At 67.9% G+C, this 57,671-nt stretch carries 47 protein-coding genes (2 of these 47 cut by a window edge); 31 read left to right on the forward strand and 16 right to left on the reverse strand.

Translation table 11 applies throughout. From position 1 onward, the window contains the following. Both ABTV68_RS05520 and ABTV68_RS05525 read left to right on the forward strand, forming a co-directional pair. Positions 1-1,442, forward strand: partial view of an NAD(P)H-quinone dehydrogenase gene (locus ABTV68_RS05520; protein WP_433676615.1) — the 3' portion only. The gene continues 10 nt to the left of window position 1, outside the view; 1,442 of the gene's 1,452 nt are visible here — the last part of the coding sequence; the start codon falls outside the window, past its left edge; the stop codon is at positions 1,440-1,442. Between the two features lie 41 nt (positions 1,443-1,483). Then, positions 1,484-2,467, forward strand: coding sequence for a hypothetical protein (locus ABTV68_RS05525; protein ID WP_433676617.1), 984 nt, complete (start codon positions 1,484-1,486; stop codon positions 2,465-2,467). A gap of 50 nt (positions 2,468-2,517) precedes the next feature. Here ABTV68_RS05525 and ABTV68_RS05530 read toward each other — a convergent pair whose 3' ends face one another. After that, entirely contained in the window at positions 2,518-4,284 is a 1,767-nt protein-coding gene (locus tag ABTV68_RS05530) for an acetyl/propionyl/methylcrotonyl-CoA carboxylase subunit alpha (protein WP_433676618.1), read from the reverse strand. A gap of 125 nt (positions 4,285-4,409) precedes the next feature. Then, positions 4,410-5,054: a Maf family protein gene (locus ABTV68_RS05535; RefSeq protein WP_433676619.1), complete on the reverse strand. Its 645-nt coding sequence runs from the start codon at positions 5,052-5,054 to the stop codon at positions 4,410-4,412. A 60-nt stretch (positions 5,055-5,114) separates the two neighbouring features. Between ABTV68_RS05535 and ABTV68_RS05540 the strand changes: the two genes are divergently transcribed. The 4 genes from ABTV68_RS05540 to ABTV68_RS05555 all read left to right on the forward strand — a co-directional run bounded on the left by ABTV68_RS05540 (position 5,115) and on the right by ABTV68_RS05555 (position 9,432). Then, positions 5,115-6,353 (forward strand): class I SAM-dependent RNA methyltransferase, encoded by a 1,239-nt coding sequence (locus tag ABTV68_RS05540; RefSeq protein WP_433676621.1) that lies wholly within the window; start codon positions 5,115-5,117, stop codon positions 6,351-6,353. Between the two features lie 79 nt (positions 6,354-6,432). Next, entirely contained in the window at positions 6,433-7,098 is a 666-nt protein-coding gene (locus ABTV68_RS05545) for a response regulator (protein ID WP_433676622.1), read from the forward strand. Beyond that, a complete protein-coding gene (locus tag ABTV68_RS05550) occupies positions 7,088-8,359 on the forward strand; it encodes a sensor histidine kinase (RefSeq protein ID WP_433676623.1) in 1,272 nt (423 codons plus the stop codon). The genes ABTV68_RS05545 and ABTV68_RS05550 overlap by 11 nt, the downstream gene beginning before the upstream one ends. Then, complete coding sequence (locus ABTV68_RS05555) at positions 8,356-9,432, forward strand: hypothetical protein (protein ID WP_433676624.1); 1,077 nt, start codon at positions 8,356-8,358, stop codon at positions 9,430-9,432. Before ABTV68_RS05550 ends, ABTV68_RS05555 begins: the two co-directional genes overlap by 4 nt. A gap of 301 nt (positions 9,433-9,733) precedes the next feature. On the opposite strand, the gene ABTV68_RS05560 is transcribed toward ABTV68_RS05555, so the two are convergent. Both ABTV68_RS05560 and ABTV68_RS05565 read right to left on the reverse strand, forming a co-directional pair. After that, complete coding sequence (locus tag ABTV68_RS05560; RefSeq protein ID WP_433676625.1) at positions 9,734-9,958, reverse strand: acyl-CoA carboxylase epsilon subunit; 225 nt, start codon at positions 9,956-9,958, stop codon at positions 9,734-9,736. After that, positions 9,955-11,556: an acyl-CoA carboxylase subunit beta gene (locus tag ABTV68_RS05565; protein ID WP_433676627.1), complete on the reverse strand. Its 1,602-nt coding sequence runs from the start codon at positions 11,554-11,556 to the stop codon at positions 9,955-9,957. The genes ABTV68_RS05560 and ABTV68_RS05565 overlap by 4 nt, the downstream gene beginning before the upstream one ends. A gap of 104 nt (positions 11,557-11,660) precedes the next feature. Here ABTV68_RS05565 and ABTV68_RS05570 point away from each other — a divergent pair, with 104 nt between their 5' ends. From ABTV68_RS05570 to ABTV68_RS05605, 8 genes are all read left to right on the forward strand, one after another. Further along, positions 11,661-12,449, forward strand: a complete 789-nt coding sequence (locus tag ABTV68_RS05570; protein WP_433676628.1) for a biotin--[acetyl-CoA-carboxylase] ligase — start codon at positions 11,661-11,663, stop codon at positions 12,447-12,449. A 133-nt stretch (positions 12,450-12,582) separates the two neighbouring features. Beyond that, positions 12,583-13,137: a PH domain-containing protein gene (locus ABTV68_RS05575; protein WP_433676629.1), complete on the forward strand. Its 555-nt coding sequence runs from the start codon at positions 12,583-12,585 to the stop codon at positions 13,135-13,137. 291 nt (positions 13,138-13,428) lie between these two features. Next, positions 13,429-14,553, forward strand: coding sequence for a 5-(carboxyamino)imidazole ribonucleotide synthase (locus ABTV68_RS05580; protein ID WP_433676630.1), 1,125 nt, complete (start codon positions 13,429-13,431; stop codon positions 14,551-14,553). 130 nt (positions 14,554-14,683) lie between these two features. Next, entirely contained in the window at positions 14,684-15,151 is a 468-nt protein-coding gene (gene purE / locus ABTV68_RS05585; RefSeq protein ID WP_433677553.1) for a 5-(carboxyamino)imidazole ribonucleotide mutase, read from the forward strand. A gap of 86 nt (positions 15,152-15,237) precedes the next feature. Further along, a complete protein-coding gene (locus ABTV68_RS05590) occupies positions 15,238-16,611 on the forward strand; it encodes an LCP family protein (RefSeq protein WP_433676631.1) in 1,374 nt (457 codons plus the stop codon). 77 nt (positions 16,612-16,688) lie between these two features. Then, the gene (locus ABTV68_RS05595; protein WP_433676632.1) at positions 16,689-17,786 is read left to right on the forward strand and encodes a glycosyltransferase; all 1,098 of its coding nucleotides are present in this window, start codon (positions 16,689-16,691) and stop codon (positions 17,784-17,786) included. Positions 17,787-17,833: 47 nt separating this feature from the next. After that, on the forward strand, positions 17,834-18,895 hold the full coding sequence (locus ABTV68_RS05600) for a substrate-binding domain-containing protein (RefSeq protein ID WP_433676633.1): 1,062 nt from the start codon (positions 17,834-17,836) through the stop codon (positions 18,893-18,895). A gap of 88 nt (positions 18,896-18,983) precedes the next feature. Beyond that, positions 18,984-19,940, forward strand: a complete 957-nt coding sequence (locus tag ABTV68_RS05605) for a M23 family metallopeptidase (RefSeq protein ID WP_433676634.1) — start codon at positions 18,984-18,986, stop codon at positions 19,938-19,940. 70 nt (positions 19,941-20,010) lie between these two features. On the opposite strand, the gene ABTV68_RS05610 is transcribed toward ABTV68_RS05605, so the two are convergent. Both ABTV68_RS05610 and ABTV68_RS05615 read right to left on the reverse strand, forming a co-directional pair. Further along, entirely contained in the window at positions 20,011-20,751 is a 741-nt protein-coding gene (locus tag ABTV68_RS05610) for an ABC transporter ATP-binding protein (RefSeq protein WP_433676636.1), read from the reverse strand. Next, positions 20,735-21,628 (reverse strand): ABC transporter permease, encoded by an 894-nt coding sequence (locus tag ABTV68_RS05615; RefSeq protein WP_433676637.1) that lies wholly within the window; start codon positions 21,626-21,628, stop codon positions 20,735-20,737. Before ABTV68_RS05615 ends, ABTV68_RS05610 begins: the two co-directional genes overlap by 17 nt. A 168-nt stretch (positions 21,629-21,796) precedes the next feature. On the opposite strand from ABTV68_RS05615, the gene ABTV68_RS05620 reads away from it, so the two are divergent. Next, the gene (locus ABTV68_RS05620) at positions 21,797-23,728 is read left to right on the forward strand and encodes a DUF6541 family protein (RefSeq protein ID WP_433676638.1); all 1,932 of its coding nucleotides are present in this window, start codon (positions 21,797-21,799) and stop codon (positions 23,726-23,728) included. A gap of 14 nt (positions 23,729-23,742) precedes the next feature. Here ABTV68_RS05620 and ABTV68_RS05625 read toward each other — a convergent pair whose 3' ends face one another. Together ABTV68_RS05625 and ABTV68_RS05630 are read right to left on the reverse strand one after the other, a co-directional pair. Continuing rightward, complete coding sequence (locus ABTV68_RS05625; protein WP_433676639.1) at positions 23,743-24,981, reverse strand: hypothetical protein; 1,239 nt, start codon at positions 24,979-24,981, stop codon at positions 23,743-23,745. An 82-nt stretch (positions 24,982-25,063) separates the two neighbouring features. Beyond that, complete coding sequence (locus ABTV68_RS05630) at positions 25,064-27,340, reverse strand: hypothetical protein (protein WP_433676640.1); 2,277 nt, start codon at positions 27,338-27,340, stop codon at positions 25,064-25,066. 153 nt (positions 27,341-27,493) lie between these two features. Between ABTV68_RS05630 and rfbA the strand changes: the two genes are divergently transcribed. The 5 genes from rfbA to ABTV68_RS05655 are packed head-to-tail and all read left to right on the forward strand — an operon-like array spanning position 27,494 to position 31,925. Then, positions 27,494-28,366 (forward strand): glucose-1-phosphate thymidylyltransferase RfbA, encoded by an 873-nt coding sequence (rfbA, locus tag ABTV68_RS05635; protein ID WP_433676641.1) that lies wholly within the window; start codon positions 27,494-27,496, stop codon positions 28,364-28,366. Beyond that, complete coding sequence (gene rfbB, locus ABTV68_RS05640; RefSeq protein WP_433676642.1) at positions 28,363-29,361, forward strand: dTDP-glucose 4,6-dehydratase; 999 nt, start codon at positions 28,363-28,365, stop codon at positions 29,359-29,361. Before rfbA ends, rfbB begins: the two co-directional genes overlap by 4 nt. Before the next feature lies 1 nt (position 29,362). Beyond that, positions 29,363-30,781, forward strand: coding sequence for a dTDP-4-dehydrorhamnose reductase (gene rfbD, locus ABTV68_RS05645; RefSeq protein ID WP_433676643.1), 1,419 nt, complete (start codon positions 29,363-29,365; stop codon positions 30,779-30,781). After that, positions 30,778-31,512, forward strand: coding sequence for a glycosyltransferase family 2 protein (locus ABTV68_RS05650; protein ID WP_433676644.1), 735 nt, complete (start codon positions 30,778-30,780; stop codon positions 31,510-31,512). Before rfbD ends, ABTV68_RS05650 begins: the two co-directional genes overlap by 4 nt. Next, positions 31,509-31,925 (forward strand): DUF2304 domain-containing protein, encoded by a 417-nt coding sequence (locus ABTV68_RS05655; RefSeq protein WP_433676645.1) that lies wholly within the window; start codon positions 31,509-31,511, stop codon positions 31,923-31,925. Before ABTV68_RS05650 ends, ABTV68_RS05655 begins: the two co-directional genes overlap by 4 nt. Positions 31,926-31,988: 63 nt before the next feature. Here ABTV68_RS05655 and ABTV68_RS05660 read toward each other — a convergent pair whose 3' ends face one another. Continuing rightward, positions 31,989-32,852, reverse strand: coding sequence for a glycosyltransferase family 2 protein (locus ABTV68_RS05660; RefSeq protein WP_433677554.1), 864 nt, complete (start codon positions 32,850-32,852; stop codon positions 31,989-31,991). Between the two features lie 65 nt (positions 32,853-32,917). On the opposite strand from ABTV68_RS05660, the gene ABTV68_RS05665 reads away from it, so the two are divergent. Next, entirely contained in the window at positions 32,918-33,703 is a 786-nt protein-coding gene (locus ABTV68_RS05665) for a glycosyltransferase (RefSeq protein ID WP_433676646.1), read from the forward strand. Between the two features lie 20 nt (positions 33,704-33,723). On the opposite strand, the gene ABTV68_RS05670 is transcribed toward ABTV68_RS05665, so the two are convergent. After that, positions 33,724-34,746, reverse strand: a complete 1,023-nt coding sequence (locus tag ABTV68_RS05670) for a glycosyltransferase (RefSeq protein ID WP_433676647.1) — start codon at positions 34,744-34,746, stop codon at positions 33,724-33,726. 191 nt (positions 34,747-34,937) lie between these two features. Between ABTV68_RS05670 and ABTV68_RS05675 the strand changes: the two genes are divergently transcribed. From ABTV68_RS05675 to ABTV68_RS05700, 6 genes are all read left to right on the forward strand, one after another. Beyond that, a complete protein-coding gene (locus ABTV68_RS05675) occupies positions 34,938-37,085 on the forward strand; it encodes an acyltransferase family protein (protein WP_433676648.1) in 2,148 nt (715 codons plus the stop codon). Between the two features lie 64 nt (positions 37,086-37,149). After that, positions 37,150-38,286: a UDP-galactopyranose mutase gene (gene glf / locus ABTV68_RS05680; protein ID WP_433676649.1), complete on the forward strand. Its 1,137-nt coding sequence runs from the start codon at positions 37,150-37,152 to the stop codon at positions 38,284-38,286. 12 nt (positions 38,287-38,298) lie between these two features. Then, positions 38,299-40,239, forward strand: coding sequence for a glycosyltransferase (locus ABTV68_RS05685; RefSeq protein ID WP_433676650.1), 1,941 nt, complete (start codon positions 38,299-38,301; stop codon positions 40,237-40,239). Beyond that, positions 40,236-42,260: an acyltransferase family protein gene (locus ABTV68_RS05690; RefSeq protein ID WP_433676651.1), complete on the forward strand. Its 2,025-nt coding sequence runs from the start codon at positions 40,236-40,238 to the stop codon at positions 42,258-42,260. The genes ABTV68_RS05685 and ABTV68_RS05690 overlap by 4 nt, the downstream gene beginning before the upstream one ends. A gap of 59 nt (positions 42,261-42,319) precedes the next feature. Next, positions 42,320-43,120, forward strand: coding sequence for an ABC transporter permease (locus ABTV68_RS05695; protein ID WP_433676652.1), 801 nt, complete (start codon positions 42,320-42,322; stop codon positions 43,118-43,120). Between the two features lies 1 nt (position 43,121). Then, entirely contained in the window at positions 43,122-43,859 is a 738-nt protein-coding gene (locus ABTV68_RS05700) for an ABC transporter ATP-binding protein (RefSeq protein WP_433676653.1), read from the forward strand. 44 nt (positions 43,860-43,903) lie between these two features. On the opposite strand, the gene ABTV68_RS05705 is transcribed toward ABTV68_RS05700, so the two are convergent. The 6 genes from ABTV68_RS05705 to ABTV68_RS05730 form a co-directional block, all read right to left on the reverse strand. Continuing rightward, on the reverse strand, positions 43,904-45,340 hold the full coding sequence (locus tag ABTV68_RS05705) for a hypothetical protein (RefSeq protein WP_433676654.1): 1,437 nt from the start codon (positions 45,338-45,340) through the stop codon (positions 43,904-43,906). A 407-nt stretch (positions 45,341-45,747) separates the two neighbouring features. Beyond that, positions 45,748-46,440, reverse strand: coding sequence for a hypothetical protein (locus tag ABTV68_RS05710; RefSeq protein WP_433676655.1), 693 nt, complete (start codon positions 46,438-46,440; stop codon positions 45,748-45,750). Then, positions 46,437-47,405, reverse strand: a complete 969-nt coding sequence (locus ABTV68_RS05715; RefSeq protein ID WP_433676656.1) for a glycosyltransferase — start codon at positions 47,403-47,405, stop codon at positions 46,437-46,439. The genes ABTV68_RS05710 and ABTV68_RS05715 overlap by 4 nt, the downstream gene beginning before the upstream one ends. A gap of 63 nt (positions 47,406-47,468) precedes the next feature. Beyond that, positions 47,469-48,770 carry an O-antigen ligase family protein gene (locus tag ABTV68_RS05720; RefSeq protein ID WP_433676657.1) on the reverse strand — a complete coding sequence of 434 codons (1,302 nt, stop codon included), beginning with the start codon at positions 48,768-48,770 and terminating at the stop codon, positions 47,469-47,471. After that, positions 48,767-50,185: an O-antigen ligase family protein gene (locus tag ABTV68_RS05725; RefSeq protein WP_433676658.1), complete on the reverse strand. Its 1,419-nt coding sequence runs from the start codon at positions 50,183-50,185 to the stop codon at positions 48,767-48,769. The genes ABTV68_RS05720 and ABTV68_RS05725 overlap by 4 nt, the downstream gene beginning before the upstream one ends. 53 nt (positions 50,186-50,238) lie before the next feature. Beyond that, positions 50,239-51,651 carry an O-antigen ligase family protein gene (locus tag ABTV68_RS05730; RefSeq protein ID WP_433676659.1) on the reverse strand — a complete coding sequence of 471 codons (1,413 nt, stop codon included), beginning with the start codon at positions 51,649-51,651 and terminating at the stop codon, positions 50,239-50,241. A gap of 91 nt (positions 51,652-51,742) precedes the next feature. Between ABTV68_RS05730 and manA the strand changes: the two genes are divergently transcribed. The 4 genes from manA to ABTV68_RS05750 form a co-directional block, all read left to right on the forward strand. Continuing rightward, positions 51,743-52,921 (forward strand): mannose-6-phosphate isomerase, class I, encoded by a 1,179-nt coding sequence (gene manA, locus ABTV68_RS05735; protein WP_433676660.1) that lies wholly within the window; start codon positions 51,743-51,745, stop codon positions 52,919-52,921. 145 nt (positions 52,922-53,066) lie between these two features. Then, positions 53,067-53,393 (forward strand): WhiB family transcriptional regulator, encoded by a 327-nt coding sequence (locus tag ABTV68_RS05740; protein WP_308071089.1) that lies wholly within the window; start codon positions 53,067-53,069, stop codon positions 53,391-53,393. Positions 53,394-53,538: 145 nt separating this feature from the next. Then, complete coding sequence (locus ABTV68_RS05745) at positions 53,539-56,385, forward strand: glycosyltransferase (RefSeq protein WP_433676661.1); 2,847 nt, start codon at positions 53,539-53,541, stop codon at positions 56,383-56,385. Next, positions 56,382-57,671, forward strand: the 5' portion of a protein-coding gene (locus ABTV68_RS05750) for a DUF5719 family protein (RefSeq protein WP_433676662.1). 75 nt of this gene lie beyond the right edge of the window; only the first 1,290 of its 1,365 coding nucleotides appear in the window; its start codon is at positions 56,382-56,384; its stop codon lies beyond the right edge, outside the window. The genes ABTV68_RS05745 and ABTV68_RS05750 overlap by 4 nt, the downstream gene beginning before the upstream one ends.

Here is a 57,671-nt window from a genome sequence, read left to right on the forward strand (position 1 = left end):
TCTCATTTGAGCGCACGCAGTCCGTCGCGATCATCGGCGGCGGTCCCGGCGGCTATGAGGCCGCCATCGCGGCAGCGCAGCTCGGTGCCGAGGTGACCCTGGTGGAACGTGCAGGTGTCGGCGGTTCCGCCGTCATCACTGATGTCGTTCCCTCCAAATCCCTCATCGCCACCGCCGATGCCGCCGTCGCGATCAGCGAGGCCAGCGACCTCGGCGTGCAGTTCTTCGCGAAGGGCAGCGACGGCAAGCCGCTGAAGCCGCAGGTGGCCATCAACCTCGCCGCGGTCAACAAGCGACTGCTGACCCTTGCCCGCCAGCAGTCCGACGACATGCGCAGCACGCTGCTCGAAGCCGGCGTCCGCATCATCAACGGCCATGGCCGCCTGGAGGGGGACCACGCCGTGGTCGTCTCGACGGGCCCCGGCGGTACCGACTTCGATCGCGTCGAGGCAGACACCCTCGTCGTCTCCGTGGGGGCGTCGCCGCGTCGTCTGCCGTCTGCGATGCCCGATGGCGAGCGCATCCTCACCTGGACCCAGCTGTACGACATGAAGGAGCTCCCGAAGCACCTCATCGTGGTGGGCTCGGGTGTCACGGGAGCCGAGTTCGCCTCGGCCTACATGAACCTCGGCGCGCAGGTGACGCTGATCTCCAGCCGCGACCAGATCCTGCCCTCCGAAGACGCCGATGCCGCTGCCGTGCTGGAGAAGGTGTTCAAGCGCGGTGGCATGAAGGTGCTGAACAAGTCCCGCGCAGAGAAGGTGGAGCGCACCGACGACGGCGTCGTCGTCACGCTCGCCGACGGTCGCACGGTGGAGGGGAGCCACTGCCTCCTGGCTGTCGGATCGATCCCCAACACGGCGGGGATCGGCCTGGAGGAGGCGGGCGTGCAGCTGGCCGATTCGGGCCACATCGTGGTCAACCGCGTTGCCCGCACCTCGGTGCCCAACATCTACGCTGCGGGCGACTGCACCGACTTCATGCCGTTGGCGTCGGTCGCCTCGATGCAGGGTCGCACCGCGGTGTTCCACGCGCTCGGCGACATCGTGATCCCCCTGGAGAAGGGACGCATCACCGCCAACATCTTCACGGCCCCCGAGGTCGCGTCGGTCGGCTTCACCGAGCAGGACGTGCTCGACGGCAAGGCGGACGGCGTCGTTCACAAGCTCCCGCTGGCGGCGAACCCGCGCGCCAAGATGATCGGGATGAAGGACGGCTTCGTGAAGATCATCGCGCGGACGGGATCGGGAACGGTGATCGGTGGCGTGATCGTCGCACCGCGTGCCTCGGAGCTGATCTACCCGATCGCCATCGCCGTCGAGCGCCGCCTCACCGTCGACCAGGTGTCGCGTGTGTTCGCCGTGTACCCGTCGCTCACCGGCTCGATCACCGACGCCATGCGGGCGATGCACCTGGTGAACCGCCAGGAGTCCGGCGCCTGAGCGGACACGCTCGGTGCGTGACTGACCCGTAGATTGACGTGGTGAGATCTTCTTCGGCCGGTCCTGTCGAGCAGCCGAGCCTGCCACCGGTGCCGTGGCCACGTCGGTGGACGCCGCCGCAGCGATCCCGCTTCCCGCTGGCGGCCGGCTGGCTGATCATCGCGCTGGCCGTGGTGACGCTGGTCAACCCCGCCGCCCTCGAAGCCGCCGCCGATGAACCCGCGGGAGTGCTCGGCCGCGTCCTTGGTGCCGCACTGGTCGCGGGATTCGGTACGGCGATCATCCTCATCTTCCACGGTCAGCGCCATCCGGTATCACCGCCACGACTGATCAACGCCGTCACCCTGACGCGCGCGCAGCGTGACCTTCCCGACGACTGGGTGCACTTCTTCCCGGAGCGACGACGCGGCGGAACCATGGCGATCGGCTTCGCGGTGCTCGCCCTGCTGATGCTGGGCGCCGCTGTGTCGGCGGTCGTCGTGATCCTCCGCGATCCCACGCGCGACATCGTGGTCGCGGCCTTCGTGGCCATCGTGATGGGGCTGCTCGGTGTGTTCTTCGGTTGGGCCGCGATCCGCATGACGATCGGACGGGTGCGCGGAGGATCCTTCGGTCAGCGGGCGATGGGTTTGGCCCTCGGGCGTTCGGCCGTGCTCGTCACCGGAGTGGAGCTGGTGGCCATCATCCCGTGGACCGCCATCCGCCGGGTCGAGGCGAAGGCGCTGCGCCTCGGCGGGCGACGCGGCAGTGGCGGGGAGGTCCCCACAATCGTGCTGCACCTCGATCCCGCCGCGGTGGATGCGGATACGGAGCTGGCGGCAGCGACCTTCGAGGATTCGCCGGGAGATCCGGTGTTCACGATTACGGCGGAGTCCAGCGACGTCCACCCCTGGGTGATCTGGGCCGCGCTGACGTTCTTCGCCGACCCGGCGCGGCGAGAGCCGCTCGGCACGACGTTCGCGCAGCGCACGTTGGCGTCGTGGGCCGCGGGTGTCGCTGCCGTCGACCGCGTGCGGCGGCGCTGAGACGAAGGATGGCCCCCGAAATCTTCGGGGGCCATCGTTGCTCGTGCGTCTCAGTTGATGGTGAGCAGCTGGTGACCGGCGGACACGGTCTCACCGGCGCTGGCGTTGATCGCGCCGATCACGCCGTCCTTGTGCGCCTGCAGCGGCTGCTCCATCTTCATCGCCTCGAGGACGACGACGAGATCGCCCTTGACGACCTGCTGGCCCTCCTCCACGGCGACCTTCACGACGGTGGCCTGCATCGGCGACTTCACCGCGTCACCGGAGGCGCCCGCGGACGCCGTGGACTTGTGCGAGCGACGCGACGGCGGGGCGGCGGCGGGGCGACCGGCGCCCACGGCCGGGCCGACGATCCGGTCGGGCAGGCTCACCTCGAGGCGCTTTCCGGCGACCTCGACCACCACGGTGTGGCGGCCGGCCGCGTCGGCGGCAGGCTCGAGTTCGCCGTCCCACGCCGGGATATCGTTCACGAACTCGGTCTCGATCCAGCGGGTGTGCACGCCGAAGTTGCCGTCTTCCGCGGTGAACGCGGGCTCGCGGACCACCTGGCGGTCGAACGGCAGAACGGTGGGCAGTCCCGCGACCTCGAACTCATCCAGCACGCGACGCGAGCGCTCCAGCGCCTCGGCGCGGTCCTTGCCGGTGACGATGATCTTCGCCAGCAGCGAGTCGAACGCGCCCGACACGGTATCGCCCGCGGTCACACCGGAGTCGAGACGGATGCCCGGGCCGCCGAAGGTCTTGAAGACCTTGATGGGACCCGGCTGCGGGAGGAAGCCGCGACCGGGGTCTTCGCCGTTGATGCGGAACTCGATGGAGTGTCCCGTCGGCTGCGGGTCGTCGTAGTCGAGCAAGCCGCCCTCGGCGAGACGGAACTGCTCGCGCACGAGGTCGAGGCCGGTGACCTCCTCGGACACCGGGTGCTCCACCTGCAGGCGCGTGTTGACCTCGAGGAAGGAGACCGTGCCGTCGGCGCCGATGAGGAACTCGCAGGTTCCTGCGCCGACGTAGCCGACCTCCTTCAGGATGGCCTTGGACGCCGAGTACAGCAGCTCGTTCTGCTCGTCAGTGAGGAACGGCGCGGGGGCCTCCTCGACCAGCTTCTGGTTACGACGCTGCAGCGAGCAGTCGCGCGTGGAGACGACGACCACATTGCCGGCGGAGTCCGCCAGGCACTGGGTCTCGACGTGGCGCGGCTTGTCGAGGAACTTCTCGACGAAGCACTCGCCGCGACCGAACGCGGCCACGGCCTCACGGGTGGCGGAGTCGAACAGATCGGGGATCTCCTCGACGGTGCGCGCGACCTTCAGGCCACGACCGCCACCGCCGTAGGCCGCCTTGATGGCGACGGGCAGACCGAACTCCTCGGCGAAGGCGACGACCTCGTCCGCGGACTCGATGGTGCCCTGGGTGCCGGGCGCGAGCGGTGCGCCCACCTTCTCGGCCACGTGGCGTGCGGTGACCTTGTCGCCCAGCGCCTCGATGGCCTCCGGGGACGGACCGATCCAGGTGATGCCCGCGCCGATCACCGCGCGAGCGAAGTCGGCGTTCTCCGCGAGGAAGCCATAGCCGGGGTGGATGGCGTCCGCTCCGGCGCGGCGAGCGACAGAGAGGATCTTGTCGATGACCAGGTAGGTCTCGGCGCTGGTGGAGCCCTCGAGAGCGTAGGCCTCATCGGCCAGCCGGGCGTGCATCGCATCCCGATCCTGGTCGGCGTAGACGGCGACGGACGCGATTCCCGCGTCTCGTGCTGCGCGAATGATGCGGACGGCGATCTCACCGCGGTTAGCGATCAAGACCTTCGAGATTGCAGGCATGAATGCCAGACTACCGCGACACATGCGCGATCTTTTGAGCACTCTCGACAAGAAACGGCGAAATACGTTTCAGAGGAGCTACCAACACGGCGCGTGGCTGTGATCACAGCGCCGCGGGCGTGAGATCACCGATTCCACAGGGTCGGCCACGCCACACCGAGCTGGGCGGCGAGCCGGCGCAGAGTGGACAGCGACATGCCGATCACGGTGGACGGCTCGCCCTCGATCCGATCGATGAACGGCCCGCCCAGACTGTCCAGGGTGAACGCGCCCGCCACCTGCAACGGCTCTCCGCTGGCGATGTAGGCGTCGAGCTCGGCGTCGGTGAGATCGTCCACGAACGACACCGACGCGGCGGCCACGCCGTCGGCCTGGCCCTCGACGACGCCGCCGCGCACCCGCAGCACGCTGTGGCCGGAGTGCAGCACACCGGTGCGGCCGCGCATGCGCTGCCAGCGCTCGCGGGCGATGTCCGGCTCGTGAGGCTTGCCGTACACCGTGCCGTCCAGTTCGAACATGGAGTCGCCGCCGATCACGATGCCGTCGAAGTCGGGATCCACCGCGTCGATCTGCTCGGCGACGGCCGCGGCCTTCAGGGTTGCGAGCACCTGCACGTGCTCCGTCGGGGACAGGGCGCGTCCGAACTCCGATTCGAGATCTGCCACCGCAGCGTCCTCATCGACGCCGGGAGAGTGCAGCAGCGGCTCGATCCCGGCCTGACGCAGCAGCATGAGACGGGCGGGGGACGTGGACGCGAGCAGCACCTGCATGAGTGACAGGCTATCCAGTCCCTCACCGGACACCGTACGACGCCATGGGAGAATCGACCAGTGCCCACCCCTGCTGAAGACACTCTCGACCTGACCATCACCGGCGTCGCCCACGGCGGCGTCTTCGTCGCCCGCCACGAGGGACGCGTCGTCTTCGTGTCCGATGCGATCCCCGGTGAGACGGTTCGAGCGCGGCTCACCGACACCAGCAAGAAGTCGTTCTGGCGTGCCGAGACGGTGGAGGTGCTGGACGCTTCCCGACACCGCCGCCCCCACGTGTGGGCCCCGGCCGACGTCGCCAACGCGCCGGAGGACCGCCCCGGCGGCGCCGACTTCGGTCACATCGACCTGGCACACCAGCGGACGCTGAAGTCCGAGGTGCTCACCGATGCGCTGCGCCGATTCGGCGGGATCGATCGCGCCGTGGGCGTCGCCGCTGTCGCCGGCGAGACCGACGGACTGCGCTGGCGCACCCGCGTGAGCCTGCACGTGGACGACGCCGGCAACGTGGGTCCCTATGCTGCGCGCAGCCATCGCGTGATCCCGGTGGAGCAGCTTCCGCTCGCCACCCTCCCGATCGAGCGTGCGGCCGACAAGCTCTTCGCCGGACGCGGCGATCGCATCGACCTGGTCCAGCCCGCCGATGGACGCGTGCGCGTGGTCAACCGCCGCGCCGAGCAGAACCCCCGGGAGCAGCACGAGGTGATCATCGAGACCGTCGGCGACCGGGAGTTCCGCGTGGACGCCGATGGCTTCTGGCAGGTGCACCGTGGTGCCGCCACGACGCTCGACGCGGCGATCCGCCGACTCCTCTCTGCGGAGCAGATCGATCCGGACGCCTGGCACCTGGACCTGTACGGCGGCGTCGGTCTGTTCGGCGCGACCATCGCGGATCTTGGCGGGACGCGTATCACCAGTGTGGAATCCGATGCTCGGGCTACCGAGCACGCGGGGGAGAACCTCGCGGAGTGGGTGGGCGCGCGTGCAGAGACCGCGCGAGTCGATCGCTACCTGCGCTCGCTCGTGCAGGGGGCATCCACTCGGGAGAAGGAGCGGCTGTCGCAGGGCGTGGTGGTGTTGGACCCGCCCCGCACCGGTGCTGGCCGCGGAGTGGTCACCGACCTCGCCGCACTCTCGCCGCGCACCGTCATCTACGTCGCGTGCGATCCCGTCGCCCTCGCCCGCGACCTCGGCACCTTCCACGAACTGGGCTACGTCGCCGAGGACATCGAGGCGTTCGACCTCTTCCCGCACTCCCACCACCTGGAGACCGTCGCGCTGCTGCGCCGCGCGGACTGACACGCCGCGTCAACCGAGCGCAGCGGACCCGCGCGATCCCCGAGATGTCGGGGTTCATGGACGCCGCTAGGCTGACCCTATGATCCGCGTGTGCCTCATCGACGACCACGAGTCGGTTCGTCTGGGACTGGAAGCAGCGCTGCTGCGTGAGGGCGCCGACGTCATCTTCAGTGGCGAGAGCGTCACGTCCTACCTGCGGTGGCGACGGGCCGGCGGCGAGGCACCCGCGGATGTCGCCGTCCTCGATCTCGGACTCGGCGACGGCAGCGCCATCACCGACAACGTGCGTCGGATCGTGCTCGACGGTTCCGCCGTGATCATCCACAGCGTCGCCGATCGCCCGGCCGCGGTTCGTGAGTCGCTGGTGGCCGGTGCGATCGGCGTGGTGAGCAAGTCCGCGCCCATCGGCGAGGTGATCGCCGCCGTTCGAACGGTGGCCGCCGGGCGTCCGCTGGACAATGTGGAGTGGGCGAGCGCCGTCGACGGCGACGCCGACTTCGCCGCGGCGCAGCTGTCGCAGCGTGAGCGGGAAGTGCTCGCCCTGTACGCCACCGGTCTGCCGCTGAAGGTGGTGGCCGACCGTCTCGGTATCGCTTTCAGCACCGCCAAGGAGAACATCGCTCGGGTCCGGGCGAAGTACACCGACGTGGGGCGTCCTGCTCCCACGAAGGTGGACCTCCTCATGCGCGCGATGGAAGACGGGATCATCGACGATGCGGACAAGAACGCGCCCCGTGTCGGCTGAGACCCGCCGCAGGCGAAGCGCCGACGCCGAGTCCGAGCCGCTGTTCTGGGGGGCTATCCCAGAGTCCGGCGGTTTCACCCGTGCGCGCATCGAGCGCATCCTCGCGCTGGTCATCGGGCTGGTGTGCATCGTATTCGGCGCGCAGGCTGCGGTCGCGGCCCTGGGGAGCACCGAGACGGGTGTCTGGCACGTGCCCATGGTGATCGTGGTCTTCGGAGCACTCATGATCATGATCGTCACCGGCATCGTCGGCCGCGGCGCGCGCAGCGGTGCCGGGCTGTTCACGGTGGTGTTCATCGCGTTGCTGGTGGTGTGGCCGTTCGCCTCCGAGGGGAGTGTGGTCACAGCCACCGAGCAGCCGTGGATCTGGTTTCTGATCAACATCGCCACGGTGGGGGCGGCGCTCGCCTTTCCGCTGCCGCTCGCCGTCGCCCTCACCGTTCTGATCCCGCTCGGATTCGCGGCGGTGCGCATCATTCAGGGCGGCGGGGAGGCGGTGTTCTGGCAGGCGAACCTCGCCGACGTCTCGTTCTCGCTCATCTTCGGTTTCGTGCTGCTGATCATCGTGTGGATGACGCGCTCGGTGGGGATCTCGGTGGACCGCGCACGTGCGCGGGCCCTGGACAGCTACGCCGAAGCCGCCGCGATCGACGCCGCCGAGCAGGAGCGGATGGAACTGGCCGCCCTCATCCACGACAGCGTGCTCTCCGCTCTCATCGCCGCCGAACGGGCCGAGTCGCCTCGCGAACGCGAACTCGCCACATCGATGGCGCAAGCGGCGCTCTCGGGCCTCGCCGGCGCGGAGGACCCGGAGAACGATGACGACACCACGCCGGTGACCACGCGCGTGATCGCCCAGGACATCGCGGCCGCGGCGCACGGGTTCGGCTTCACCTTGCCCGTGCGCTGCGCCACGGAGACCTCCATCCCGCGCGACGTGGCACGTGCCCTGACTCTGGCGGCGATCCAGGCGGTCGCCAACGCGATTCAGCACGCCGATGCGGTCGGGCTGACCACCGAGGTGGAGTCGATGCGCGGCGGGTGCCAGATCACCGTCTCGGACCTCGGCTCCGGCATGGATCTCACGGCCGTTCCGGAGGACCGCCTCGGAATTCGCGGCTCCATCATCGCGCGGGTGGAGGCGGTGGGGGGAACGGTGAGCCTGCAGTCCTCGATCGCGGGCACTCGGGTCACAATGCGATGGTTCCCGCCCGACGCCGTCGGTGACGGTGCAGCCGCGGAACGGATGGAGTTCCTGTGACCGTGCTCCCCGTGCGCAGACTCCTCGTCGGGCTGGGACTGATCTTCGCCGTGTATCTGGCCGTGCGCGGTCTCATGTGGACGGCGGTGCCCACGGTGCCCGTCGTCTATGTGGGCGCTCTGGCTCTGGGCGTGATCTCGACGGCGATCTGTCTCTTCGCCGACTCTCTCGTTCCGGCGGCCTACCCCGACGCCCCGCTGACGGCGGGCAACCGGGGTCCCAGCAAGCTTCCGGTGTGGGCGGCCGTGCTCGCCGTGGTGACCGCCGCCGTCGTCCCGACCGCCATCTCGCTCAGCGTCGGCGAATCGCATCGCGCGGACTCCTGGGCCACGAGCTACGTCGGCCTGATCGGCGCACTGCTCACGGTGACGACCGTGCGTCGTCGTCCGGGCTTCGCATGGATCGGAACCGCGGCGCTCGCCGCCGGAACCGTCGCGTGGCTCGGTCCGATCGTGGCGCTGGGTCAGGGCCTCACCGGCTCGGTGATGTGGATCGTGGGAGCCCAGCTGCTGATCGGCTTCCTTGACCGTGCTGCGCGCGACACCGTGCGCCTCGTCGAGCTGCAGCGTGCGGCCGTCGCCTGGCAGGCCGTACAGGAGACCCGACGCCGGGAGCGGCGGGTGCGCGTGCGCTTCGCCCTCCAGGTCGCCGCCCCCATCCTGGTGCGCGTGATCCAGACGGGCGGTGAACTCACCGCCGAAGAACGGGCGCAGGCGCGTCTGGCGGAGGGGAGTCTGCGAGACGAACTCCGCGGCGCTCGCCTGCTGGATGACAGGGTGCGCGCGGAGCTCGACAGCGCACGCCGCCGCGGCAGCACCATCACCGTGTTCGACGAGGGTGGCCTCGACGGCCTCGACCAGCAGTCGCTGGATCGCATCCGCGGCGAGCTCGCGGACATCGTGTCGGGAACGGTCGCGTCGCGCCTGATCATTCGCACCGCACGGGATCCACGGGTCGCGGTCACCGTGGTCGGGCGAATGGACGAGGCCGATGACGAGGATTCGGTGGTGCTGTGGAAGGAGATTCTGCGTCAGCGCGTGGCTGTGGATCAGTCGCGGCAGGCGCACGACTGATCCGCGGGGGAGCCCCTCTCGTCACCCGTGGATCTGTCGCCCCATGAGTCCCGGGTCGGACGCCGACGAGGGGGAGACAGTTCCTCACCCCTCGTCCTGGCGTCCGAGCCACCCGAAGACTCAGACTGCACCGGTGTGGGCCGTACCCTGAAAACGATCCGACCGGTGAACGCAGAGCGTCGTGCCTTCAGTATGTGCGACATACATGCTCGTGTCTGTCGGTCGTTTGGGGGACAGATCTGCGGATGTGGGGGACACGACGGTGGGCCACCGCGAAAGCGATGGCCCACCGTGTGTTGATTCAGCGGCTGAAGCGTCCCCAGCCGACCCCGCGGTCCAGGGGGCGTCGGAGGCTCCGGCGGGTCTGCATCCACGCCGAGGGACGTGGGTCCTCGCCCGCCTCGAGCCCCGCCACCTCGGCCGCGTACGCGTCGCTGACCACGGCGACCACCGCTGCAAGCTCCTCGGGAGTGGGATTGCCTCGACGGATCTCGAGCGTGACCGGAGTGTCCTCGTGGTCGCTCACAGCGGGATGTTCCCGTGCTTCTTGGCGGGCAGCTCCGCCCGCTTGCCGCGCAGCGACCGCAGCGCCTTGGCGATCGCCACACGCGTGGCCGCGGGCTCGATGATGCCGTCGATCTCGCCGCGCTCGGCGGCCAGGAACGGGCTCGTGACGTTGTAGGTGTACTCGTTGGCGAGCTTCGTGCGTACCGCGTTGACGTCTTCACCGGCCTCCTCCGCGGCGCGAATCTCGCTGCGGTAGAGGATGTTCACGGCGCCCTGTCCGCCCATCACGGCGATCTCCGCCGTCGGCCACGCGATGTTCACGTCGGCACCGAGCTGCTTGGAGCCCATCACGATGTACGCGCCACCGTAGGCCTTGCGCAGGATCACGGTCACCAGCGGCACGGTTGCCTCGGCGTAGGCGTAGATGAGCTTCGCGCCGCGGCGGATGACGCCGGTCCACTCCTGGTCGGTGCCGGGGAGATAACCCGGCACATCGACGAGGGTGACGATCGGGATGGAGAAGGCATCGCAGAACCGGACGAACCGGGCGGCCTTCTCGCCCGCTTCGATGTTGAGCGTGCCGGCCATCTGCGAGGGCTGATTGGCGATGATGCCGACGCTGCGACCCTCCACCCGGCCGAAGCCGATCAGGATGTTGGGCGCGTACAGCGGCTGGACCTCGAGGAACTCGCCATCGTCGACGATCTTCTCGATGACGCCCTTCATGTCGTAAGGCTGGTTCGGCAGGTCGGGGATGACCGTGTTGAGCTGGCGGTCCAGGTCCGTCGTCTCGAAGTCGAAGTGCGAGTCGTAGCCCGGAGCGTCGGTCATGTTGTTGTCGGGCAGGAACGACAGCAGGGTGCGCGCGTAGTCGATCGCGTCCTCCTCGTCGCTGGCGAGGTAGTGCGCCACACCGGAGCGGGTGTTGTGCGTGTACGCGCCGCCCAGTTCTTCCATCCCGACGTCCTCGCCGGTGACCGTCTTGATGACGTCGGGGCCGGTGACGAACATCTGGCTGGTCTTGTCGACCATGATCACGAAGTCGGTGAGCGCCGGGCCGTACACGGCACCTCCAGCGGCCGGACCCATGATGATCGAGATCTGCGGGATCACCCCGGAGGAGGCGGTGTTCATGCGGAAGATCTCGCCGTACTTGCTGAGGGCGAGCACACCCTCCTGAATACGTGCGCCGCCGGAGTCGAGAATGCCGATGATCGGCATGCCGCCGCGGAGCGCGTACTCCATGATCTTGATGATCTTGTTGCCCGAAACCTCGCCGAGCGAGCCGCCGAAGGTGGTGAAATCCTGCGAGTAGAGCGCGACGGTGCGCCCGTTGATCGTGCCGATGCCGGTCACCACGGAGTCGCCGTAGGGGCGCGAGCGATCCATGCCGAAGGAGGTGGTGCGGTGGCGCACGTACTCGTCGAACTCGACGAAGCTGCCCTGATCCACGAGCATCTCGATGCGCTCGCGTGCGGTCAGCTTGCCCTTCGCGTGCTGCTTGTCCTGGGCCAGCTTCTCGGGCTGCACGACGGCCTCGGTGAAGCGGGCACGGAGGTCGGCGATCTTGCCAGCGGTCGTCGCGAAGTCGTAGGTCTCGTCGGTCACGGATTCCACCCTAGTAGCGGTGCCTCATCGAACACCTGTGGCGAATCGACAATCCCGCACCACGTGTTCTGTGCCCGTCGCGGCCCATCCGGTCTCCGGCATAGGGTGCCGGTATGACGATTCCCGCGAGCGGCTACCCGCTCACCGCAGCCGTGAGCCCGCGTGTCCAGGTGGCCGAGCACACCGGGTCCACGAACGCCGACCTGGTGGAGGCCGCCTCGGCCGATGACCTCCCGCACCTGTCGGTGCTGCTCACGACCGACCAGCGCTCCGGGCGGGGACGACTGGATCGGCGCTGGGAGACCCCGCCCGGGTCCGCGCTCGCGCTCAGCGTGCTGCTGCACGTGGGAGATCTGCCGATCGAGGCACGCGGCTGGATTCCGCTGGCGGCCGGCTGGGCGATGACCGAGGCGATCCGCGCGCAGCTGTCCGACGCGGATGTTTGGCTCAAGTGGCCGAACGACGTGCTCGTGGGCGGCCGGAAGATCTGCGGCATTCTGGCGGAGGCCACGCTCGACTTCGCAGCCGTCGTGGTCGGCTCCGGCGTCAACACTGCCATGGCGCCCGAGCAGCTGCCGGTCGAGACGGCCACCTCGTTCGCGGTGGAGGGCGAGGTCTGCGACGAGGATCGTCTCATCGCCGACTATCTCGTGCGCCTGGACCGGGCTCTGACGGCTTTGACCGCGTCCGGGGGTGATGCCGTCGCGAGCGGGCTGCACGCCGATGTGGTCGCGGCGTGCGGCACGCTGGGCCTCCCGGTGCGTGTGTCTTTTCCCGACGGCTCGCTTCTCGAGGGAGTCGCGTCGGGGATCGACACGGAGGGGCGGTTGCAGGTGACTCGCCCCGGCGCCCTGCACTCGACTTCGGTGTCGGCGGGCGACATCGTGCACCTGCGTTTCTGACACGGCGCTCGCCCGGGGGTGTGCCCTTGTGGCGGGGCGTCGGATTCGCTGCGTGCACCTGCGTTTCTGATGCGGCGCTCACCCGGGGTGTGCCGCTGCCCGCGTCGAGGACGTGAGCAGGGACAATGGACTCATGAGCGAACCGGGATCGATCGGGGGGCGCCCGCTGATGCCGGCCCCCGGATCTCCGGTGCCCGAACTGCTCATCGCGCGCATGCACCCCCACGCACGACGACTGTTCTGGTCTGCGCTGGTGCTGGTCGCCACGGCCGGTGCGGTGGGATGGTTCACCGGGAATCCGCCGGTGCCGTGGCTCACCGACCTCATGCTGTGGCTGGCGGGCGCGATCGTCGTCGTGCTGCTCGTGCTGGTTCCGTACGTGATCTGGTCCACGCGGCGAGTGACCATCACGACCCGCCGGGTGATAGTCGCGGACGGGCTGTTCTCTCGTCGTCGTCGCGAGCTCTCCCACGCTCGCGGGTACACGGTGTCGCTGCGCCGCGGACCGCTGCAGCGGCTGTGGGGGAGCGGAACTCTGACGCTGTCGAACGGTGTCGAACCGCCACTCCAGCTCACCGACGTGCCGCACGCCCGCTTGGTCCATGAGGTCCTGGTCGACCAGGTCGAGGTCAACCAGATCCTCGCCCACCGCGACCAGCAGGCCGGCACCACGGGCCCCCTCGCCTAACGCCGTCGCACCTCTCGCCGCAGGTCCCGCGCCGTACATCCCGCGCCGCGCCTCCCGCGCCGTACATCCCGCGAGACTTCCGAATGTGGGCGACAATCGCGGCGTTGCACGGATTCTCGCCCACAGACGGAAGTCTCGCGGGTCATGGTTTCGGCCGAGGGGCTCACACGGGGGCGGCGGAAGACGACAGAGCGAGCGGAGGGCGGGGCGGTGCCGGGACGTGGGAGGGTGCGGGATAGGGGAGGATGGAAGCAGGTGCGGGAGAGGCCTGCGGACTGAGGGAGAGAGCGCATGCGCGTCGGAGTGATCGGTGGCGGACAGCTGGCACGGATGATGATCGCACCGGCGGAGGAGCTGGGTCTCGACATTCGCGTGCTGGCGGAGGAGCCCGACATGTCCGCGGCGCTCGCTGCGACGGCCACCGGCGACTACCGCGACCTGGACACCGTTCTTGCCTTCGCGCGTGACGTGGACGTGATCACCTTCGATCACGAGCACGTCCCCCAGGACGTGCTGGCCGGACTCATCGACGCCGGCGTCTCGGTGCACCCGGGACCCGCGGCGCTCGCCGTCGCGCAGGACAAGCTCGTGATGCGCGCCACCATGGCACGCATCGGAGCTCCGCAGCCGGACTGGGCCGCCGTGCACGACGCCGACGAACTGGCGGCGTTCCTCGACGCGCACGGCGGACGTGCCGTGGTGAAGACCGCTCGCGGCGGCTACGACGGCAAGGGCGTTCGCGTCGTGAACGCCGCGCACGAGGCCGACGACTGGTTCACCGCGCTCGCCGAGGACGCGAACGGCGGCGCTCTGCTGGTGGAGGAGATGGTCGACTTCACGCGCGAGCTCGCGCAGCAGGTCGCCCGACGCCCGTCTGGCCAGGCCGTCGCCTACCCGGTCGTGCAGACCGTGCAGCGCGACGGGGTGTGCGCCGAGGTCACCGCTCCCGCTCCCGGCATCGGTGCCCTGGCCGACGAGGCCGCGGCACTCGGACTGCGCATCGCCGAGGAACTCGACGTCACCGGCATGCTCGCCGTGGAGCTCTTCGAGACCGCCGACGGACGCATCCTCGTCAACGAGCTGGCGATGCGACCCCACAACAGCGGGCACTGGACGCAGGACGGTGCGGTCACCAGCCAGTTCGAGCAGCATCTGCGGGCCGTGCTGGATCTTCCACTCGGCGATCCGTCTCCGCGCGCGGCTCACGCCGTCATGATCAACATCCTCGGCGGGCCGGAGGACGCCACCATGGCGGACCGCTTCGCAGCTGCCCTCGCGGCAGCCCCCGATGCCAAGGTCCACACCTACGGCAAGGCTCCGCGCCCCGGTCGCAAGGTGGGTCACGTCAACGCCGCCGGTGCCGATCTGGACGCCGTGCTGGCTTCCGCGCGAGCCGCAGCAGCCGCCTTCGACTGACCCGAGCCGCTCCCAGCGGATTCGGGGCGTTCGTCCGCGTGCCGTGCACCGAGCGTTCGGCCGAGGCCCCTAGCCTGTTATCGTGACCTCTGCGCTGCATTCATCCGAGAACCCGCTTGTCGGCGTCGTCATGGGCTCCGATTCAGACTGGCGCGTGATGGCAGACGCCTCCGCCGCACTGACCGAGTTCGGCATCCCGCACGAGGTCGAGGTCGTCTCGGCGCACCGGACCGTCGACAAGCTCGTTCGCTACGGCCGCGAAGCGCGCGGACGCGGCCTGCGCGTGATCATCGCTGGTGCGGGCGGTGCGGCGCACCTTCCCGGCATGCTGGCCTCGATCACCGCGCTGCCCGTCATCGGCGTGCCCGTTCCTCTGGCCACGCTGGACGGTATGGACTCGCTGCTGTCGATCGTGCAGATGCCCGCAGGCATTCCCGTCGCCACCGTCTCGATCGGCGGAGCGAAGAACGCCGGGCTGCTCGCCGCACGCATCCTCGGCACCTCTGACCCCGCCCTCGCTGATGCGGTCGAGGCCTACGCTCGCGACCTGGAAGCCCAGGTTGAGCAGAAGAACATCCGGCTCAAGGGCTCCTTGTGACTTCGGTCGTCGCCGATCGAGCGGGAGTGGGGCCCGCGATCCGGACCCAGCCGATGCGTCATCCGGACGCGTCGGACAGTGCAGTGATGACGCGCCGCGGCTGGTGGCTGGTGCTGCTCGGGTTCCTCATTCCCGGCTCTCCCCAGGTGCTCGCGGGCAACCGGAAGCTGGGGCGCTTCGGCCTGGGCGCCACGATTCTGATGTGGACGCTGCTCGTCGTCGCGGCGGTGGTGGCGGTGGTCTTCCGCGACTTCTACTTCTGGCTCATCGGCGTCGGCTGGCTCTTCGCGGCGATCACGGTGCTGGCACAGGGGCTGCTCATCGGCTACGCGGTGCTCTGGGTCATTCTCGGGCTCAACACGCTGATGCTCGTGAAGTTCGTGCGCATCCGCACGGCATCGCGGTTCGGGATCGCCGCGCTCGCGGCCGCCCTGCTCGTGGTCTCCAGCGGCACGGCGACGTGGGCCGCGGGGATCGTCGGCACCACGCGCGACACGCTCGGCAGCGTGTTCGCCGCCAGCGCTCCGCCCGTGGCTCCCTCGGACGGCTACTACAACATCCTCCTGCTGGGCGCGGACTCCGGTGAGGGGCGCGACTCCATGCGCTTCGACAGCATCTCGGTGGTCTCGATCAACGCCGACACCGGTGCGGTCACCATCACGGGAATCCCGCGCGACATGCCGGACGTCCCGTTCGCCCCCGGCCCGATGCAGGACCTGTATCCGGAGGGACACTACGGCGTCGCCGACGACGAGTGCGGTTGGACCAGTGCCATCAACCAGCTGAACACCGAGCTGGAGATCTGCCGTGCCGACGAAGGCCTGTACCCCGACGCTGTCGCCAACGGCTCGACGCCGGGCATCGAGGCCACGAAGGACGCCGCGGAAGGCGTGCTCGGCATCACGATCCCGTACTACGTCTTCATCGACATGGACCACTTCGCCGCGCTGATCGACGCCCTCGGCGGCGTGCAGATCACGGTCGCCGAGCGCCTGCCGAAGGGCGGCGGCCCTGCATACGAGGGTCAGCCCGCGGAGGACTGGGCCATCGGCTGGATCGAGGCGGGCGATCAGCACATGAACGGCGACACCGCCCAGTGGTACGCGCGTTCTCGCTACACCACGAGCGACTGGGACCGCATGCAGCGCCAGCGTCAGCTGCAGGAGGCGATGCTGAAGCAGTTCACACCGGAGAACGTGCTCGCCCGCTTCCAGGAGATCGCGAAGGCGGGAACAGCGGTCATGGAGACCGACGTTCCGCAGTCGATGATGCAGCCGTTCCTGAACCTCGCGCTGAAGGCGCGGTCGCAGGAAGTGCAGAAGATCGAGCTGAACCCCGAGGGCACTCCGCTCCTGGACGGCAGCACGATCGACGACATGAACCCGGACTACACAGCGATCCACGAACTCATCCAGGAGAAGCTGCACCCGTCGGCCGCGGAGGACACTCCCGCGCCGTGATGCGTCTAACCTGAACGTCCCCCGACCGCCGGGGTGCCGACGCTCCGGCGTCGGTGGTGAGCACTAGGGTCAGAGACATGACGGCGACCCTTCGTGTGGTGATCGAGCAGGCATCGGCACAGTCCTTCTCGGACCAGGCCGCAGCAGGGCTCGAGACCGCGCGAGCCCTGGTGCGGATGGCACCGGACGGGTGCGAGGTCGCGGCGATCGTCCCGAACGGCGAGGCCGACCTGGCACCGCTGGTTCCGGGCCTGTCCAGCGTCCGCGTGGCACCCCTAGCCCGTCGTGAGCTCCTGGCCGCCTGGCAGCTCGGCGTGGCCCCTTCGACCGGCGGCGGGTTCATCCACTCGACCACTCTGGCGGCGCCGCTGGTGCGCCATGACCGGGTGAATGATGGGGATCAGACCGTGGTCACGCTCTGGGACCTGCGGCCGTGGGAGGCGGGTGCGGAGATGGCGCGCACGGCCGTCACCTGGAATCGCGCCATGCTCAAGCGTGCGGCGAAGCACGCGGATGCGATCGTGGTGCCGACCTTCGCGCACGCCGCCCGTCTCGATGAGGAATGGTCCTTCGGCGATCGCGTGCGTGTCGTGGCCGGGGCAGCTCCAGAATGGTTCGGCGAGCCCACCGACGCCGACGCCCGAGCCCGCGATCTGGCGCTTCCGGAGCGATACCTGATAACCGACGCGACCACGGCACCGTCCGACGGCCTCGCACAGACCTTCGCGGCGGCTGCTGCGCAGCTGCACGACGACCTCACGGTACTCGTCGTCGGTGTGCCGACTGACGAGGAGGGCGCCGTGCGCGACCTCGCATCCGCCGCGGGCATCCCCGAGCGCGCACTCCAGCTGCGTCCCACCCTGGATGCCGCCGACCGCGCTGTCGCGCTGTCGCGCTCGCAGCTGCTGGTGTCGGCTGTGAGCCGAACGACCTGGCCCTGGCGGGTGGTCGAGGCCCTCGCACTCGGCGTTGCCGTTGTCGCACTGGATACTCCGGCACATCGCGAGGTGATCGCGGACGGGGGAGTGCTCGCCGATGCCGACGGTCTTGCCGGCGCGGTCGCGGAGGTGCTCGCGGACACCGAGCGCTATCGCGTGCTCAGCGCGGACCGGGGACGCGCGTACTCCTGGGACAGCTCCGCCGAGCGCATCTGGCAACTGCACGCGGAACTCTGACACTGCACGCTGCGCATTCGTGAGCATTCATGGACGAAGATGTTCATATGCTTGCTGATGAGCGTCGTGAACGAATCCTGTCCGAACTGGCACTGCGAGGCGCGCTGCAGGTAGCTGACTTCGCGGCACGGATCGGCGTGTCCGGGATGACGCTGCGGCGTGATCTCACCCAGTTGGAGGCAGACGGTCAGCTCGTCCGCGTGCACGGCGGTGCGGTGTCGCCGCGGGAGTCCGGGGTGCGCGCTTCGACCCCGCTCGCGACGATCGGCGTCATCGTCCCCAGTGCCACCTACTACTACCAGGGCGTGGTGGAGGGCATTCGTCGAGCGGCATCGCGCAGTCGGTGCCGACTCGCGCTGGCGGTTTCCGATTACCGCAGCGACCGCGAGAGCGCGCAGGTGCGTCAGCTTGTGGCGCGCGGGGTGGACGGCCTGATCATCACTCCCGCGAACGCGGACTGGGAGGACACGTCGTTGCGGGATCTCCTCGGTGCGCAGAACATCCCGGTGACGATCGCCGAGCGCAGCATCGACCCGATGCGTCCGCTCGGACAGGTCGAATCCGTGCGCACGGACCATGAGGCCGGCGTGGCCCTCGCCGTGCAGCGTCTGCGCGACGCCGGGCACACCGGCATCGCCCTCGCCCTGCGGGCCGGCACCGCGACGTCGGTGTGGCTGCGTCGCGGCTTCGCTGCGGCACTCCGGCCGGAGGAACGCTCGTTCGTGACGGACCTGCCGCGCGACGCCAGCGGTCAGGCCACGGAACGGTCGCACCTCGTCGATCTCATCCACCGCTGCCAGGCCGAGAACATCCGCGGACTCATCGTCCTCACCGACGTGGACGCCATCGCGCTGGAGGAGGTGGCTCTGGAGCAGGGCGTGCGCATCCCGGAGGACCTGTCGGTGATCTCCTACGATGACGAGGTCGCGGGCCTCGCACCGGTGCCGCTCACCGCGATCTCGCCGCCGAAGCAGGAGCTGGGGGAGCGGGCGTTCGAGATGTGTCTGGCGCGCATTCACGGCTCGGGATCGGCGGCGCTGACGCGCAGCCTGCTGTTGCCGACCCTCGTGGAGCGCGACTCGGTGGGGCCGTATGTAACGGAACTATAGGCGTCGCCAAAAGGCGAAGAGCCTACGGGATAATCGCTCCCGATATCAAGACTAGAGTTGCACAACCGTTCTCGATAGCGTCGTGCCCATGAACGACGAAATCGCGAAATCCCCTCCGGGGATAACTCGCCGAAATGTGATTGCGTTGGGGATGGTGGCCGCGGGGGCGGCAGTAGTCGGGGGGAGAGTTCTTGATTCCGACGTCGCACATGCGGCGGTACTGTGGGGGCATCCATTCGCTTATCGCGCGACGGTGACATCGCCGTTTGGAATGCGCAATAACAAGATGCATGAGGGTGTCGACTACGGTGCCACGCAAGGAACCCCGATCTATGCCGTCGCTTCAGGTCAGGTGACTGACAGAGGGGTTCTCGGAACTGCGGGCGCTTACGGAAATGCATGTTTTATCTCACACGCGGAGGGGTGGTCAAGCCGATACGCCCACATGGTCGATCCTGCCGTCGTGAGCGTCGGTCAGCAAGTCCAGCGAGGTCAGTTGCTGGGGTATGTGGGGGAGACAGGGGTCGCCTACGGCGCACATCTCCACCTCGAAATCCGAACGCAGGGAACGCCTGTCGACCCTGTGCCCCTTGTGCAGAATGCCCCGCTTGCGGGGACTGCCATCGATGTTACCAATGCCACCCTTCTGGAAGATGATGATATGTCCATGCTCTATGCCGCCTCCGTTACCGGCGGAACCAAGTTGATCTTCGCCAACGCCGGACTTTTCTGGGTCGTTGATCAGTCAGCCTCAAATGAATGGGTTGCGACCGGGAATAATGTCGTCTGGCTCAGCGATTTCGTATTGACGAACCTCGTCAACGACGCTCGCGCGTCGAAATCGAAAGTGTCTGCTCCCGTGCTGCTGAAATTCCCGTCGGCCAGCAAGGTCGTCTATTGCGCACATGGCGGTGCGGTACTGCTCAGCCAACCCACGGGTGAAGAATACAAGAATCTTCGTGCGGCGGGGGTACCCGCAATTCGCGTGAGTGACGCGGGCGGAAACACAATTATCAACAACCTGCGCGCCGGTGTGAATTCCTGATCCCGGCACACTCGTCCCCGCTGCGGTTTCTCGCCGCAGTGGGGACGATGCGTGCGGTGTAGCTCGCGTTTCAGACGCGCATCAACTCGACGGCGCGCTTGCTGTCGCCGTCGAACGCCACCTGCCCGTCGCGGAGCAGAATGCCGCGTTCGCACAGGTCGGAGACCATGTCGAGGTCGTGCGAGACCACCACGAGCGACTTGCCCGCGGCGTGCAGCTCGCGAATGCGGGCAAGGCACTTCTTCTGGAACGGCTCGTCACCCACGGAGAGGATCTCATCGATCAGGAGGATGTCGACCTCGGTGTGGATGGCGACCGAAAACGCGAGGCGCAGGAACATGCCGGAGGAGTAGTGCTTGACCTCCGTGTCGATGAACTGCTCGATCTCGCTGAAGTCGACGATCGACTCGAAGCGCTCGTCGGTCTCCTTCTTCGACATGCCGAGGATGGCCGCGTTGAGATAGATGTTCTCGCGACCGGAGAGGTCGGGATGGAATCCGGCGCCGACCTCGATCAGCCCCGCCACGCGGCCGCGCGTGAGCACCTTGCCGGTGTCCGGCCGCAGCACGCCGGAGATCATCTTCAGCATCGTGGACTTGCCGGAGCCGTTGTAGCCCAGCAGGGCGACGGCCTCGCCTTCGCCGATCTCGAAGGAGACGCCGTCGAGCGCACGGAAGTCGGTCGTGAGCTTCTTGCGACGCAGCGCTGCGACGAAGGTCTCCTTGAAGGAGTGGGTGTGGCGCAGCAGGAACGACTTGCGGACGTCTTCCACGAGGATCCGCGGGGTCGACGATTCAGAGGTCCTGGGCAAAGCGCCCCTCCAGCTTCCGGAACACGAGTTCTCCGACGATGACCACCACGACCGACACGATCAGCGCGATGAGGCTGTGCAACCACAGATCCGGCAGCAGCGCGGCCGCGCCCGAGGCGGCGTCCCCCGGCGTCAGATGCGGATCCAGCGGAGCCCACAGGCCGTAGTGGAAGAGCTCGACCGCGATCGTGATGGGGTTCAGCATGTACAGCTGGAACAGCCAGTCGGGTACCTTGCTGGCCACCATCTCCCACTGGTACATCACCGGCGATGCCCAGACGGAGATCATCACGATGATCTCGACGAAGCTCTGCGCGTCCCGGAACGTCACGTTGACGGCACCGAACAGCATGCCGAGCCCGGTGGCGAGCAGGGCGATGATGATCAGGCCCACGAAGATCGCGGCGACCTGCGCCATCGTGGGCGCCCACCCGAAGAACAGGGCGATGACGATGACCACGACGATCTGCGGCAGCGTGTTCACCGCGGCCACGAGCGTGCTCGCGAGCGGGAACATCTGACGCGGGAAGTAGATCTTCTTGATGAGCGCGGCGTTGTCGATCAGCGAGCGGGTGCCGTTGGCGAACGACTCGTTGAAGAACGTGGTGATCGTGATGCCGGAGAGCAGGTAGATCGGATAGAAATCGATCCGGTCGTTCATCCCCATGAACATGCCGAGTGCGAAGTAGAAGACCAGGAACTGGATCAGCGGCTTCACGTACGACCACAGCCAGCCGAGGACGGATCCGCGGTAGCGGATGCCGACCTCCTTCTTCACGATGAGGCTCAGCAGGTAGTGCCGTCGGAAGGTCTCGATGAGCCCCGCGCTGCCGCCGGGCGCGACGAGGCGATCTTCTGCCGCTGTGGATTGGGACACGGGCGAGAGCACCTCCGTTCGCGTTCCCGGGTGCGAACGCCTGAACCATCATAGGTCGTGGGCTCTGGGTGGGTTGGCAGCATGCGCGGTGTGGCCCGCCGACCACTCAGACAGGCATCGGTAGGATCGCGGAAGGCGCGCCCTGTGCGTCTCGGAGAGGGAGAACGAATGGAATGGGCGTCGCTGCTGCTCGCGCTGGTCGTCGTGGCACTGGTGGTTCTGATTCCCGGGTCCGCTCTGGCCGGGGGACTGGGCATGCGGGGGCTCCGGCTGGTGGCCGTGAGCATTCCCGCGGGCGTGACCGTGATTGCGATGGCGTCACTTGTCGCGCCGGTTCTCGGTCTCTCCTGGGGGCTGCTGCCGGTGGTGATCACGACCGTCGCTCTGCTCGTCGTGGTGATCGCCCTGCGGTTGGTGCTCCGCGCCACCGTGGAGCGTCGCGGCGCTGACGCGCCCCGTGCGCCGCACCCGCGTCTCCCGCTGGCCGGCACGCTGGCGATCGTGGCCGCGATCGTCGTGATCCTCCTGCAGCTCGTGCTGGTCGTCGGACATCCGTCGAACTTCTCCCAGACCTTCGACAACATCTTCCACTTGAACGCCGTACGCTTCGCTCTGGACCACGGCAATGCCTCACCGCTGTTCATCGCGAAGATGACCAGCGGAATGGACGCGCCCGTCACGTTCTATCCGTCGGCGTGGCACGCGACGTCCGCACTCGTGATTCAGCTCACCGGCGTGAGCATCCCCGTCTCCTCGAACGCGGTGATGATGTTCTTCGCGGCGGTGGCATGGCCTGTGGGCATCATCACCCTGGTGCGAAGCCTGTGGGGCACCAGCGCCGTTCGCCTCGTCGTGGCTGCGATCGTGACGGTATCCATCCCGGCGTTCCCGCTGCTCATGGTGGAGTACGGGGTGCTGTTCCCCTACATGATGTCGCTGAGCCTCATCGCCGTGCCACTCGCGCTTCTGATCGACGTCCTGCGCGCCGCGCCGCGCCACCGATGGACGCTGCTGGTCGCCCTGCTCGGAACCCTCCCCGGGATCGTCGTGGCGCATCCGGGCGGCTTCGTCGCTGCGATCGTGTTCGCGACCGTGATCCTCCTGGTCGTCTGGATCGGAGCGCTGCGCCGCGCGCCGGCGGGCCGGACGCGAACCGGACTCATCGCCGCCGCGGTCGTCTACCTCGCCGTAGTGCTGCCCGCCTGGTACGTGCTGCGCCCCGCCGCGGAGGCTCGCACGTGGGAGCCGACGGAGACGGTCGGACAGGCGGTCGGCGAGATCCTCACGGCATCACCGTGGGGAACGGCAGTCAACTGGTCGGTGATGCTGCTCGCCACGGTGGGCCTCGTCGTCGCGGCACGGCGTCGCACGACGTCGGACTGGTTCGCGATGCTGATGTTCGCCGCCGCGGCCGTGCTCTACATCGCCGTCTCCGGTCTGCCCTACTGGGACCTGCGAGACCTGCTCGTGGGTGCCTGGTACAACAACGCTCCCCGTCTGGCCGCTCTCCTGCCCTTCGCATGGGTGCCGCTGGCCGCCGTGGGCGGAGAGCGGATCTGGGACTGGGTCCGGACGGTGCCCCGCCGCGGCCCGCTCCGGCTCGGTGCGGTTGCTGCGGTGGTGATCGTAGCGGTCCTGGTGCCCCAGGTGACGGTGATGCGTCATGCTGTCGGGGGCGCGCGCGACATGTTCCAGCTCACCGACGATTCCCCGGTCATCACCGAGGATGAGTTCGCCCTGCTGCAGCGGCTGCCAGAGGAGACCGATGCGACAGGAACCATCGTGGGCAGCCCCTGGACGGGCGTCGCGCTCGCGTACGCGCTGGAGGGTCGTCCGGTCATGATGCCCCACACCCTGATGCTCACCAACGCGGCGATGGATGACATCCTCGCCGGCCTCAACGACGCGGAGCCCGGATCGGAGACGTGCGCGGCCGTTGCGGAAGTCAACGCCGAGTACGTGCTGGACTTCGGCACGCAGGAAGTGAACAACGGCGAGCACGTGTTCCCCGGCCTGGAAGACCTGGACGAATCGCCGGCGGTCGAACTCATCGACAGCGTCGGCGACGTGAAGCTCTACCGCATCGTGGGCTGCGGCTGACCGCTGTACAGGCGTCAGACGGTGACGTCGGCACCCCGAGGATCGCGCAGCACCCGACGCAGCGCGAGGACCTGGTACGTCGCGACGATCGCTTCGGACACGGCGAGGGCGGTCGCCACGAAGAAGAGCTCTCCTGACCACGCCGCCAGCAGGATGAGCGGTGCGCCGATCGCAGCGCCCAGCACGGTGGACACCGCGAGCTCGCGGGTGTGCCCGAGGGCTGCGAGGCAGGCCAGCCCGACCACCGCGGAGACGCAGATGGCGGCGAACGCGACGCCGAGCGGGACGGCCACGCTGTACGACACGGACGCCTGGCCGCCGCTGAGCAGCAGAGTGAACGGCGGCATCAGCAGTGCCAGCCCGACGCCACCGATCACGCCGAGCAGGAGGGCGAGTCGGCCCGCGGTTCGGGCGCGGGCGCGGGTGTCTTCGCCGACCGCGGCGACCCAACCCTGGAAGTACTGGAGAACCGGGGAGAACGCCACGTTGGCGTACTTGAGGGTGCGATCAGCCAGTCCGTAGACGTCGGCGAAGGGACGGATGAACAGCGAGACCGCGAGGTAGGGGAGCGCCACATACAGACCGCTGGTCGCCGTGGTGAGGATGGCATGGCGCTGGCCGGACAGCGCGGCGCGCCAGTGCAGGGGCGGCTCCAGCGATTCGTCGCCAGCGTCTCGGCGGATGACGATCCCCGAGATCACGACGGCGGCGGCGTAGCCGGCGGCCTGACACACCAGGTAGGTCCACATCTGTGCCGTGATGAGCACGGCGATTGCTCCCGCGAACGTCCCGAGCAGGCCGGGCAGCGCGTCAAACAGGACCAGGCGGCGGGGCTTTCCCTCGCCCACGAAGTACCAGGACGCGGCCAGACCTGGGATCAGGTACGTCAGCGTGGCGAGAACGCCCCCCGTCAGGTCGCCGCGCGTGATCAGCGTCGCCACCACGGCCGCGATCGGGGTGACGATCAGGAAGAGCACCGAGCGCACGCGCAGCGATTGCAGATACAGCGCTGGGCGCTGCGCAACAGGGGAGCCTGCGATCATCGCAGCGCCGGTGGCCCCCCAGCCGAAGAGGACGAAGATTACCGCCAGGCCGGCGACCACCTGGCCCACGAGCATGTTCGCCCATTCTTCGCCGCCGACCCTGCGGAACAGGATGGCGGTCGCGATGAAGCCCACGAGTGTGCTCGCCACCACGACGATCGTGAAGCCGCTCACCTTGCGAAGCCCGGCGAATCGAGGCGCGTGCGTCACAGGGACTCCCATCGATGAAATGCGCCGATCAGTCTACGGGCACCCTCTGGCGGGATCTGTGAGTCGGCGCGGTGGCCGCGGGTCACTTCGGGATGTCGCTGCCGATGCGGTACCAGCGAAGATCCGCAGCCGAGAGAGACTCGACCGCGGGGATCGTCCCGCCGTTCAGACGCAGCATGGCGGCAACCGACGGGATGGTGCGAAGTTGCCCGCCCTGCACGTAGAAGACGCGCGCGTCGCCGAAGCTCACGAACGTCCCATCGGCGTAGATCATGGGGCCGGTGCTGAGGAAGCGGACGGCGTCGACACCCCAGCCGATCTGGATGCCCGCCCGTGCTCCCGCATACTGACGCAGCGCGTCCGGGTTCTGAATGTGGCGGAGCACGCCGGACTCGAGGGCGTAGATCGCGTCTCCGCCGAGTTCCTTGATGAGAACGGGGGCGACGACGACGCCGGCCACCTTCGTGATCGTCGCGCAGACGCTCGCACTCGGCTTCACCGGAAGAGAGCCGAAGTTGACCTTCGACGTTCGTGTCAGGCCGACTCCCGACGCGATGTAGGTGACGCCGGAGCACGTGAGCACTGGGCTGAGCGGCACCGTGCTCTTGGTATAGCGCGACAGGACGCCATCCGGGTAGACGATCGTCGAGGTCGGCACCATGCCCATCGCGATGACTGTGCCCCATGCGGGAACGGGAATGAGCGTGGTATCGGTTCCCGCGAGGTAGACGGCTGCCTGGCTGCGCTCTTTGACGAGACTCCCGGCGGTGAGGATCGGAATGCCTGTACGGAACCGGTCCACCGTGGCCTGCGGCAGGGCGACCGGGGCCTGCCCTCGTGTTGCCGGATCCGCCGCCCAGGCGCCGAGGGAGGTGTACCCGCGCTTGGCGTTGTTCTCCCACTTGTACAGCGTGCCGTCAAGGTCGGAGCGGAAGAGGTCGCCCACCGGGGGGCCTGCGGGATACTTGTCCACCTGCGCCGGGTCGAGCGGTGTGTAGCCGTCCATCCGGAAGCCGTAGCGCGTGACGAGCTCAGCGCTGGGAAGCCATCGGCTGGTCCCGTCCGGCTGCAGCAGCATCATCGAGCCGGTGCGGGCATCGCGGACGAATCGGGTCGCTCGGGGGCCGGTGGGGATCGCGGAGATCGCGGACGAGGAGACGACCTGTGTCGCGCCCAGTCGCGAGGTGAAGACAGCGAGATCCTCTGGATTGGCGAGGGGGCGCTTCGCTCCCGCCGAGATCAGGTAGACGGTGGCGGAGCCCTCCGCGCGCACGAGAGAGTCGAGCGGTCCGGTTGTGCCTCCGCCTCCCTGCGTCGATCCGAACCACTGGGTGAAGTACAGGTAGAAGTTGCGGTTGCCGTAGCTGGAGCAGCCGTCACCCTCGCCGTAGCCGGCGTTCAGGGCGGCGCGGTTGGGCTGGTAGGGCGTGTAGTAGTACAGCGCAGACGTCGCCTTGTTGGAGATGTACACCGGTGCCGTGCCGCAGCTGGCGTTCGGGTGCCAGTAGATATTGGACGTGCGCCCGGCGGGGTAGTAGGTGAAGTACCGCCCCTCCATGTAGATGTTCATCTGACGCGCCGCGCCGTAGATCTGGTAGAAGAATCCGGCGAAGGCGGGGTCGCAGGGCGCGGTGTCGGGGCATCCCTGACCGAGGGCCATGTCGTAGCGCCACTGGCTCGGCCAGGTGTGAGTGACCAGACCCTGCTCCTTCTGGAGCATGACGATCAGCACCTGCGGGTTGATGTTGCAGGACTGCGAGACCTTGGCGATGATCGTGGCCGCGGATTCGTTCGCCGCGCCCGAGTATCCGCTGCAGTAGGAGTCCGCCGCACGGTTGGGCGTGTTCTGTCGGTAGTCCTTCAAGCACGTGTACCCGGACTGGCAGGAGGAGACCATGTTGCGGAAGAACGTGTCGATCGCGGATGCCGACATCGTGTTCTTGTTCGTGAACGTCGCGTCGTTGATGATGTTGCCGGCCTGGAATCCGGCAACGGCCGCCGACGCCTCGGCAAGGGTCGCGGAGAACGCCGCGGCGGCCGCGATGGCTGCCCCTCCAGTCGTGCTGGGTGAAGGCGTCGGGCTCGGTGTGTCAGTGGCCTCGGGAGCGGGCATCTCGACGTCTTCCGGCGTCGTGGGCTCCGGAGACGGCGACGCGGTGTCCGTGTCGGTGGGAGTCGGAGTTGGCGTCGGCGTCTCGAACGTGGGGGACTCGCTCGGGGCGGGCGCGGACGCGCTGGCCGCGGGGTCCGGTGTCGACTGGGCGAGGGCCGGCTGCGCGGCCAACAGAGAGAGGCACAGCGCTGCCGACGCGAGTGCCGCGACGAAGGCGCGACGAAGGGTGGGGGGCGTCGGAGTCACTGGCCCATTCTGACCGAAAGTGACAGATGATGCCACTGTTACTGCTGTGACTGGCGTTGCTGATGAGTGTGCCACGCGCTCAGATCGCAGGCGCGGAGCGCCGACGCGTGTCGGCGCGGGGTTCTCGCAGGGGCCGTATGACACCATGGAACCGTGAAGGGCATCATTCTCGCCGGGGGATCCGGCACGCGACTGCATCCGATCACGCTGGGCGTGTCGAAGCAGCTGGTTCCGGTCTACGACAAGCCGATGGTCTACTACCCGCTGTCGACCCTGATGCTCGCGGGAATCCGCGAGATCCTGGTGATCACCACCCCGCATGACGCGGCTCATTTCGAGCGGCTGCTGGGAGACGGGTCCCAGTTCGGCATCTCCATCACCTTCGCCGTGCAACCCTCGCCGGACGGGCTCGCGCAGGCCTTCACCATCGGTGCCGACTTCATCGGCGATGACTCCGTCGCCCTGGTGCTCGGTGACAACCTGCTCTACGGCCCAGGCCTCGGCACGCGCCTGCAGCGCTTCGCGGACATCGACGGTGGTGCGGTCTTCGCGTACTGGGTTGCGGAGCCGGAGGCGTACGGCGTCGTGGAATTCGACGCCGACGGCAACGCCATCTCCCTCGAGGAGAAGCCTGCCGAGCCGAAGAGCAACTACGCCGTGCCTGGTCTGTACTTCTACGACAACGACGTGGTCGAGATCGCCCGCAACCTGCAGCCGTCCGCGCGTGGCGAGTACGAGATCACGGACGTCAACCGTGAGTACCTGAGCCGCGGCAAGCTGCAGGTGGAGGTGCTCCCGCGGGGTACGGCGTGGCTGGACACCGGAACCTTCGATCAGATGACCGACGCGGCCGACTACGTCCGCACCATGGAGCGTCGTACCTCGATGAAGATCGGAGCCCCCGAGGAAGTGGCCTGGCGACAGGGGTTCCTCACCGACGACCAGCTGCGCGAGCGGGCCGAGAAGCTCGTGAAGAGCGGCTACGGCACCTACCTGCTGGAACTTCTGAAGAGAGCACACGCATGACCCGTCTCCTCGTGACCGGCGGTGCCGGATTCATCGGATCGAACTTCGTCCACTACATGGTGGAGAACTCCGACGACCACATCACCGTGCTGGACGCGCTGACGTACGCCGGCAACCGCGCATCGCTCGACGGCCTGCCGAAGGACCGGGTGCGCTTCGTGCACGGCGACATCACCGATGCCGAACTCGTCGACGAGCTGTTCGCCGACGTCGACGCGGTCGTGCACTATGCCGCGGAGAGCCACAACGATAACTCGCTGCACAGCCCGCGTCCGTTCCTGGACACGAACATCGTGGGGACCTACACGCTGCTGGAGGCGGCGCGCAAGCACGATCGCCGATTCCACCACATCTCCACCGACGAGGTGTACGGCGACCTGGAGCTGGATGACCCGCAGCGCTTCACCGAGCAGACGCCATACAACCCGTCGTCGCCGTACTCGTCCACGAAGGCCGGATCCGACCTGCTCGTGCGCGCGTGGGTTCGCTCGTTCGGCGTTCGCGCCACGATCTCGAACTGCTCGAACAACTACGGGCCCTACCAGCACGTCGAGAAGTTCATCCCGCGCCAGATCACCAATGTGATCCGCGGCATTCGTCCCAAGCTGTACGGTGCGGGCGAGAACGTGCGCGACTGGATCCACGCCAACGATCACTCGTCGGCGGTCGCGACCATCCTGGAGAAGGGCGTCATCGGCGAGACCTACCTCATCGGTGCCGACGGCGAGCGCAACAACAAGGACGTCGTCGAGCTGATCCTGGAGACCATGGGACAGCCGCGTGACGCGTACGACCACGTCACCGACCGTGCCGGCCACGACCTGCGCTACGCGATCGATTCCACAAAGCTGCGCACCGAGCTCGGCTGGACGCCCAGCTTCTCCGACTTCGAGAGCGGCCTGGCGGCGACGATCGACTGGTACCGCGAGAACGAAAGCTGGTGGGCGCCGGCCAAGGACGCCACCGAGGCGTTCTACGCCAGCAAGGGTCAGTGAGATGACGGAGTACGGCAAGGCGCTCTCGATCGTCGAGACGCCGATCCCGGGGCTCGTCGTGATGGAGCTTCCCGTGCACGGCGACGCTCGCGGCTGGTTCAAGGAGAACTGGCAGCGCGAGAAGATGACGGCGCTGGGCCTGCCCGATTTCGGGCCGGTGCAGAACAACGTCTCCTTCAACGACGCCGTGGGCACAACGCGTGGCATCCACGCCGAGCCGTGGGATAAGTGGGTCTCCGTCGCCACCGGACGCATCTTCGGTGCGTGGGTGGACCTGCGGGAGGGGCCGAGCTTCGGCACGGTGTTCACCACCGAGCTGGATCCGTCGCGCGCGATCTTCGTTCCGCGTGGGGTGGGCAACTCGTACCAGACGCTCGAGCCGGACACCGCGTACACCTACCTGGTAAACGACCACTGGTCCCCGAACGCGTCGTACTCGTTCCTGAACCTGGCCGATGAGACCGCCGCCATCGACTGGCCGATCCCGCTGGCCGACGTGGAGATCAGCGAGAAGGACAAGAATCATCCGCGGCTGGCCGATGTCACCCCGATTCCGCCCAAGCGGATTCTCGTGCTCGGCGCTGGGGGACAGCTCGGGCTGGCGCTGCGCGCCGCCTATGCTGGCGCGGATCACGTCGAATTCGCCGGTCGGGCAGACCTCGACGTCACGGCACCCGGGCTGCGGGAGGCGCGCCGCTGGCGCGACTACGGCGCGATCATCAACGCCGCCGCCTACACCGCCGTCGACACGGCGGAATCCGAGGGCCGCGCCGATGCCTGGTCCGCGAACGCCACCGCGGTGGCGAATCTCGCCGCCGTTGCGACCGAATACGGCATCACCCTGGTGCACGTGTCGAGCGACTACGTGTTCGACGGCACCAAGGCTGGTGCGTACACGGAGGAGGACGCTTTCGCGCCCCTCGGCGTGTACGGGCAGACGAAGGCCGCCGGAGACATCGCCGCAGCCACGGCACCGCGCCACTACATCGTCCGCACCTCGTGGGTGATCGGCGAGGGCAAGAACTTCGTGCGCACGATGGCATCGCTCGCGGAGCGGGGTGTCGACCCGAAGGTGGTGGACGATCAGATCGGCCGCCTCACCTTCACGTCCGATATCGCCGCAGCGATCCGGCACCTGCTCGAGTCCTCTGCACCGTTCGGCACGTACAACGTCACCGGTGCCGGGGACGCAGCCTCGTGGGCGGCGATCGCGCGGGCCGTGTTCTCCGCAGTCGGCGCGGATCCGGCGCGCATCACGGGAGTCAGCACCGCGGAGTACTTCGCATCGGCGACCACGCCGGTCTCGCCGCGTCCCGCCAACAGCGTTCTCGCACTGGACAAGGTCACGGCAGCGGGGTTCGTACCCTCCGACTGGCGTGACGCACTGCGATCCTCTCTCGGCGCGGGAACGGACACATGAGACCCGACAGCGATCGCGTTCTGGTCATCGTTCCCGCGTGGAACGAGGCTCGTGGTGTTGCTGACACCGTCCGTGAGATCCAGGCCGTAGACGCCGCCTATGACGTGGTCGTCGTGGACGACGGCTCGTCCGATGGGACCGCCGCCGTGTCACGGGCCGCCGGTGCCGAAGTGCTGGTGCTTCCGTTCAACCTCGGCGTGGGCGGGGCGATGCGCGCGGGCTTCACCTACGCTCAGCGGCGCGGCTATCGGCGCGCCGTTCAGGTGGACGCCGACGGACAGCACAACCCCGCCGACATCGCCTCGGTGCTGTCTGGCCTCGAACACGCGGACATCTCCATCGGCGCGCGTTTCGCCGATGTCGGCGACTACTCCGTGCGCGGGCCGCGACGCTGGGCGATGGTGTTCCTCGCCGGCGTGGTCGGGCGGGTGGCCGGAACTCGGCTGACCGACGTCACGAGCGGATTCCGTGCGGCGGGCCCCCGAGCCATCGATCAGTACGTGCGGTACTACCCGGCGGAGTATCTCGGGGACACGCTCGACTCCCTGGTGGCCGCCGTACGCGAGGGTCTCGTGGTGACGCAGGTTCCCGTCGCTATGCGTCCGCGTCAGCACGGAACGCCGAGCCAGGGGGCGTGGGGATCCACCGTCTACCTGCTGCGTTCCGGATTCGCCCTGGTGCTGGCGCTGTTGCGCCCGAAGCGCCGCGATCGTCGGGGAGGGGACGAATGATCGTCCTGCTGGGTACGGCGCTGGCCGTCGCCATCATCGTCGGCGTCATGTGGATGCTGCTCACGCGCCGCATGCGGGAGAAGTATGCGGTGCTCTGGCTGCTGCTGGGGCTCGTGCTGCTCGTGCTGGGCCTCTTCCCGGGTCTCCTGGAGTCAGCCACGCGCGTGCTGGGTGTGCAGCTTCCGGTGAACCTGTTGTTCGCGGCGGCGATCGCCGTTCTGCTGGGTGTGTCGCTGCACGTGTCGTGGGAGCTCTCGCAGAGCGAGGACGAGGCACGGCGATTGGCCGAGGAAGTCGCGATCCTGGGGCTGCGAGTGGACGCACTTGAGCGAGCAGCGGACGCACAGCAGTCGAGCGGCGGATCGGACGCCGATCCCCGGCCCTCCAGTGAGTCACCCAAAACCACAGACTGATCTCATCTTCACGGAAACAGGCCCGACCGCAGCAGCGGTCGGGCCTGTTTCCGTCAGCGCGAATCAGCGGAACATGTGACGCAGCAGCGCGCGGGGGGAGCCGGCGTCGGCCTTCGCCGCCTTGATCAGCAGCGATGCGGCATTCAAGCGAGAAGTGAGGTGACGCCGGGCCACGCGGGCCGCACGACGCCACCCGAGCGCGTCGAAGCTGCGCGCCTCCGTGTTGAAGAAGTCGCGCTCTTCATCGAAGCGGCGCCCGTCAAGCGCGCGAACCGAGGAGTCCGACTGCGAGTGGCGCCGGTAGTCGAAGACGACATCAGTCAGGAGAGCCATGCTGCCGCCCTGCTTGACGATGTCGAGGATCAAAGCGAGGTCCTGCACGACGTCGAGTCCCTGACGGAAACCGATGCGACGGACAGTCTCGCTTCGCCACGCCAGGGAGGGGAAGTACGCCCAGTCGCCGCGCATCAGGCTCGCCGCGAGTCGCTCGCCGCCGAGGACCTCGCCAGGAGGCGTGACGCGGGGGGTGATGGCGCGCTTGATCCGATCGACGAGAGGCAGCACGCGCACGCCGTTCTCATCGATCACCTCGACGCCGGGCTGGACGATGTCGACATCGAAGCGCTCCACGGCCGTCGCCACCGCGGCCAGGTAGCCGGGCCGCATGACGTCGTCGGCACCCATCATGACGAACCACTCCGCCTCGACAAGCTCCACTGCCTTGCGGTAGTTGCCGTTGGCACCGAGGTTCTTCTCGTTGCGCAGGTAGGTCACGCGATCGTCGGTCATCGCCTCGAACCAGCGACGCGGCTCCGGATCGGGGTAGCCGTCGTCGATCACCACAAGGCGGAAGTCCCGGTGCGTCTGGTCCAGAACGCTCTGCGCGGCCTGCTTCATTTGGTCGACGTCCCCGTAGTAGGGGAGCATCACGTCGATCACAGTGGTCAAGAGTCCTCCTCGCGACGATGAACCACGCCGAAGTTATAGTCTAGATGGTCGGTGTCAGCCGACTATCGAACGGAGCCGTGACCCGCGTGGAATCGAACACCCCGAGGATCAGCGTCTGCATGGCGGCGTACAACGGTGCCCGCTACATCCGCGAACAGCTCGATTCGATCCTTCGTCAGCTCGACGTTCACGACGAGGTCGTCATCGTCGATGACCGCTCGAGCGATGACACCGTCGCCGTGATCGAGTCGATGCGCGATCCCCGCATCCGCGTGCTCCGCAGCGCCTCCAACCAGGGGTACGTCCGCGCGTTCGAACGCGCCATCGGGGAAGCGCGGGGGGAGATCATCTTCCTGTCCGATCAGGACGATCTGTGGGTGGACGGGCGTGTGCAGCTCATGGCGAACGCGCTGACCGATGCAGAGCTGGTGGTCTCGAACTTCTCCACGTTCGGGGGCCCGATCACCGCTGTGCAGTCCAAACGCCTCAGCGCCTCGACCAGCACGCATCATCTTCGCAACATCCTGCTGCTGTGGATCGGTGTGCGCCTGTACTTCGGATGCTGCATGGCGTTCCGCTCCGAGATGCGCGAGCGCCTGCTGCCCTTCCCGTCGTACCTCAACGAGACCCACGATCAGTGGATCGGCTACGTCGCGAACGCTGACGGATCCGTGCGTCACCTGTCCGAGGACACGGTTTCGCGTCGGATCCACGACAACAACGCCACCGTGAAGTCGGCGCGCTCGCTTCCGGTGATCCTGGCCGCCCGCGTGCGCACCGGACGAGCGATCCTCGAGGCATGGCGTCGACGCGCGCGACGCCGCCGTTGAGTTCGCGCCGCTGAGTTCGCTCAGCCCCGGGAACGGAGGCGGAACACGCCCCCGAGCACCCACCCTGTGAAGTACTCCACCAGGCTGCGCGGTGAGACATCCCCGCGGCGAGCGGCTCGCACCGTCGCGCGCAGCGTTCGCCAGAACCGGCGATTCGGGCCGTAGAGCGCCAGGACTCGAGCCAGGTCAGGCGTGTCGAGCGGAAGACGCGCCCCGAGGGCGACCATCATGGTCTCTCGCCATCCGACGCCGACGTTGTAGGTCACGCGTGCCACGGCGCGTGGGGACAGCGACGCCTCATAGCGACCGACGATGCGCTTGACGGTCTGCCACGATCGGAAGGGATTGAACCGCTCCGATCGCGCTTCGCCAATCACGTTGCCGTCGTGCTGCACATAGTCCTGCACGATGTCCGGGATCACGCGCGCACCGCCGCGGAAATGGGCCACCACGGCCAGCCAGTGATCATGCACCTCGGCCGGTGTGGGAAGCCGGGGGAAGGGGAGCGCGCTCTCCAGCACCTCGGCGCGGAAGAGCATCATGCCCCCGGTGTACTGGTTGTTGAGGATGTAGTCGTCGATCGGGACATCGCGTCGCCCCGTCGTCTCGGAGACCACGGCACCGGACGGGTAGCGCACGACCCGGGCCTGGGCCGCGACTGCCGCGACCTCCGTCAGGTGCGGGATCATCGTGGCCAGTTTGGTGGGCAGCCAGTAGTCGTCCTGATCGCTCAGCGCGACCCAGGCTGCATCCGACGGCACGGAGCGCAGGCCGCGTTCGAAGTTGCCGTAGAACCCGAGTCGTTCCTCGTAGCCGGCGACCTCGAACCGCGAGTCGTCGCCCACGGCCTCGCGCAGGAGGTCGACAACGCCTTCAGGACCACCGTCCGCCGTGATGATGCAGCGCCAATCCGTGATCGTCTGGTCGCGGATCGAACGGACTTGACGGGCGAACAGCTCCGGGTCCGGTTGGTAGGCGGCGAGCACGATGAACCCGGTACCCGCGTCGGGGCCACCGGGCGTCTCGGCGCGGGAAGATCTCATGGCGTCGGTCCTTCGTCTCGGGATGTCCAGCCTAATCGGGGACGGACATCGCGCTTCGCCGCCGTGGGTGGCGACTCTCTCGGCGACATGCCCGGCGCGCCGAACCAGGGAGCTGCCGACCAGCCGGTGCACCAGGGAATATCCTGTGAGGTGCCTATGCCCGCAGGCACGGGGATCATCGAAGGAAGCCTGTGACAACGACGCACACGCCGGCGCAGAGCCGTGCCGAGGCTCGGCAGCGCGCTGCGCGAGCTTTCCGCCTGGACGTGCAGGCACTGCGGGCCGTCGCGATCGCCGCGGTGGTGGCCAATCACTTCTGGCCGCAGCTGATCACCGGCGGCTATGTGGGTGTCGACATCTTCTTCGTGATCTCCGGGTTCCTCATCACCTCCCATCTTGAGCGCGAGATCGTCCGTGACGGGCGGGTGCGTCTGGGCAGGTTCTACGCGCGGCGGATCCGTCGTCTGCTGCCCGCCGCGGGGCTCGTGCTCATCCTGAGCGCGGTGGGTGCGTTCCTCTTTCTTCCCTATCCGCGGTGGATCGACAACGCCACGCAGATCCTGGCCAGCGCGACGTACGTGGAGAACTGGGTGCTGGCCGCGCAGTCGATCAACTACTCCGCCCACAACGCGGCGGCGAGCGCGGTTCAGCACTACTGGTCCCTGTCGGTGGAGGAGCAGTTCTACCTGCTCTGGCCGGTGCTGTTCACGATGGCGGCCGTTGCCGGCGCGCGGATCTGGCCACGCACGTCGGTGCGCACGCGGCTCTGGATCGTCGTTCTCTCGGTCGCCGCGATCTCGTTGACGGCCTCGGTCATTTACACCGAGCGGTCTGCCCCGCAGGCGTACTTTGTGACGTTCACCCGCGCGTGGCAGTTCGCCGTCGGCGCCGTGGTGGCGCTGCTCGCACATCGCATCCGTCTGACCCGGGGCGCGGCAGGCATTCTCTCCGGCATCGGCTTCGCCGGACTCCTCGCCGCCATCGTGATCTACTCCGAGCACACGCCCTACCCGGGAACCGCCGCACTGCTGCCGGTGCTTGCCACGGCGCTGGTCATCGTCGCGGGGACCGGGCAGACGCGATCACTGCCCGTGATCGGGCCGGTCCTGGCAGCTCGTCCCGTGCAGTGGCTCGGCGACGTCTCCTACTCCCTCTACCTCTGGCACTGGCCGCTGCTGGTCATCGTGCCGCTCGCGATCGGAGTGCCGCTGGACGGCATCGCGACCGTGGGCATCATCGCCCTGGCCCTCGTGCTCGCCTGGATCACGCGACGACTCGTCGAGGTGCCCATCCAACGGTGGACGTGGTGGGCCGGATCCACCCGCCGTGCCGTGCGGGGAATGTTGGCCATCGTGGTCGTGGTGGCGCTGGCCGTCGTGCCGCTGCTGATCGGCGGCGTGGTGCGGACATCGGCCGCAGACGCCGACGCGGAGGGGATCCCCGCCGCGGATGGCTGCTTCGGACCCGCCGCACTCATGAACCCGGCGGCGGGGTGCGATGCGCAGATCGCTGTGGCGGATCCGGTCGTGCCCCCGCAGGCTGCCTACTACGCGCTCGCGCCGGAGTGCGGGGAGCTGGACGAGCGCTACGCGATGGATGATCGCCTGACCACGCGCCGGTGCGACTTCAGTGTCGGCGAACCGGGGCTCCGCGCCTGGCTGGTGGGTGACTCGCACGCCGAACAATGGCAGAGCCCGCTGTTCGAACTCGCTCGTGCGGGCGGGTGGGACCTGACGATCTCCTCCTTCGCGGGATGCCCCATCGCCGATGTCGAGTTCCGCGGCTTTCGGGAGGGATGGGCAGCGCCGGACAACGAGCGCTGCATGCGCTGGGCGGACGAGGTGACATCCGGAATCGAGAGCGAGCGACCCGATGTCGTGTTCACCACCATGACGACGCGTCAGGAGCGTGTCGATGACGGCAGCGGCACATCCGAGTACGATCAGTATGTGGCGGGCTTGGATCGCACGTGGTCACGCTGGGCGGACGCAGGGGTGCTGGTCATTCCGATCGTCGATGTCCCTTACAACGCGGATGTTCGTCCGCCCGAATGCCTGCTCACCTCGGCCGCGGCGCCGGAGGACTGTGCTCGTCCGCGCTCGGACGCGCTGCCGCACGACCCGATCAGCGCGGCCGCCGCCCAGCGCGGGCTTGCGACGATCGATCTGACCGACGCGTTCTGCGATTCGGAGCAGTGCTTCGCCGCCGTGGGTGGGATGCCCGTGTACTTCGACAACGATCACGTCTCCGGTCCCTTCGCTCGAGCGCTGGAACCCTGGTTCCGCGGCGCGGTCCAGGGGATCCTCAGTGCCGGTGGGATAGACTCGGCAGGCTTATGACCTCGATCGGGTGCGCCCTGCGCCCGCTTGTGTCCTGAAATCATCTGAAGAGAATCGGTAGTTCATGGATCTTCTCGTCGTCGGCTCCGGCCTGTTCGGACTCACCATCGCAGAGCGCGCGGCCGCCGCCGGTCGCAAGGTGACGATCATCGATCGACGCCACCACCTCGGTGGGAACGCCTACAGCGAGGCAGAGCCCATCACGGGTATCGAGGTTCACCGCTACGGTGCGCACCTCTTCCACACGTCCAACGAGACGGTCTGGGAGTACGTCAACCGATTCACGAAGTTCACCAACTACGTGCACCGCGTGTACTCCACGCACAAGGGCGTCGTCTACCCGCTGCCCATCAACCTCGGCACCATCAACCAGTTCTTCAACGCGGCGTACACGCCGGACGAGGCCCGCGCGCTCATCGCCGAGCAGGCCGGCGAATTCGAGGCGCACACCGCCAAGAACCTGGAGGAGCGTGGCATCGGCCTCATCGGTCGCCCGCTGTTCGAGGCGTTCATCAAGGACTACACCGCGAAGCAGTGGCAGACCGACGCGCGCGAGCTGCCGGCGTCGATCATCAGCCGACTCCCGGTGCGCTACACGTACGACAACCGCTACTTCAACGACACCCACGAGGGTCTGCCCGTGGACGGCTACACCGCGTGGATGGAGCGGATGGCCGACCACAAGAACATCGAGGTCAAGCTCAACGTCGACTTCTTCGACGAGTCGCAGGAGTTCAACAAGAAGGCCACGGTCGGTCAGGTCCCGATCGTCTACACCGGCCCGGTGGACCGGTACTTTGACTACGCCGAGGGTGCGCTCAGCTGGCGCACGATCGACCTCAAGGAAGAGGTCCTCGACATCGGCGACTTCCAGGGAACGTCGGTCATGAACTACCCCGATGCCGATGTTCCGTACACGCGCATCCACGAGTTCAAGCACTTCCACCCGGAGCGCGCCGAGCTCTATCCGAAGGACAAGACGGTCATCCACCGCGAGTACTCGCGATTCGCCACGCGCGATGACGAGCCGTACTACCCCGTCAACACGGCAGCCGACCGCGACGGGCTGCTGGCCTACCGCGAGCTGGGCAAGGACGAGAAGGATGTGCACTTCGGTGGACGCCTCGGCACCTACCAGTACCTCGACATGCACATGGCCATCGGCTCCGCGCTGTCGATGTGGAACAACCAGCTCGCCTAGGAGGCGTAATCCGTGACGAACGGCACGACCAGCAACTATGTGACCGTCAACCACGTGGTGTTCCCCGTGGAGGACGTGGCCGAGGTCTCGGCACTGTACCTGGACACCGGCACGGGTGACGGTTCGCAGCCGGGTGAGGCGTACGACGTCGTGGACCGACGCTCGATCCGCGTCTTCGCCCACCGGCGCGTCTCGACGGCCAGCTTCTTCAACGCGTTCCCCGCCAGCTATTGGCAGCACTGGACGAGCGTGCGGACGGTGCGCCTCAGCGTGACCTTCGCGGGCAAGGGTCTGGTGTCGGTGTTCAAGTCGAGCGCCCGCGGTCGCTCGTCGGCGGTGGCATCGAAGCAGTTCTCCGATGAGACGGTCACGTTCGATCTGCCCGTGTCGTCCTTCATCGACGGCGGCTATTACTGGTTCGACATCGCCGCCGGTGAGGACACAGTGATGCTCACCAGCGCGGAATGGTCCGTGCCGGCGGCAGAGGGCTGGACGCCCGGCAAAGCGACCGTCGGTATCACCACCTTCAACCGCACGTCCTACTGCCTGCGCCAGATCCGTACGGTCGGTGAGAACCCCGACATCGCGGATGTGCTGGATCGGCTTGTCGTGGTCGACCAGGGCACGCAGCTCGTGCAGGACGAGGCCGACTTCCCGTCGGCCGCCGCGGCGCTGGGTGATCGGCTCGCCGTCATCCGCCAGCCGAACCTGGGCGGCTCCGGTGGTTTCTCGCGCGCCATGATGGAGTCGCTCGACAGCGAGGACAGCCGCTATGTGCTGCTGCTGGACGATGACGCCATCTCCGAGCCGGAAGCCATCTTCCGCGCGGTTCGCTTCGCCGATTTCGGTGACCGTCCCACGATCGTCGGCGGCGGAATGCTGCACCTGGACGACCGTTCTGTGCTCTACACGCGTGGTGAGGTCTGGTCGCCGAACAAGAGCTGGATGGCACCGTCCGGTGCCAGCGAGTACGACCACGACTTCGCCGAGGAACCGCTGCGCGAGGAAGCGGATCTGCACCGCTATCTCGGTGCCGACTTCAACGGCTGGTGGATGTGCCTGATCCCCACCGCCGTCGTTCGGGAGATCGGACTCTCGCTGCCCGTCTTCCTCAAGTTCGACGACATCGAGTTCTCACTCCGTGCGCGCGAGCACGGCTATCCGACGGTGTGTCTGCCCGGCGTGGCCGTCTGGCACATGGCGTGGCACGACAAGGACCCGACGCGGACGTGGGAGGAGTACTTCATCCACCGCAACCGTGTGATCACCGGTCTGCTTCACTCGCACGTCAAGCGTGGCGGGTATCTGCCGCTGCACGCGTTCCTCGGTGACATCAAGCTGCTCTTCATGCTGCAGTACTCGGCCGTGCGGTTGCGGCACGAGGCACTGCGGGATGTCTTCCGTGGTCCCCACCAGCTGCCGTCGCAGTTGGCCACGCGTCAGGCCGAGATCCGCGCTCTGCGTGAGGACTACGTGGACGCGCACGTCGACAGCGATCTCGCCGCCCTGCCGCCGGTGCGCCGCTCATCGCGCGTGTTCCTGGGTGCAGTGAGACGCCCGACGAACCCAATCGCGACGCTCACTCTTGCGTTGCGTGTCGGCGTCCGTCAGCTCCTGGTCAAGGAATCTGCGGGCAGCAAGCGCAACCCCGAACGAGTGATCCCGGCACCGGATATCACCTGGTGGCGCTTCGCCGACATCGACTCTGCGCTCGTGACGGCACCGGACGGAAACGGCGTGGCGTGGTACCAGCGCGACCGCGCCACGATGCGTCGCTCGCTGCTGCGCAGCATGCGGCTCAACCTGAAGCTGTGGCGTGACTGGGACAAGCTGGCCTCGACGTACGGGGCGTCGCTCGCGGACATCACCTCCGAGCGCAGCTGGCGTGAGGTCTTCGGCGTTTCGAATCAGACGGGGTCGGGTGCAGAGGACACCAACACGTTGAAGGTATGACGGGCGATACTCAACTGAGTTCTCCCGCGGCGCGCACGTCCGAGAAGGCGTCGTACCGCTTCGATCTGGATGGCCTGCGAGCGTTCGCCATCATTCTGGTCGTCATCTACCACGTGTGGGTGGGGCGCGTCTCGGGCGGCGTGGACGTGTTCCTGCTGCTGTCGGCGTATTTCATGACGGCGTCCCTGGTCCGCCGCGCGGACGCTGGGCGCGGCGTTGGTCTCGGCAGCTTCTACGCCAAGCGGTTCTGGCGACTGGTTCCGGCCGCCGCGGCGACCATCGCCGCCACCCTGATCACGGTGTTCTTCGTGTTCCCTCCCTCGATGTGGAACGCGGCCTGGGAGCAGGGACGTGCGTCGCTGTTCTACTTCCAGAACTGGGAGCTGGCGCTGAACAGCGTGGACTACTACGCGCGTGATGCGAATTCCGTCACACCCTTTCTGCACTTCTGGTCCCTGTCCATCCAGATGCAGGTGTTCCTGCTCTGGCCGCTGCTCATCATGCTGTGCTGGGGTATCGCCCGGCTGCTGCGCCGCCGCGTTGCCCCGGTGGCCCTGGTCGTCTTCCTTCTCGTGTTCGGGGCCTCGCTGGCGTACTCGGTCATCACGACGCAGCAGAACCAGGCCTTCGCGTACTTCGACACCGGTGCCCGCCTGTGGGAGTTCGCGATCGGCTCCCTTCTGGCACTGATTCCCGCGTCGTTCGTGCTGCCACGATGGGTCGCAGAGATCCTCGGATGGCTGGGGATCCTCGCGATCCTCACCTGCGGCATCGTGCTGGACGTCTCCGGTGGCTTCCCGGGATATCTGGCACTGTGGCCGACGCTCGCCGCGGCGGCGATCATCCTCGCGGGGCGCGCGCGAACGACCTTCACTGTCTTCCTCGGCTCGCTTCCGCTGCGGTGGCTGGGGCGAATCGCCTACGCGCTCTACCTCGTTCACTGGCCGTTGCTCACGACATGGATCGTGGTCACCGGGGAGAACCCCGACCTGGCGCAGGGCGCCGGGATCATCGGCGCCGCGTTCGTGCTGGCCATCGTTCTGTACTACGCCATCGAGCGACCGCTGGGGCAGTGGAAGTGGCCCTCGGCGCTGCCGTGGCGCTCCTACTTCGCGACAGCGGTGATCGTCGGTCTCGTGGCGGTGCCGAACTACGCGTGGCAGCTCGACACCGAGTACCGTGCTGCCGCGGTGCAGGCGGCCGCCGAGGCTGCCTTCCAGGATGACTTCGAGCCCACTCAGCCCATCGACACTCTGATCCCCGCGGGCGCGGCTCTGGACGCGGAATGGGTTCATCTCGATGAGCCCACCTGCTCGGGAGCGCTGGAGCCCGCTGGCGCGATGGCACGAGAGCACTGCAGCGAGAACACCGGAAACGACGGCGATCCCCGGGTGATCTTCGTTGGTGACTCACACGCTGAACAGTGGATGGGCGCCGTGCTTCCTTCGGTGGAAGCATCGCCGATCAAGGTGACGGCCAATCTGCTCGGAGGGTGCGTCTTCGCGCCGGATGCTCCGGACAATCCGCGAGAGCAGTGCCGCGAGTGGAACGCGCAGGTGTACGACGACATCCTGCAGTCGCCGCCGGCCGTCGTTGTCATGATGGCCACACGCGCTGTTCCGGATTCACCGGAAGAGGCGCTGGTTCCCGGCCTGGAGACGACGGTGGAGACCCTGACCAGCAGCGGCAGCCAGGTCATCCTCATCCGCGACAATCCCCGCTTCACCGAGAACATGTACCAGTGTGCGGAGCAGAATCTCGCCGACCCGACCGTGTGCAGCCGGTTGAAGTCCGACGTGCTCGCCGCCGAGAACCCGGCGGCGTTCCTGGCCGAGGAGGAGGGCGTGCATGTCATCGACATGAGTTCCTACCTCTGTCCGGATGACATCTGCCCTGCCACCTTCGGCGACCTCGCGATCTACCTCGACGACAACCACCTGACATGGACGTTCGCGGAGCGCCTGTCCACCACGTTCGCACGAGAGCTCGAGCTCACCGGATTCGCGTGGCCCTCGGCCTAGACTCGGAGCATGGTGAACCCGCGTCCCCGACCGAGCGGCGCTCGCACAGGATCCGCGCAGTGACGCGCGTGCGCGCTGTCCGGCGCGAATCGGACTCTCCGCGGCGATACCTGCATTCGCTCTGGCTGCTCTCGGCGCGCGACCTGCGCGTGCGTTATGCCACCAGTGCGCTCGGGTACCTCTGGTCGATCCTGGACCCGCTGGTGATGTCGCTCATCTACTGGTTCGTGTTCACCCAGATCTTCCACCGCAAGGAGGTGGGAGGCGATCCCTACATCGTGTTCCTCATCCTCGGCCTCCTGCCCTGGGTGTGGTTCAATGCGGCGGTCACGGACTTCACCCGCGCGTTCCGCAAGGACGCGAAGCTGGTGCGCTCCACGGCGATCCCACGCTCGATCTGGGTGAACCGGATCATCGCGAGCAAGGGAGTCGAGTTCCTCTTCTCGATTCCGGTGCTGGTGGTCTTCGCGATCGTCAATGGCGCGCCGGTGACGATCAACCTGCTCTGGTTCCCGGTGGCTGTCATCCTGCAGCTGCTGCTGTTGATCGGACTGGGGCTGCTGATCAGTCCGGTGTGCGTGCTCTTCTCCGACCTCGAGCGCACCACGCGTCTGGTGCTGCGCGCGTTGTTCTACGCGTCACCGGTGATCTACGGCATCGGGGACCTGCCGGCACCGTTCGACGTGATCGGGGCCTTCAACCCGCTGGCGGGCATTTTCTCGCTGTACCGCATCGGTTTCTTCCCCTCCCAGGAGGACTGGACGGTGGTGCTGATCGCCGTCATCGAGGTCGTCACGCTGCTCATCCTCGGCGCGACGGTGTTCCGTCGCCTGGAGCCGACCGTGCTGAAGGGGTTGTGACATGGCCGCGATCGAGGTGACCGGACTGGGCATCCGCTTCCGTCGGGCACGGCGCGGGCGCCCGAGCCTCAAGGATCTGTTCTCCTCGCGTGCACGGCGCAAGCCGGGCGGCGGCGAGTTCTGGGGGCTCAAGGACGTGTCGTTCCAGGTGAATGCGGGCGAGGCGATCGGCGTCGTCGGGCGCAACGGGCAGGGCAAGTCGACACTGCTCAAGCTCGTCGCGGGAGTTCTGTTGCCGGACGTCGGAACCGTTGCGGTCCACGACGATGTCGCGCCGCTCATCGAACTGACCGGTGGTTTCGTGGGGGATCTCACCGTGGCGGAGAACGTCCGTCTCATCGCCGGTCTGCACGGCATGAGCCGGGCGGAGGTGGCCGACCGTTTCGAGGAGATCATCGACTTCGCCGAACTTCATGGCCGGCTGGAGACGCCGTACAAGCACCTGTCCAACGGCATGAAGGTGCGACTGGCCTTCGCGGTGGTGTCGCAGCTGGGCGCGCCGATCCTGCTGGTCGACGAGGTCCTGGCCGTGGGCGACAAGGCGTTCCGCGAGAAGTGCTACGGGCGCATCGAGGAGCTGCTGGCCGAGGGGCGCACGCTGTTCTTCGTGAGCCACAACGAGCGTGACCTCCGCCGCTTCTGCACCCGCGGGCTGTACCTCCGGGGCGGGGAGCTGGTGCTGGACGGCCCGATCGCTGACGTCCTGGATCGCTACAACGCCGACAACGCGAGCGAGTGAGGTGTGGGTGCACGATCGCATCGGCGCACCCACACCCCACGCATTCAGGAGAGCGCGGACAACTTGGAGTTCGCGAATGCCCCAACCCACGGAGCGTTCAACGCGCCCGTCTTGATGTAGTACGCACCGCCGCTGACCACGGCGATGCGGCTCCCTGAAAGTGAGAAGTCAGTGACGCCGGCCGCAGTCAGTGATGACCACGACGCCCACAGATTTCCCTCCTTCACGTACAGCACGCTGTCGGGACCCAGAACGGCGACTCGATTACCTTCAAGTCCCACGCGGCTGCCCGCGCGCATCGTCACCCAGCTCGCATAGAGGTCTCCCTCCTTGACGTAGACAGTCCCGCCGGATACCGCGCCGATGCGGTTGCCGTCCATGGCGAAGTCAGTGAAACCACCGCCCTGATCGACCCAGGAAGCCTGGAGGCTTCCCTCCTTGACATAGATGTGGCCGCCCTTGAGGACACCCAGCCGACCATTGGCGACGATGACCTTGTCCGCGCCCGTGAGCTCCGTGTACCAGGTGGTCGAGTAGAGCCCGTCCTTCGCGACGACCGTTCCGTCGGTCTTCAGAACGGCGAACCGCTCCCCGTCGATGCTTGCGCTTTTCGCGTTTCCCATGAGCCCAACCCAGCCATTGCTGAAATCTCCGGGCTGAATCCAGACATTTCCCGAGGTATCCACGGCGGCGGTGGTCGTTCCATTCACGGCGACGGAGACGATGTTTTGGCGCAGGGTCGTTATTCCGGCATTCATGCTCGCTTTTGCCTGCAGCGTGCCACCGGTCGTGACACTGAATGAGCGGTCAATATCGTCCACGGGGACGGTTACCGGACCGCCGCGATATTCGAAATGGTCGTGGTTACAAGTGTCGTTGAACTGCACCCAACCACTGGGCAGGCTCATGTTTCCGTGGCACTGGAGTTGTCCGAGCCCAGCCGGTGTAGGTAGAGCACTTGCCATGGCTGCGATAAGCGCTCGATCCTGTGTGGTGTTTCCCGTGGCCTGTACGCCATTGACTGCACCGATGTCGATGGCGTGGCCGCCGCCGTCACGGTAATGATAACTGGTCGTACCCTGCCCAATAACTTCGCCCGTGCAATAGCGGTTGAGTGAGGTTACGCTCACGGAGAACCCTTTGTCTACGACAACCGTCTTCAGCGCCTTGAGGATAGCGGGGTCGATCGTACAATTGCGAGTCTGGCCATTTACGACGTGAGAACGTATCGTCCCGTTCGCGTAGCCCTGGATCTGCGCGACCTCTTCTGCATCGCCGGAGAGACGTCCACTATTGATGATTTGTTGAGCGAGTGTTTGAGTGCCGGCAGGGGGAGATGCGGCCGACGCTGACGCGGCGGGAATGAGAAGTCCCGCAAGGATAGCGACTGTCGAGATCACTGAAATTCGCGTGATTCGATCGGATCTTGATTGCCTCATTGCAATTCTGTTCGTATTCATGAGGGAAAAGATAGCGGGCATGATTCCTTGATACAAGCCCCAAAATTGGGAACTTTCGCGAAGAGGAATAAGGGCACGCCGAAGGTTCAAACGTTCCAGAATGGAATGGTGTCGCGTGAGTGACGCGCGATTATCGGAAGAGCAAGCAATGAATGCAGGCGCCCGAGAGCGCACGCCACAGAGCATTTCCGTGTGGCGATGAACTTGCGGCGAAGTTGTGCCTAACTTCGCGCTATGGGATGCACGCTACTCGACCGGGATGGGTCGTCGCCGAGACCGGCTTTCATGGTCAGCAGATTCATGTCCCCAGTGACTGAATGCCATATTTATCTTCCCCCAGATGCTGATGACGACTCCTTCTTACTCTCGCCGGATTGCCGTGCGCAAGACCAAGAGTATGTCGTCATCGAAAATGAGGTTCCACGACCTCAGAGTCCGGCGAGGTCCTTGACCGCCTGCAGGGCAGATCGCACGTCGGAGAGGGGAGCGGCAGTGTCCGTCCCGTCGCCGATCGCGGTGCGAAGAGTGCCGAGCGCGCTGAGATACGTCTGCACGGTCGGCCGCCAGGACGATGCGATCGAGTCCGGAGGGTTCTCGTCGGCGAGGATCATCGCGTCCTGCTCGAGCGTGCGCACGATGTCGAAGGCGGCGTCGGGAGTTTGCGACGCGAGCATCCCGAGGCCAGTGTCCGCGTCCGAGACACGCGGTGAGATCGCCGTGGCGAACGCGCCGGTGTCGGGAACCACCACCGGGGGAGCGGTCACCGCATCGGTGGGCAGGGGCTCCGGCTCCTGCGGCTCGACCGGCGGCAGCTCCTCGGTCGGGGTGGGCTCCGGTGTGGCTGTGGCTGTCGGAGACGTCGTCGGCGTCGCGGAGGTGCTGGGGCTCGGCGTGCGCGTGGCAGACGCGCTCGTGGACGTCGTAGGACTCGCCGTGATCGAGGTGGCCGCGCTTCCCGGAGTGCCACCGCGGGGCATCAGCACGATCACCGTGGTGAGGGCGATGGCCACCACCAGGGCGATCAGCACCACGATCAACACCACGCGTCCGGGGTGCCGCTTGGGCTTGGGTGCGAACACCCACTGGGGGCGAGGTTCGGACGACGGTGTGTCTGAGCTCACGCCGCGCTCTCCACCGGCTGAAGCGGCTGCATGGGCTGCCAGCCCTTGTCCCGCGCGATGACGCGACCGTCACGCAGGCCGCGGAAGAGGTTGCTCGTGCCGCGCACCTTCCTCTCGACGAGGAGCAGTCGGATCAGCTCCTTCGCGAAGGTGAGTGCTGTGCCGATGCGGAAGCGAATGGGTCGGTAGGCGTCGTGCTGCTTGAAGTAATGGGCCATATGCGCGCGGTTGCGCATGATGTAGTACCGGTACGCGTCGCTCGAGGCGTTCAGGTGACGAATGCCCATGTCCCACTGCTTGATCTCGCGTGTGCGACGAAGCACGAACTCGTTGACGATCGCCGAGCGCGTCTGCAACGACGCGAGCCAGCCGTAGACCGAATCGTCCCAGTAGATGAAGAAGCGCGGATCCGGCAGGCCGATGCGCTGCACGATGTCCCGGTGGATGAACATGCCCTCGAAGCAGCCGGAGTTCATCTCCCGATAGCCGCTGTCATCGAAGCCCGCCGGAGCGAAGGGGATCGGGATGCCGAGGGGGATGGACAGTCGGTACTGCCAGTAGAACTCACTGCCGTCGAAGTCGTACCGACGACCCTGCACACTCTGGAACCGCTGACCCCAGTGCCCCATGCGCGCGAGCCCGTCCGCGATCACCTCGACATCGTCGTCCATGATCCACAGCCAGGTGGAACCCAGCTCGTAGGCGAGTCGAACGCCCTCGCTGAACCCGCCGGATCCTCCCGTGTTCTCGGCGAGTCGCTGGTACACGATCTCCGTGCCGATGCGCTCCCGGAACGAGTCGACGACCGCGGTGGTGTCGTCCACGGATGCGTTGTCGACGATCACCAGGTGTCCGGGCTTCGGATCCATCGCCTCGATCGAGGTCAGCAGGCGCGTGAGGAGGGCGGACCGGTTGTAGGTCACGACCACGATCGTCGCGGATGCGGGATCGAACACTTCGGGCATGCGAGCGTGCTCCTGACAGCTGGTTCTTGCAGAAACGGGGGCGGCGGATGGGCCGTTTTGAGCCTACCGTGCGCTTCCGGGAGTTTCCGGAGCGCGCGCGGCGGCAGCCTCGCGCCAAGACCGCGACTGTCCGGCGCGCATCGCGCAGAGCGCGAGCATCAGCCACCCGACCCCGAACAGGGTGAAGCTCTCGAACACCGAGTCGACCAGGAGGGTCACCAGCACCAGGGGCGTCCACGCGTACAGCACCGAACGGCGCTCGCTGGCGACCAGCCAGGCGCGCACCAGCGCGGTGCCGGCCAGGAACGCGAACAGCACGAGGCCCAACCACCCGAGCTGCAGCAGCACATCGAAGTAGGCGCTGAGCGCGGACGCGTGGTGCCGACCGAACAGGTTGATGGCGGTGTAGGGGAACGCGAGGGGGTCATCGGGGTTCCACGGCCCCACCCATCCCCACGCCTGGTAGGCGTGAGAGCGGACCTGCACGAGGATCGAGTTCCACAGCTCAGCGCGCGTAGAGAAGTCGGTGCCGGCGTCCAGCAGGGCGATCACCTGGTGGCGGAAGACATACGCGGTGCCGATGCCGACCACCACGAGAGCCCCGAGGATCCACTGGATCCGGGTGCGGCGCTCCGCGGGGGTATGACGCACGATCGCCAGTGCCGCGGACGCGATGGCGACCGCCAGGGAGAGCACGATCACCGTGGGGGAGGAGCTGAGCGCGGCGAGCGAGCCGGCCAGCACCAGGGAGTAGATGCCGAGCCCGCGGGCGATGGAGTGCGTGCGCAACTCGATCACAAAGGTGATCAGGGCGATCACGGCGACGAAGCCGAGCATGTTGCGCGTGCCGAACAGACCCTGGATCGGCCCGCCCGCCGCGATCGCGCCCTGTACGCCCAGGAACGGAAACGGCATGTCCAGCAGCACGCCCGACAGGATCTCGACCAGAAGGGATCCGGTGAGCAGCGTTCGCAGCACGTCGCCCAGCGCCCGCACTGTTTGCAGGGTGTCGCGGATGTGGGCGATCACGACGGCGATGATCGCGACGCCGACCAATGCCAGCCAGTGCGAGAAGGATCGGGTCGGCCCCGACAGGGGCAGGATGAGCGTGATGCCGGCCCAGGTGATGAACAGCAGCACCGATACGGGCACGAGTCGCAGCAGGCTGATCTCCGCGCGGCGGACGGCGAGGATCGCGACGCCGACCACCACGAGACCGGCAGCGATCGTGACGAGGGTCACCGAGCCCGCCAGGGCCTCGATCGTGTGTCCGGCGAAGAACGTCCCGAACGCGGCCAGGGCGTAGGCGCGCGCCAGGGCAGCGGAATCGAGCGCCGAGCGCACCGCCTCCCAGCGCTCGGTCATCGCGGTGCGGGAGTCGCGGCCGCGGGACGAGGACGTCGGCGGCGGGGAGTGATCGGCTCACTGGCGAGCACGGGGTCGGCTGCGGTCTTGGTGGCCAGCAGCACGATCAGCAGCCAGCCCCACTCCATGAGTGGTCGTGACTCGGTGATGCCCTGAACCAGCAGCGCGGCCACGACCAGAATGGGCAGCAGGCTCAGCGGAGAGAATTCGCGACGCGACTCGATGTCCCACCGCGGGCGGTCCACCGCGAGGAACCACGCACGCCAGACCAGGGCGAACAGCGCCGCGGCCATCACCACGACACCCACCACGCCGAGCTGCAGGTAGACGTCCACCCACATGTCGTGCGCATGGAACACGCTCAGTCCGTGGTCGATGATCCAGCCGTCGAAGTGCGGATCCCACGGCAGCCACGGCGTGGCGAAACCCCAGCCGAACGCCGGGCGCTCGTTCGCCCGCTCCACGACACGAGCCCAGATCTCGCTGCGACCCGTGAGGTCGCCGCCGCGGCCCAGCAGCTCGAAGAGGCGCTCGCGCACGATCAGCGCCGCGGCGAGACCGGCGACGGCTACCGCGCCGAACAACAGGTACCAGTTGCGTCGCGCGCGCAGCGTATGGCTGCGTCGCACCGCGATCGCTGCGGCGGCGACAAGCAGCACCGCAAAGGCGATCACCGCTGCCGTAGCGGATCCGACCCGCACGAGCAGGAACAGCGTGACGATCAGCCAGGCGAGGGTGACTCCGCGGCGGGAGAGGCCCGCGACGACCGCGATCACGAAGACGATCAGCGCCAGCACACAGAGCATGCCCAGCAGGTTCGAGTTGCCGACGATGCCCTGGATTCGCCCGGAGGTGAAGAGGTTGTCGCGCGACCAGTACAACTGCGTGCTCGGATCCTCGACGTCGCCGAGGAACGGTGGCAGCACCGGACGGCGGAGGACCACGGAGACGAACAGCTCGAAGCCGAGGCTGAGGCCGAGCACCCACCGGCAGGCCGACACCAGGGCGCGCGCCACCTCCCGCCAGGACAGGGCAACGGCGAGGAAGATCCCGTGGCCGGTGGTGACGACGAGCGCGAACCAGGTGGCGGCGGACACCCCGGGCCAGGCGGACCAGAGGATGGACAAGCCGGCCAGGGCCGTGTAGCCGAGGAACGCCCACGGCGCTCGGGGCCAGGACTGCGCCGTTGCCTGCCGGATGACGGGAGACAGCGTCCAGATCAACGCCGTGATGACGGTGCATACACCCAGCAGCACGGCGACACCCTCGGCGCCGAAGACGTTGTTCAGAGCGCCCATGCACATCGCCAGCACGAGCACCAGCACGACGTAGGCGCGCAACCAGAGCCGTGCGGTGCGCTCCCGGGCGGGCGGGGTCGGCGCAGCGGCGATCGGGTGGGAGGAGTGCTGAGCCATCGTCCCCCAGGGTATCGCGCGCCGCGCCGGCGGAACCGGACTTTTCCCAGGCGTCAGCGCGGGTCGCCCTGCTCCCCGACCAGCGGAGCGGATTTGATCTTGAACGCGAGGGTGATCACGCACAGCCAACCCCACAGCATGATCGGATTCGACTCGGTGAGTCCCTGCACCAGCAGCACCGCCACGATCAGCGCGGGCAGCACGCTGAGAGCGCGGTAGGGGCGGTCGGCGCGGGCGTCCCAGCGCGGGCGATCGATCGCGAAGAACCAGGCACGCCAGGTGAAGGCGGCGTAGGTGATGCCGATGAAGAAGACGCCGATGGCTCCCAGCTGGAAGAACACATCCACCCACATGTTGTGCGCCTGCATCACGGGGATCGTCCGCTCCAGGATCCACGAGCGGAACCCGGGGTCCCACGGCACCCACGGACTCGCGAACCCCCAGCCATCGAGCGGATGCTCAGACGCCCGCGCCAGGACTTCGCGCCAGATGTCGCGACGACCCGTGAGGTCTGAGGAGCGTCCGAGCGCGGCGAACAGCTCGTCGCGAAACAGCAGGCAGACCACGACGAGCGCACCGCCGATCGAGAGGAAGAGCGCGTAGAGGCTCCCGCGCCCCGCCGGCACGTGAACTCGTCGCATGGCGAGGACGGCCACGAGTACCAGGAGCGCGCCGAAGGCGCAGACCCAGGCCGTGGCGGAGTCGCATCGGATGAAGAGGTAGGCGGCGATCACGAACCATCCGGCCATCCGCACGCGCCCCCGCGCATCGTCGGCGAATCGCACCGCGAACACGAGCATCGCCACCAGGCAGATCATGGCCAGCAGGTTCGCGTTGCCCACGATGCCCTGGATCCGTCCGCCGTTCAGCAGCAGGTTCTGTGACCAGTACAGCTTCGGATCCTCGGGATCGACCAGCACCGGACCCCAGGAAGCCGAGGGCAGCGGTGCCCGAACGACGAGACTCACGAAGAGCTCGAAGACGAGGGACAACCCGACGGCTGCCTGCAGGCCGCGGCTGAAGGCCTGCACGAGTTCGCGCCAGGACAGCGTGGATGCCAGGAACAGGCCGTGCATCGTGATGACGATCATGCCGCCGAAGGTGAGCAGCGTGGACGGCAGCCATGCGGTCCACAGCGCCGACATCGCGCCCCAGGCCAGGTACGCCAGCGCGATCCATGGCAGTCGGCGCCAGGGGAACACCGGAGCCAGACCGGGCCGAACCAGGCGCGGGATCCACAGCACGGCGGTGATCAGTGCGAGTGTGATGAACACGAGCGCGGCACCCGTGGTGCCTGCGGCGCGGTCGAACGCCGGAGCGCAGAAGATCGCGAACACGACGACCGCGGCGTGGGCGCGCAGGAGCACCGTGGAACCCGCCGCCCCCACGGCCGTCACTGCCGGAGATGCGTCGACCGTTCCCCTCGCGCGGGTGCGCGGCAGAGGAACGGGGGCAGTGGTGGTCATAGCGGACCGAGAGTAGCCGACCCGGCTCGGGGACTCCTGTGGGCACCCGTGGACCTCCGAGCCTCGGCCCCGAGAGGGATAGGCTGGCGCCGTGCTGGAGCTCATGACGAACACGCCGCGTGACTACGCCTGGGGGTCGACCACCCTCCTGGCTGAGCTGGAGGGACGCGAGCCCACGGGCGCCCCGGAAGCGGAGGTGTGGTTCGGCGATCACCCCGGCTCGCCCGCGGTGCTCGCCGACGGCACGTCGCTGCCCGAGCGTCTGTCGGCGGAGTCGGTCCCGCCGCTGCCGTATCTGCTGAAGCTGCTGGCCGCGGGTTCGCCGCTGTCCATCCAGGTGCATCCCTCGCGCGCTCAGGCGCAGGCAGGGTGGGCCCGGGAGGCAGGCCTCGCGATGGACGATCCCCGCCGCAACTACCGCGACGACAACCACAAGCCGGAGCTCATCGTGTCGTTGAGCGAGCGTTTCGAGGCCCTCAGCGGTCTGCGTCCGCTGGAGGTGACGCGTCGGTACCTGTCGGTGCTCGGCGATGCCGAGGGCGTGCAGCAGCTGCGTTCGCTGATCGCACCCGCCGCGGGTGCCACGGAGGCCGACATCCTGCGACGCGCGATCGAGCAGCTGCTCGCAGGCGACTCCGCCCGGATCGTCTCGGATGTCACCGAGGCGCTGGCGGGGGCCGCCTCCGTCGAATTCGCCGATGAGCTCGCAGCCGCGCGTCGGATCGCCGCCGTCTATCCCGGAGATCCGGGCATTGTCGTCGCGATGCTCATGAACCTCGTCGTCCTGCGGCGGGGCGAGGCGGTGTACCTGCGGGCGGGACTGCTGCACGCCTACCTGAGCGGCATCGGCGTGGAGATCATGGCCGCGAGCGACAATGTGCTGCGCGGCGGACTCACCCCGAAGCGCGTTGATGTTCCCGAGCTGCTGACCCTGCTGGACACCACACCCGCCGTCGTCCCGGTGATCCGCCCCCAGGCGCTTGCGGACGCGACCGCGGTGGAGACCTACGGCCCCGGCATCGCGGACTTCGCCCTCGCCGTGGCGCGACCAGACGCCCGGGCGGGCGTCGTTTCAGAACTGCGCGTCGGCGGACCCGCGATCGTGTTGGCGTCGGCGGGCCACAGCGTCGTCGAACTGGACGGTGAGCGTGTCTCGCTGGCCCCCGGCCAGGCCGCGATAGCGCTCGGGGCAACCGGACCGCTCCACCTCAGCGGCACCGGTGAGGTGTTCATCGCGACGCCCGGAGAGGGCATCGATTCCGCTTCGTGACACTCCCGGGGTGTGTCATGAAGCTTGAACGTCGGGTTGAGGAAATATGCTCTGCGACTTGACCCGAGCGAATCACACCGCTGTAATTATGTGAGCGCGCCGCGACTGACGCGGTCCGTGAGGGGGAATGACAGTGGGAGAGCAGATGACGGGATCACAGTACCGTTCGAGCGTCCCCGACAACTGGTTCGTCGATCCGGTGAACCTGGGAGTGCCCGGGGTCCGGCGACCGGTTGCCGATGACGAGGACAACGCGCTGGCATGGCAGGGCGAGGCGCTCTGTGCGCAGACCGACCCGGAAGCGTTCTTCCCCGAGAAGGGCGGCTCCACGCGAGACGCCAAGCGCATCTGCTCGTCGTGTGATGTGCGCGGCGAGTGCCTCGAGTACGCGCTGTCCAACGACGAGCGCTTCGGCATCTGGGGCGGCCTGTCCGAGCGCGAGCGACGCAAGCTCAAGCGCCGCGCGGGCTGACGCAGGATTCGGCGCATCGTCCACCCTTCCCGGTGGGCGATGCGCCGTTCTGCATCCATCGGAGCTGCCGATCGCCGCACCGTCTGATCCGTTCCCGGCGCGGCACCCCCGAATTGCGCGCGAAGCCTGCCTACGCTGAAGCGCCATGCCTGCTCCTGTACACGCCGTCATCGTCGCGCACCCGGATGCGCGCGCCGCCGGGCTTCCCCATCTGAAGGAGACGCTCGACGCGGTCGCCGCTCAGCGTCATCCCGTGGATGCGCTCACGATCGTGCTGTGCGGGAAGGATCGTCGGTTCGCCGAACTGGTCGATGCGTCCGGTGCCGAGGGGATCATCCAGGCCGACGCGGCAACCGGCTTCGCCGAGGCGATCGAGCTGGCATCGCGGCGGGTCGATCCGGATCACGCGCTGTGGCTGCTCGCCCAGGACACGGTTCCCGCGCCCGACGCGCTGGAGCGTCTTGCGGCCGTGCTCGAGCTGCAGCCCTCGGTCGCGATTGTGGCACCCAAGCTGGTTCGCCGCAGCGACAGCGAAATCATCGCGTCACTGGGCGTCAGCATGTCGCGCGGCGGGGAGAGCGTCGAGCTGGCCGCAGGGCAGTTCGATCAGGGTCAGCACGACGGTCGCGAAGACGTGCTGGGCGCGGACATCCGTGGCGTTCTGCTGCGCGCCGAACGCCGAGCCGACCTGCTTCCCGATCGTGCCCTGGGCGGCGCCGACGAGGGACTCGACATCGGCGTGCGCGCTCGCCTGGGAGGCGATCGTGTCGCGCTCGCACCCGCCGCTCGCGTCGCCGTTCGAGCTGATGGCGTGGCCGGGCTGCCGGATCCCGTTCGTGCCGCCGACCGTCGCCGCATCGTCTACGTCACCCGGCTCGCCCAGCTGCACCGTCGATTGGTGTACGCGCCGGCAGCGGTGGTTCCCCTGCACATCCTCTCCTTCCTTCCCATCGCTCTCTGGCGAGCGATCATTCATCTGCTTTCCAAGGCGCCGGGCGCCGTGCTGCCCGAGTGGGCCGCCGCGTTCGTCGCCGCGTTCCGCTGGCCGTCCATCGCACGCTCCCGTGCTCGCCTGCGTGGTCGTCGCGGCGACTGGTGGAGGGTGGACCCGCTGCGCATCGGTCGAGTGGAGCGCCGCGAGATCCTGCTGGGCGACGGCGAATCGGCACGCACCACGAGGCCGGAGCTGCGGTTCTTCTCCGGTGGCGGTGCCTGGGTGGTCATCGCGTCACTGGCGGTGTCGATCGTCGCCTTCTTCCCGCTGCTCTCGTGGCCGGTCCTCGGCGGGGGCGGCACGCTTCCGCTGCGTACACAGCTGACGAGTCTCTGGGGCGATGCGGTGTTCGGCGCGCGCGGCTACGGACTCGGCGGCGCGTTGCCGGCGGATCCGTTCTCCGCCGTGCTCGCGGTGCTCGGCTCTCTGATGCCGGCGGCTCCCTCGTCCGCCCTGGTCGTGCTGTGGCTCGCTGCGCTGCCCCTGGCCACCCTGGGGGGTTGGTTCGCGGCCACCCGGGTGACGGAGCGCTCGAGCCTGCGAATCGCCGGCGCGGTGCTGTGGACGGTCGCTCCGACGTTCCTCGGCGCGCTCGTGGACCCGCGGCCGGCGGCCGTCATTCTTCATCTGGCTCTGCCGTGGCTCGTCTACACAGGTCTCGCGGCCCATCGATCGTGGGGGTCGGCGGGTGCAGCCTCGCTGCTGATGCTGGTGGTGGCCGCCTGCGCACCGAGCGCGGGGGGAGTGCTGGCGGTGATCGTCGTCGTCGCCGCGGTGGTGGCGATCTGCGTCGCTCGGTTCTCCGGCGCGGTCCGGCTGCTGTGGACCCTGGTGCCCACGCTGGTGTTCTTCCTCCCGCTCATCTGGTTCCAGGTTGCGCACAAGCAGCCACTGAACCTCCTGGCGGATCCCGGACTGCCGTATCAGGGCGCGCGCACGTCGGATGATCTCTGGGGCCGGCTGTCGCTGCTCGCCGGTTTCCCCGCGGGGGATGCGGCCGGATGGCCGGGCTTGCTCGCCTCGTTCGGTGCCGCTGACGGCATCGTGCGATGGGCCTGGTTCGTGCCCGTGCTCGTCATCCCCGTGGTGCTGCTCGCCGGCGTCGGCGCCTTCAGTGTTCGCTGGCGAGTCGGTGCTCCGCTCCTCGTCGCCGGCGCAGGAGCCGCTGTCGCCGGTCTTCTCGCATCGGGCGTCTCGGTGAGCACGGTGAACGGATCCGCCGTGGCGCTGTGGCCCGGTGCGCTCGGCAGCGTGTCGTGGTTGGCGCTCATCCTTGCCGCGCTTCTCGCCCTGCATTCGCCGCGGATGCCGCGGAGCCTGCGCGGCGCGCTCGGAACGATCGCGGTGGTGCTGGTCGTGGCTACGGCCGTTCCGCAGCTCGCGGCCGTGCTCCGCGGCGATGCCACCGCGCAGAACGGGCCCCGCAGCACGTTGCCGGCGTATGTGGCGGCCGAGGTCGACGAGGGGGCCCGTGGCGCCACGCTTGTCCTCGACATCCAGGAGGACGCCACGGTCGTCCAGCGCGTGGTGTGGGGGTCGTCCGACTCGCTCGGTGCGCAGTCGACGGTGCTCAGCACCCAGGGCGCGTTCAGTGCCGCGGAGGAGGACCTGGCCGGCCGCATCGCGGACGCCATGACCCCGCAGGCCCAGAACGTCACGTTCGCGGACCTGGGCATCCGCTTCGTGCTGATTGAACCCGTCACGGCCACGTCCGGTCCGGCCGCGGCGCTTCGAGCGCAGGCGGTGGCGGCGTTCGATCGAAACTCCGCGTTCACCGCCGTCGGCGAGACCGGCAAGGGGGCGCTGTGGGGCGTGACCGGCGAGGTGTCACCGCGACCGGCGCAGTCGACAGATGACCGGTCTCTCGCTGCCATCACGATGATCGCGGCCGTGGTGTCGCTGGTGATCGCGGTGCTGCTGGCCATCCCGACCCGAGCCTCGGTGCGCGCGGCTCGCGTACGACCGCGCATGATCGGCGCGTCGAAGGAGCAGCAATGACGAAGGAACGAGCCCGCGGGCGATTCGCCCGTGCCGGAGCCGGGGTCCTCGCGGTCGTGGTGACCGCGGTGGGCGTCGCGGCTGCCGTCGTGTCGCCTCTGCCCGAGGTTTCGGCCGCTGCCCCTGTCGCCACGCGGGAGCCCGCTCCCGGAGACGCCACGCTGGTGTGCACGGCATCCGCCCTCGTGCTCGGCCGCGTCACCGACTCCGCCCAGACGGTGTCGGAGGCTGCCCGTCTCACACCTGCCCTCTCCGACACCGGTGCCACTTCGGCCGATCTGCCCGTGCTCGACGTCGACGGTGCGGCGTTTCGGGCGGTCACCGCCCCTCCCGCAGGCGGACAGCGTGCCGCGCTGGCCGGTGCCGCCTCCTTCAGCTCCTCCGCCGACGATCTCTCGGGGTACGCCGCAACCTCGTGCCGCCCGCCCCTGACGGAGTCCTGGCTCGTCGGCATCGATGGGCGCACGGGGTCGTCCGGAGTCATCACGATCGCCAATCCGTTCGGTGTGACAGCCACCGTGTCCTTCACCGTCTACGGGCTTGCCGGCCCCACCACGCCCGCGGGTGGTTCGCTCTCCGTCGCCCCGGGCACGGTCGTCACCGTCCCCGTCGCGTCTCTTGTCGGAGAGGACGGCGCGCCGGTCATCAACGTGCACGCCGACGGCGCACCGGTCCAGGCTTCGCTGCAGTCGTCGCTCGTCCGCGGTCTCGTCCCTGCTGGAGTCGACTTCCAGGACGCCGTGCATCAGGCTTCTGCGCGGCAGATCATCCCCGGCGTCACCGTCACCACCGCGGGACAGGCGCTCACCTCCGTGCGCGTTCTGATGCCGGACGCGTCGGGGCCGGTGACGGTGACCGCGCAACCCGCGGGCGGCGGGGCACCGGCGCTCGAGCTGAGCATGGACGCGGTGGCCGGCATCCCGCTCGATATCCCGCTTGACGGTCTGCCCGCCGGTGCATACGACATCCTGGTGGAGGGGGCGTCGCCGCTGGTCGCCGCTGCCTGGCAGGCGACGGGCATCGGGGAGGGCGACGACTATGCCTGGTACCCGGCCGCTCCCGAGATCACGGCACCCACGACCTTCGCGGTCGCCGGGGGAGCCGATGCCGCTCTCGCGCTCTGGAACGACAGCGATGCCGACGTCGCGGCGACGGTGACCGTGGGCGGTCGGGAGAGCGCCGTGACCGTCCCCGCGCACGGCGGCGCCCAGCTCCCGCTCACGAGCACCTCAGACGCGGTACTCGACCCGGGTTCCGGTGTGCTGCACGCGACGGTCTCCTATGCC

Source organism: Microbacterium gorillae, assembly GCF_050990725.1.
In the GTDB taxonomy this organism is placed as follows: Bacteria; Actinomycetota; Actinomycetes; order Actinomycetales; family Microbacteriaceae; genus Microbacterium; species Microbacterium gorillae_A.

What these genes read in the sequence shown, in the direction of transcription:
- ABTV68_RS05530 (WP_433676618.1), bottom strand. Translation starts at nt 4,284, where the DNA reads ATGCCTGCAATCTCGAAGGTCTTGATCGCTAACCGCGGTGAGATCGCC.
- ABTV68_RS05535 (WP_433676619.1), bottom strand. Translation starts at nt 5,054, where the DNA reads ATGCAGGTGCTGCTCGCGTCCACGTCCCCCGCCCGTCTCATGCTGCTG.
- ABTV68_RS05545 (WP_433676622.1), top strand. Translation starts at nt 6,433, where the DNA reads ATGATCCGCGTGTGCCTCATCGACGACCACGAGTCGGTTCGTCTGGGA.
- ABTV68_RS05570 (WP_433676628.1), top strand. Translation starts at nt 11,661, where the DNA reads ATGACGATTCCCGCGAGCGGCTACCCGCTCACCGCAGCCGTGAGCCCG.
- ABTV68_RS05575 (WP_433676629.1), top strand. Translation starts at nt 12,583, where the DNA reads ATGAGCGAACCGGGATCGATCGGGGGGCGCCCGCTGATGCCGGCCCCC.
- ABTV68_RS05580 (WP_433676630.1), top strand. Translation starts at nt 13,429, where the DNA reads ATGCGCGTCGGAGTGATCGGTGGCGGACAGCTGGCACGGATGATGATC.
- purE (WP_433677553.1), top strand. Translation starts at nt 14,684, where the DNA reads ATGGGCTCCGATTCAGACTGGCGCGTGATGGCAGACGCCTCCGCCGCA.
- ABTV68_RS05590 (WP_433676631.1), top strand. Translation starts at nt 15,238, where the DNA reads ATGACGCGCCGCGGCTGGTGGCTGGTGCTGCTCGGGTTCCTCATTCCC.
- ABTV68_RS05595 (WP_433676632.1), top strand. Translation starts at nt 16,689, where the DNA reads ATGACGGCGACCCTTCGTGTGGTGATCGAGCAGGCATCGGCACAGTCC.
- ABTV68_RS05600 (WP_433676633.1), top strand. Translation starts at nt 17,834, where the DNA reads ATGCTTGCTGATGAGCGTCGTGAACGAATCCTGTCCGAACTGGCACTG.
- ABTV68_RS05605 (WP_433676634.1), top strand. Translation starts at nt 18,984, where the DNA reads ATGAACGACGAAATCGCGAAATCCCCTCCGGGGATAACTCGCCGAAAT.
- ABTV68_RS05620 (WP_433676638.1), top strand. Translation starts at nt 21,797, where the DNA reads ATGGAATGGGCGTCGCTGCTGCTCGCGCTGGTCGTCGTGGCACTGGTG.
- rfbB (WP_433676642.1), top strand. Translation starts at nt 28,363, where the DNA reads ATGACCCGTCTCCTCGTGACCGGCGGTGCCGGATTCATCGGATCGAAC.
- rfbD (WP_433676643.1), top strand. Translation starts at nt 29,363, where the DNA reads ATGACGGAGTACGGCAAGGCGCTCTCGATCGTCGAGACGCCGATCCCG.
- ABTV68_RS05650 (WP_433676644.1), top strand. Translation starts at nt 30,778, where the DNA reads ATGAGACCCGACAGCGATCGCGTTCTGGTCATCGTTCCCGCGTGGAAC.
- ABTV68_RS05655 (WP_433676645.1), top strand. Translation starts at nt 31,509, where the DNA reads ATGATCGTCCTGCTGGGTACGGCGCTGGCCGTCGCCATCATCGTCGGC.
- ABTV68_RS05660 (WP_433677554.1), bottom strand. Translation starts at nt 32,852, where the DNA reads ATGCTCCCCTACTACGGGGACGTCGACCAAATGAAGCAGGCCGCGCAG.
- ABTV68_RS05665 (WP_433676646.1), top strand. Translation starts at nt 32,918, where the DNA reads ATGGTCGGTGTCAGCCGACTATCGAACGGAGCCGTGACCCGCGTGGAA.
- ABTV68_RS05670 (WP_433676647.1), bottom strand. Translation starts at nt 34,746, where the DNA reads ATGAGATCTTCCCGCGCCGAGACGCCCGGTGGCCCCGACGCGGGTACC.
- glf (WP_433676649.1), top strand. Translation starts at nt 37,150, where the DNA reads ATGGATCTTCTCGTCGTCGGCTCCGGCCTGTTCGGACTCACCATCGCA.
- ABTV68_RS05690 (WP_433676651.1), top strand. Translation starts at nt 40,236, where the DNA reads ATGACGGGCGATACTCAACTGAGTTCTCCCGCGGCGCGCACGTCCGAG.
- ABTV68_RS05700 (WP_433676653.1), top strand. Translation starts at nt 43,122, where the DNA reads ATGGCCGCGATCGAGGTGACCGGACTGGGCATCCGCTTCCGTCGGGCA.
- ABTV68_RS05705 (WP_433676654.1), bottom strand. Translation starts at nt 45,340, where the DNA reads ATGCCCGCTATCTTTTCCCTCATGAATACGAACAGAATTGCAATGAGG.
- ABTV68_RS05715 (WP_433676656.1), bottom strand. Translation starts at nt 47,405, where the DNA reads ATGCCCGAAGTGTTCGATCCCGCATCCGCGACGATCGTGGTCGTGACC.
- ABTV68_RS05720 (WP_433676657.1), bottom strand. Translation starts at nt 48,770, where the DNA reads ATGACCGAGCGCTGGGAGGCGGTGCGCTCGGCGCTCGATTCCGCTGCC.
- ABTV68_RS05725 (WP_433676658.1), bottom strand. Translation starts at nt 50,185, where the DNA reads ATGGCTCAGCACTCCTCCCACCCGATCGCCGCTGCGCCGACCCCGCCC.
- ABTV68_RS05730 (WP_433676659.1), bottom strand. Translation starts at nt 51,651, where the DNA reads ATGACCACCACTGCCCCCGTTCCTCTGCCGCGCACCCGCGCGAGGGGA.
- ABTV68_RS05740 (WP_308071089.1), top strand. Translation starts at nt 53,067, where the DNA reads ATGACGGGATCACAGTACCGTTCGAGCGTCCCCGACAACTGGTTCGTC.
- ABTV68_RS05745 (WP_433676661.1), top strand. Translation starts at nt 53,539, where the DNA reads ATGCCTGCTCCTGTACACGCCGTCATCGTCGCGCACCCGGATGCGCGC.